Here is a 57,671-nt window from a genome sequence, read left to right on the forward strand (position 1 = left end):
TGAATCAGAAAAAAGAAGAAGAGAATTATTGCGTTCAGCCAGAGAAATGTATGGAGATTCCCATATGCCGCCTGCGGTACATCCGAGATTTCGAAATATATATGGGGATTTATATGAATCAGAGGAACAATCATCCGGATTGCAGACACGCCTTTTGATCGGATGTGTATTGTTCCTGGTATTTGTGCTGATGGATTATTTTCATTTAGAGATTGCTCAGGTAGACAGTGAAGAGGTTGTGCAGATGGTAGAACAGGATGCCAATGCGGTAGAAAGCTGGAGTGATCTGATTATTAAGTAAGAAAGAATAAGAGGGCAAACGAATGAAAAAGAGGAGAATGTTGTGTGCATTGTGCCTGCTGCTTGGCCTGATGATGTTATGTAGCGGTTGTGAAAAGAAAGAGTCGGCAGATGATTATCTTGGCCGTTTGATTACTCGTGCCAAGGAAAATGAGGGCGAACTGCAGAGTGTTTTAGAAACGGGAATTGCGGATGCCAAATCATCCAATGATTTTGTGATTGATTTTCCAGATGAATTAAAGGAATCCTATGAAGCATTTCTTAAGGAAGCACTGAATCAGGTACAGTTTGAACTTAACAAAGCAGACAAGGAGTCTAATGATACCTATATCATTCGTGTAACTTATGAACCGATTGATATTGCAGCTACGACCAAAGAAACGGATGCCGGATATGTAAAGAATATATCAGGCACAGATTTTACAACAGAGGTGAAAAATCTTCTGGAAGAAGATACGAAGCTTTTAAGTAATGCCACAAAACAGCAGAAAAAGAGCAGAACCATTACTGTAAAGAAGTCCGGAGACAGCTATAAAGTATCGAAAAAGGATATCACGGCATTGTTGCAGGATGCACTTCAGGGGTATATGGCTCCTTATGAGGCAGTCGGTACCGTGTTTGATTTCCGTGATTTTATGCAGGCATACCTGGATGCATATTTTAAGGGAGATACTGAACGCTACTGTATGCATACAGGTGAGAGTGCAGAAGAAGCTGCTGCCTGGTATGAGGAATCGTTTAACAGTTTTCGGCTGGATGATCTGACAGAAGATCAGAATACGAGGTTTATTAATGCTATAAAAGCAATATATAAGAATTGTCAGTACACATTAGGTGCGATGCGGCAGGTATCGCTTACAGAGTATCAATTTGATCTTACCGCGACACCGAACACAAGTATTGTAAATGCGGCAAGTGAATTGGATGCAGGTACTTATTACAGTACTGCCGAGGTGGCAGATGCATTTTTGAATATCTATGATAAATATGCAGCAGCACCGTCATATGGTACAGAGACAACAGTTACGATTAACTGGAACAGTCTGAATATGGCGTCCAGCAATGCATCAGCGGATGAGAATTTTAACCGTCTGGTGGAAACGATCATTCCGTCAGAATAAGAGAAGTTTGAATGTATTCATTTTGAACGCAGATAAGCATTCCCCCGCTTCAAGTGCGCGGAGCACTAAGCGGTGGGTGAGGGGGATGCTTATGTCAGTGGGAGTTGAAAGCTCTCACTGACAGATCGCGAAGCGACTGCGTTCATGAGCAAGTAGTGAAGCGGATTGCGAATGTCCGCTTTACTAATGCGATTAGAAAGAGCTTTGTACTTGTGTACGGAGCTCTTTTTTGTGAGAAAAGTCGTGCAATACTTTGTGAAAAATTAGAATAATAAGAAAATGATAGAAAAAACTCAGCTTATGTCCATGTTTGTTTGCTGAAATGTGATAAAATAACAAACAAATATTTCATAAAGACTGATTATATGGAAAGGAGCATGGGATTATGAGATTAGATGGAAAAGTAGCAATTGTAACTGCATCTACAAGAGGAATCGGACTTGCCTGCACACAGCGTCTTGCACGAGAAGGAGCAACTGTATATATGGCCGCCAGAAATATGGAGCGCGCAGAGAATCGTGCAAAAGAACTGAATGATGAAGGATGCAACGTAAAAACCGTATATAACGATGCAACTGAAAAGGAAACTTATACTTCTATGGTAGAAGAAGTATTCAAGAATGAAGGAAGAATTGATATTCTGGTAAATAATTTCGGAACATCTAATCCACAGAAAGATCTGGATATCAAAAATACAGAATATGACGAGTATATCCGTACTGTTGATATTAATCTTGCCAGTGTATTTATGACCAGCCAGGCTGCAATTCCACACATGGCAGCAAATGGCGGTGGAAGTATTATCAACATTTCTTCCATCGGAGGTCTGCGTCCGGATATTTCCCAGATTGCATACGGAACCAGTAAGGCAGCAATCAATTATCTGACCAAACTTATTGCAACGCAGTGCGCAAGAGATAACATCCGTTGTAACGCCGTATTACCGGGAATGACAGCAACAGAAGCTGTATCAAACAATCTGACACCGGAATTCCAGGAATTTTTCTTGAAACACATTCCGATCAAGAGAATGGCAACGCCTGAAGAAATTGCGGGAGCAGTTGCATATTTCGCAAGCGATGATGCGGCATATACGACAGGACAGATCATGGATGTATCCGGCGGATTCGGAATGCCGACACCAATCTTTGGTGATATGATCGCGATGAAGAGTAAGAGATAAATAGAATGACTTAGAGGAAGACAGTGATTATGCTGTCTTCTTTTTTTGTAACGAATTTTAATCTCAATGGTCTAATAGGTAAATAAACAATATCGGAAGGAGTGGGTATGAGATATGAGGAAGAAAATGTTGATTTTATTAGTTGTTGGAAGTATGAGCTGCGCTATGATAGGCTGTCAACCAAAACATAACGAAAATTATCAAAAGATGATAAATTCTCAAAATGATATATTACCTATCTATGACTATGATGATGTAGAAAATGAGATATCAGATCTCGATAATCTCCAGGAGATTATGTCAAATGCAGTGGTTGAAGAATGGAAGAATGATAATATAGTGAAACCTTGTGGAATTGTCTGTCTGGAAGATGGAATTGTAGTTACAGATAGTGAGACAAATTCTATTATTAAAATCGATTATTTCGGAAATGTATTAAAAACGATAGATCAATCTGGAGAAGAAAAGCTTATATCTCCTGGGGCAATTGCCGAATATGCTCAGAAATTATACGTAATAGATCAGGGGAATAATCGAGTTCAGGTATTCGACAGTGACTTGAATTATATAGAGAAGATAGATTTAAAAGAATCAAAGCTATTAGGTCCGGATTACCAGCCTCAAACCATTGCAGTAAATGAGACAGGTGTATATGTTACAGGAATGTCATTACATAATCCTGTGATTGATTGGTATCAGAAGGGAGAATTACAGGAAATCGGAACTAATTTTATCGGATCAATCCGAGAATATAATGGTCAGATATACGCGATTAATTCAATGGGAATATATTATGACGAAAAAGAGGACTGTTTCGGAGCGATTACAACGGTACCGGGAAAACTCATGACTATCAAAGGAAAAAAACTCAGGGAGGTATGTGAGTTGCCATGCGGATTTGGCATTAGAAATTTTCTCCTTGATGAAGATGGAATAATCTGTGTTTCAGGTTCGGGAGCATCTATATATCGGCTTGATATGGAGGGCAAATACATAGAAACCATTGCATCGCTTCAGGGACTGGAAAATGAAGAATATCCACAGATAGCAAAAAGTGATCAAAATGAGTATTTTCTCGTAATGCCAGTGGCAAAGAAGATCTATCATATTTTTGAATAAAGAGGAAAGAAATGTATGAATCGAAAAAAATATATTTTATATCAGATATGGTTGAAAATTCTGCATCAAAAGAAAAAGTATTTATTGTATGTACTTTCCTTTTATGTCGGGCTTCTGCTGCCTGCATTCTGCCTGGCTAATATCAGGTCGGTAGACAGAGTGTTTTATTTTACCACTTTTCATGGGATGAAGAACACCGTACAGATCGACTGGTTCGGTAAGAAATTTGAGGAGTTCTCCGATGAAAATATGAACTGTTTTATAAAGGCATATCAGGAAGAAGATTTTACAGAATGGAATCACAAATATGTCTCTGTAATAGGCATTGATGAAAATTATGCTTATCCGATCCCGGATCTGGATGGCAGAATGTTTCATGAACAGGAAATGAAAGATGGTGCAATGGTATGTTTGTTGGATATGCAATGTGCAAAAGAATACGGCTATCAACCAGGTGATTCGTTGATGATCCATGGAAAGCAATACAAGATTATAGGGATTATGGATAGCAGTATTTATTCTGGAATTGTGATACCTTACCGAACTATGAAAAAGCTATATCAAAATGATGGAAAAATACAGTTTACAGGAACATTTTTCATTAGGAACGGTCAAGCAGAAGATGTGAGTAATCATGTGATGAAATGGATTGCAGATCATGATCCGAACGCAGAACTCATATCGATGAGCTCAGGAGTAGAATTATACGATAACGCAGTCAGAACAAAAGATCAATGGCGGCTCCTTCGACTAATTATAGCTGGAATTGCATTGTTATTTTTCTTGTTAAATGAATCAATAGTAATTATTGAGAAAGTTGAAAATGAGCGGGGAATGTCAGGAGTAAATATGGCTGTCGGGGCATCCGGAGCAGAAATAAAAGTAGCAGCATTTGGGGAAAATGTAGTGATTTCATTGTGTGCAGCAGTACTTGTACTCTTGACTATGAATCCACTGGCAAAGATGTTTGCATTAGACAATGTGATTGTATTAGATAGAGTGGTTGTGATTGAAATGGCATTTACAGCGTTTATGCTCTGCGGAATTTTGACATGGTGTTCCATGAGAAGAATGAAACTATATCAAATATCTTATATGTTAAAGATAAAGGAGACAGAGTGAATTATATAATTAAAATGGCATGGCAGCATCTGAAATGGAATAAGTGGATTTCTATATTAATGATTATAGAAATTACATTGGGTATCGGCGTGTTGGTTTATTCATTGAATCTTTATTCGTCACTGCTAAATGAAGAAAAAGAGAGGAAGCAGCAGCGGTATGACTGGTGTCTGGAAATAACCAGTCCGGATGCTGTTGCATCCATTGGGAATCCGGCGTTGACATTTGAAGATTATGAAACGATACAGAAAATAACAAATAATAAGACATTCTGTTATATTGCTGTTCCCGAATTTTATACAGACAGCATTAATAACTATGAATTTACCATGATTCTGGCAGATTATGACAAAATAGGCTTAAAACGGGAAGATTCTTATTGGGGATCTTCCATAGAGAATATCAGAACACAGTTTGCAGTATCAGGATTAACTTCTAAGAAATTGCCAAAAGACATAAATAGTCAGTCATGGAAAACAGAAGTCGCAGATATAAAACTTAAAAATTGCGTGATTGTTCCGTTAGAATATATGCGGCAAATGGAACAGGAGATAGAAATGGCTTATATTCATATGGAATGGAATTCAAAAGAAGTAAGTGATACAACATTTGAAAAGATCGAGAACTATCTGACAGAAATCCATGGAAATACATATTCCTATCGTATTTATTCGCCGGAAATTGATTTGCAGAATAATGGGTATAAAGTAAAACAATCTATACAATTATTAATGCATCTGGGTGGTTTGTTTTTGCTGATATTTTTTGTGGGAATCTTATCGGTTTTCCGGTTATTGTTTGACCGGCGTGAGAAAACATATGGCATCAGCCTTTCGTGCGGTGTAGATTATAAAAAAATATTCTGTGAGATATTGCTGGAAATTGCATTGATGAATGGAATAGGGACTTTTCTTGGAGTGGTTATCGGGTATATAGCTACTTACTATATGGATATCGGACTCATGATAGGGTATATCAAAGTACAGGGAAGTCCAATGGTATTTGTTATAAGTCTATGCATCTGTTGCTTTATCACCATTGTCGTGTCCGGAATGAATTATAAAAGACTGAAACGTAAGAAAATCATAGAATTATTGAATGGGTATTAGGTGATAGAATGATTGAATTAATGAATATAAGAAAAACATATTACGGAAAAGATATAGAAACGAACGTATTAAAGGGTGTAAATCTGACAGTTGCTTCCGGTGAATTCGTATGTATCTATGGCAGTTCCGGAAGTGGGAAATCAACGCTTTTAAATATTATTGGTTTGATTGATCAAGCCTCGGAAGGCGAATATTTACTGGATGGAGTAGACATTAATCAATTAAAAGACAAACAAAAGGCTGCTATTAGAAATCAGAGAATTGGATTTGTGTTTCAGGCGTATCATCTGATACAAGAAATGAATGTTTTAGAAAATATCGTAGTTCCGCTCGGATATGCAGGAATATCTAAAAAAGAAAGAATAAAAAGAGCACAGGAATTACTGAACGAATTTCATATGGAACATTTGAAGAGTAAACACATTTCTCAGTTATCCGGAGGAGAACAGCAGAGAATATCAATTATGCGGGCGCTTTCCAATAAACCGGAGATTCTGTTAGCAGATGAACCGACCGGTAATCTGGACAGCGAAAATTCTAAAAAAGTTATGGAAATATTGAATCATTTGAATAAAAAGGGAATGACAATTATCATGGTGACGCATGATCTGTCATTGGCTGAGTATGGCTCAAGAATTATTCATATAGAAGACGGCAAAATAGTTGAAAGATAATTTGCCGAAGCTTTGGATTCATGCTACAATGAAACAATATGATTTAAAGTTTATCATTGTAATGTATAAATCAAGGAGTAATGAATGAGAAAGTTAGCTTTAAGTGACGAAATTTTGATGAAAATAGAGAAACCGGCGCGCTACATCGGTGGCGAGGTGAATGCAGTGACCAAAAAATTGGATGATATAGATGTCCGCTTTGCAATGTGCTTCCCGGATGTCTATGAAATTGGTATGTCCCATTTGGGAATTCAGATTTTGTATGATATGTTCAACCGCAGGGATGATGTGTGGTGTGAGCGCGTGTATTCTCCGTGGGTAGATCTGGATAAAGTGATGAGGGAAGAGAAGATTCCGCTGTTTGCACTGGAATCGCAGGATCCTGTGCGTGATTTTGATTTTCTTGGAATCACGATCCAGTATGAGATGTGTTATACCAATATTCTGCAGGTGTTAGACTTGGCCTGCATTCCGCTTCATGCGAAGGACCGGACCGAGAAAGATCCGATTGTGATCGGTGGTGGTCCATGTGCGTATAATCCGGAGCCGATTGCAGAATTTTTCGATATGTTTTATATCGGTGAGGGCGAGACGGTCTATGATGAACTGTTGGATACGTACAAAGAGAATAAGAAAAATGGCGGATCGCGTATGGACTTTCTGGCGAAAGCCTGTCAGATCGATGGCATCTATGTTCCGATGTTCTATGATGTGACTTATCACGAAGACGGAACGATCGATCAGTTTTTCCCGGTTAACAAGCATGCACCGTCCGTGATCCACAAGCAGGTAGTCATGGATGTGACGAACACGACCTATCCGCAGGCACCGATCGTTCCTTATATTAAAGTGACGCAGGATCGTGTGGTATTGGAAGTACAGCGCGGCTGTATTCGTGGCTGCAGATTCTGTCAGGCTGGTATGTTGTACCGCCCGACCAGAGAACGTGACGTCGAGACGCTGAAGCAGTATGCATATAATATGCTGAAGAATACAGGTCATGAGGAGATATCTCTTAGTTCCTTAAGTACCAGTGATTACAGTGAATTAAAGGAACTGGTGACATTCCTGATCGATAACTTTAAAAATAAAGGAATCAATATTTCGTTGCCATCTCTCCGGATTGATGCATTTTCGCTGGATGTAATGAGCCAGGTGCAGGATATCCGTAAGAGCAGTCTGACATTTGCACCGGAGGCTGGTTCCCAGCGGATGCGTAACGTCATTAATAAAGGTCTGACGGAAGAGGATATCATTTCCGGAGCCGGACAGGCATTTGAAGGTGGATGGAACAAAGTAAAGCTTTACTTCATGCTGGGACTTCCGACTGAGACGGAGGAAGATATGGAGGCAATCGCTGTTCTGGCAGATAAGGTTGCCAGAAGATATTATGAGATTCCAAAGGATCAGAGAAATGGCAAATGCCAGATTACAGCAAGCTCTTCGTTCTTTATACCGAAGCCATTTACACCGTTCCAGTGGGCACCGATGCTGAATCACGAAGACTATATTGAACGTGCAGCAATTGTAAAGCATGCATTTCTTAATCAGCTCAATAAAAAGAGTCTGCGTTACAATTGGCATGATGCTGAGGTAAGTGTGCTGGAGGGTGTATTTGCCAGAGGTGATCGCAAGATAGCGTCAGTCATCGAAGAAGCTTATCGCATGGGATGTATCTATGATTCCTGGAGTGAACAGTTTGATAATGATAAATGGATGCGGGCATTTGACAATACAGGTATTGAGATTGGATTTTATAATCTTAGGGAACGCGGGGAAGATGAAGTATTTCCATGGGATTTTATCGATATCGGCGTGACGAAGAAGTTCCTCAGAAGAGAATGGGATCGCGCCATGAAGGGCGAAGTGACACCGAACTGCCGTATGCAGTGTTCTGGATGCGGTGTGGCAAAATGGAAAGGAGGTGTCTGCATTGAAAGTAAGAATTAAGTTCCGCAAATACGGAATTCTGAAATACATTGGACATCTGGATGTGATGCGTTTCTTCCAGAAGGCAATGCGACGCGCAGATATCCCGATCGCATTTACCGGAGGATACAGTCCTCATATGATCATGTCTTTCGCACAGCCGCTCGGACTTGGCGTGACAAGCGAAGGGGAATATCTGGATATTGAGCTTGCGGGGGATATTACATCGGAGGATGCAGTCAGACAGTTGAATCAAACAATGGCAGACGGTATCGATGTCGTAAGTTTCAGACAGATCCAGGATGAGAAAAAATACAGCGGTATGACGCTGGTGGCTGCTGCGGATTATCTGATCGTGCCAAAAGATATGGAAGAGACAGCGTTAAGAGAACATAATAGTGAGACACCGGTGTTCCCTGATAACTGGAATGAAGCGCTCGCTGCATTTCTGGAGCAACCGGAGATTAAAGTTATGAAGAAGACGAAGCGCAGTGAAAAGGAAGTGGACATCCGTCCGATGATCTATGACATGCATATGGAGCCTTCGGGAATCTGTATGCAGCTTGCGGCGGGAAGTGAGAATAACCTGAAACCGGATCTTGTGATGGAGACATTTTTAAAATATGTCGGCGAAGAAGAGGTGAAGCTTCATTATCATAGAAGAGAAGTTTATGCGAAGAATCCTAAGTCCGAAAATCCAAGATTTGTATCATTAGAATCACTTGGCTGGGATATTTTATCTTGCTAAAGTGCCGTGGCAAGTGGTATAGTAATGAACTAGAAGCAGAATAGTGGCATATACAGCTTCAAAGCATACGATAACGAGGTAAGATAATGAGTAAAAAAGAGATTAAGACCAATGCCATGCGGATTCTTGACCGTATGAAGATCTCGTATACTTATGAGACCTATGAGTGTGATGAATTCACAGATGGTATCCAGGTGGCAGATAAATTAAATCTGGATCATAGGCAGGTATTTAAGACACTTGTGACGACAGGAAAGACAGGTAATCATTATGTATTTGTAATCCCAATTGAAGATGAAATTGATTTTAAGAAGGCAGCCAAGGCAGTTGGTGAGAAATCACTGGAGATGCTGCATCTGAAGGATCTGACCAAGGTGACAGGATATGTCCGTGGCGGATGTACTTCTATTGGAATGAAAAAGAGTTTTCCGACTGTTATTCAGGAAAGCGCAAGGGATTTTGATGAGATTTATGTGAGCGGCGGTAAGCTTGGCATGCAGATAAAGCTTGCTCCGGCAGACCTGAAGAAAGCTGCAAATGCAGAATTTGGTGATGTGATAAGAGGTTAGCCAACCGGTAACACAATTCGAGATTTATGGAGGTCTACAAAAGAATGAAAAAAGTAGTTAAATTCGGAGGAAGCTCGCTGGCAAGTGCAGAACAGTTTAAAAAGGTTGGAGCCATTATCCGTCAGGAAGAGTCCAGACGCTATGTGGTACCATCCGCACCGGGAAAACGTTTTTCCGGGGATACAAAGGTAACAGATATGTTGTACAGCTGCTATCATCTGGCAATCCAGGAAGAAGATTTTGATGAGCAGTTAGATGCGATCAAAGCCCGTTATCAGGAGATCATTGACGGACTTAAGCTGGATCTGAGCCTGGATCAGGAGTTTAAGGTGATCCGCGAGAATTTCAGCAAGAAGGTGGGACGCGATTATGCGGCGTCCAGAGGAGAGTATCTGAATGGTATGATCATGGCTGCTTATCTTGGCTATGAATTTATCGATGCAGCAGAAGTGATCTTCTTTAATGAAAAGGGTGGATTTGACGCAGATAAGACACAGAAGATCCTGTCGGAGCGTCTGGCACATACCGAAAAAGCAGTAATCCCAGGATTCTATGGAGCAGGATATGATGGAACGGTGAAAACATTTTCCAGAGGTGGTTCTGATGTAACGGGTTCCATTGTGGCAAAGGCAGTTCATGCAGACATGTATGAAAACTGGACAGATGTATCAGGATTTCTGATCGCTGATCCACGCGTGGTAAAGAACCCAAAAGCAATTGATGTGATTACATACCGTGAGCTTCGAGAGTTATCTTACATGGGAGCATCTGTACTTCATGAAGATGCAATTTTTCCGGTACGTAAAGAAGGTATTCCGATCAATATCCGTAATACGAACGTACCGGAAGATAAAGGTACACTGATCGTAGAGGCAACCTGCAGAAAGCCGCGTTTTGTCATTACAGGTATCGCAGGTAAGAAGGATTTTGCTTCTATTACTATTGAAAAAGCAATGATGAACTCAGAAGTAGGATTCTGTAAGCGTGTGCTGGAAGTATTTGATAATAATGGTATTTCTATTGAGCATATGCCGTCAGGTATTGATACCATGACAATTCTGGTACATCAGGATGAGTTTGAAGAAAAGGAACAGGAAGTTGTGGCAGGCATCCACCGCGCAGTAGAACCGGATTTTGTGGAAATGGAATCTGATCTTGCACTGATCGCTGTGGTAGGTCGCGGTATGAAGTCTACCCGTGGTACTTCCGGACGAATCTTTTCAGCACTGGCACATGCCAATGTGAACGTGCGCATGATCGATCAGGGATCCAGTGAGTTGAATATTATCATTGGCGTGCGGAACCATGACTTTGATAATGCAATCAAAGCAATTTATGACATTTTTGTAATGACACAGTTGTAATAATAAAGATTTAATATGCGAAAAGAGGAATATAAAAGTTATGATAGATTTTCATACACATATATTTCCGGAGAAGATTGTAAAGAAGACGCTTGCAATTCTGGAGGCGAATTGCGAGACGGTACCGTATACAGATGGTACTGCGGCAGGACTGCAGGCTTCGTCAGAAGAGGCAGGGATTGACTGTTCCGTGATTCTTCCTGTAGCTACGAAGCCGGAGCAGTTTGATTCGATTAACCGGTTTGCAATGCAGTTTCGTGGTCAGGACAGATTACTTTCGTTTGGAGGAATCCATCCGGATACGGAAAATGTCCGTGAGAAACTGATGTTTTTAAAAAATCAAGGATTTAAAGGCATTAAATTACATCCCGATTATCAGCAAACATTTATCGATGATATCCGATGTGAACGGATTATTGATGTGGCGAGTGAACTGGGATTAATTGTAAGTGTTCATTGTGGATTTGATCCGGGTTACAAAGAGCTGACACACTGCACACCCGATAGGATTGTAAAGATGATTGATGCAGTTCATCCGGAAAAGTTGGTACTTGCACATATGGGCAGTCTCATGATGTGGGACGATGTTGAAAAATATCTGGTCGGAGCGCCGGTGTGGTTTGATACCGGTGTTGTATTCGGACATATTGCTGAAGAACAATTCATACGTATCGTCCGTAAACAAGGCGCAGACCGTATTCTTTTTGCCAGTGATTCCCCATGGGGCGGACAGAAAGAATTTGTGCAGACATTGGAATCAACGAGTCTCACAGAAACAGAAAAACAGATGATATTCCACACAAACGCAGAAAAATTACTTGGTACGAAGATTCCGGACAGCCGGAAAATTAAGGAGGAATAAGAGAATGGCAGAGATAATTATGCCGGAGGGATATTTCTCTCCACTTACAATACGGGAAACGGAGGTAGCAATCAAAGAAATTAAGGATCATTTCCAGAGTTCACTTGCTAAGAACCTGCATCTTACCCGCGTGTCTGCACCGCTATTTGTAAAGCCGGAGAGCGGATTGAATGATAACCTGAACGGTGTGGAGCGCCCGGTTGCATTCGGTATTAAAGAACAGAATGATGACATGGCAGAGATTGTACATTCTCTGGCGAAATGGAAACGTTATGCGTTGAAAAAATACGGATTCCATTCAGGAGAAGGGCTTTACACAGATATGAGTGCGATCCGCAGAGATGAGGACACAGATAATATCCATTCTATCTACGTGGATCAGTGGGACTGGGAAAAGGTCATCTCCAAAGAAGAACGCAATACTGAAACATTAGAATATACCGTTAGGAAAGTATATGCTGCATTAAAAGATACAGAAGATTACATGGCACGCAGATACAACTATATAGAAGCAGTACTCCCTGATGAGATTACATTTGTTACATCGCAGGAACTGGAAGATATGTATCCGGATAAGACCTCTAAAGAAAGAGAATATGCTTATGCTAAATTAAAAGGTGCAATTTTTATTTCTCAGATTGGTAAAGTGCTGGCCTCTGGTGAGAAGCATGATGGAAGAGCACCTGACTATGATGACTGGGAGCTGAACGGAGATATTATCGTATATTATCCGGTTCTTGATATTGCACTGGAGCTTTCTTCCATGGGTATCCGAGTAGACGAAGATTCTCTGATGAAACAGTTAGAAATTGCCGGATGTGAAGAACGCAAGGAACTTGCATTCCAGAAGTCATTGCTGAACGGCGAACTGCCATATACAATTGGCGGAGGTATCGGACAGTCGCGTATCTGTATGTATTATCTGAGAAAGGCACATATCGGAGAAGTACAGTCTTCTCTGTGGCCGGATGAGATGATTGAAGAGACAGCAAAGCATGGAATTCATCTGCTTTAAAAAATAAAATATTTTTTAGTAATAAGCTTGCTTTTACAGCAAGCTTATGCTATTATAATCAAGTATGCCGCACAATGAGGTAATAAGTATTGCACATAGCGTGTGATCACCGTAGTTGGCGAGTAATGATAATAGGAGGTGCCATATGTACGCAATTATAGCAACAGGTGGTAAACAGTACAAAGTAGCCGAAGGCGATATCATTAAAGTAGAGAAGCTTGGTGTAGAGGCTGGCGAAACTTATACATTTGACCAGGTGCTTGCAGTAAGCGACGGAGAGCTTAAAGTAGGAGCTCCTACAGTAGCTGGTGCAACTGTTGAAGCATCCGTAGTTGAGAACGGAAAAGCCAGAAAAGTCATCGTTTACAAGTATAAGAGAAAATCTGGATACCATAAGAAAAATGGTCACAGACAGCAGTACACAGCTGTTAAGATTGAAAAGATCAACGCTTAATTCGGAGATTTTTCATGACTCATGTAACGATTTATCGTAACAAAGAAAATGAATGTATCGGTTTTACTGTAATCGGACATGCTGAGTATGCGGATGCCGGAGAAGATATTATCTGCGCCGGAATATCCATGCTGGTAATTAATACCTGTAATGCAATCGAAGCGTTGACTACAGCGAAGTTCTCACTGACGACCAATGAATCAGAAGGACTCATTGATCTGAGGCTGAAAGAAAAGCCGACGAAGGAAACCGAACTATTGTTGTCTGCGATGATTCTCGGATTCGAGAATATGGCAGACGATCAGGACTATAAAGAATATATTCACTTAACATTTGAGGAGGTGTAACGATAATGATGAAATTAAACCTTCAGTATTTCGCACACAAAAAGGGAGTAGGTTCTACAAAGAACGGACGTGACTCTGAGTCCAAGAGACTTGGTGCTAAGAGAGCCGACGGACAGTTTGTAAAAGCTGGCAACATTCTTTACAGACAGCGTGGAACAAAGATTCATCCGGGAGTTAATGTAGGTCGCGGTGGCGATGATACATTGTTCGCACTGGTTGACGGCGTTGTTCGTTTTGAGAGAAAAGGAAGAGATAAGAAACAGGTTTCTATCTACCCAGTTGCAGAGTAATTAGACATGAGACTTACGGAGGGTGCTGCGAAGTAACTGATTACAGTTATGGAACAGCACTTTCGTTATATTTCAGGAAAGGAAAACCGCAATGTTTGCAGACAGAGCAAAAATATTTATCAGATCCGGTAAAGGCGGGGACGGACATGTAAGTTTTCGTCGTGAATTATATGTGCCAAATGGCGGTCCCGATGGTGGAGACGGCGGACGTGGAGGCGATGTTATATTTGAAGTGGATGAAGGCTTAAATACACTTCAGGATTATCGTCACAGACGTAAATATGCCGCCAAAGACGGTGAGCAGGGTGGTAAGAGACGCTGCCACGGAAAAGACGCAGAAGATATTGTATTGAAAGTGCCAGAAGGAACCGTTGTCAAAGAAGCAGAATCCGGCAAAGTCATTGCAGATATGTCCGGCGACAACAGAAGACAGGTGATCTTGAAAGGTGGACGTGGAGGACTGGGTAATCAGCATTTTGCGACATCTACGATGCAGATTCCCAAGTATGCACAGCCTGGACAGCCATCCCAGGAGCTCTGGGTTAATCTTGAGCTTAAAGTCATTGCAGACGTGGGACTGGTTGGATTTCCAAATGTAGGAAAGTCTACATTTTTATCAAGAGTAACCAATGCACAGCCAAAGATCGCGAACTATCATTTTACCACTCTGAATCCGAATCTCGGTGTAGTAGATCTTCCGGACGGAAGAGGATTTGTAATCGCAGATATTCCGGGTCTGATTGAGGGTGCGTCAGAAGGTGTGGGTCTTGGACATGAATTCCTGCGTCATATTGAGCGTACCAAGCTGATGATCCATGTAGTAGATGCTGCAGGTACCGAAGGACGTGATCCGGTCGATGACATTTACAAGATCAATGCAGAATTAAAGGCGTATAACGCTGATATTGCGAATCGTCCACAGGTAATCGCAGCAAATAAGATCGATGCGATTTACAGTGATCCGGAGAACGATCCAATCAAGCGTCTGAAAGATGAATTCGAGCCACAGGGATACAAGGTGTTTCCGATTTCCGGTGTTACAGGAGAAGGTTTGAATGAACTTCTGTATTATGTGTCTGATCAGTTAAAGGATCTGGATGCAGCACCGATCGTATTTGAGCAGGAGTATTTCCCTGAGGATGAACTGATTTACGTGGATCTTCCGTATACTGTAGAAAAAGAAGATGGTATGTATGTCGTAGAAGGACCAAAGATCGAGAAAATGCTTGGTTATACCAATCTGGATTCAGAGAAGGGATTTGCATTCTTCCAGAAGTTCCTGAAGGATACTGGAATCCTGAAAGAACTGGAAGATGCTGGTATTGAAGAAGGCGATACCGTACGCATGTACGGTCTCCAGTTTGATTATTATAAATAAAGGAGAACAGGAATGACTACAAAACAGAGAGCATATTTGAAGAGTCTTGCCATGACCATGGATCCGGTATTTCAGATTGGAAAGAACTGTGTAACACCGGAAGTGACTGCGGCTGTATCAGAAGCGTTGGAAGCAAGAGAGCTGATCAAGCTCAGCGTATTACAGAACTGTGTCGATGATCCGAAAGAAATGGCAAAAGTTCTTGCAGAGCGTACACATTCACAGGTTGTACAGGTAATTGGTAAGAAAATCGTTCTGTATAAAGAAAGTAAAGACGACAAGAAAAAGATACAGTTACCATAAAATATTTATGTGTACTATCGAGGAGTAGACATGAAAATTGGAATAATGGGAGGCACATTTGATCCCATTCATAACGGACATCTGATGCTGGGAGAATATGCATATCGTGAATTTAAGCTGGATCAGGTCTGGTTTATGCCGAATGGGAATCCGCCTCATAAACAGGATAGTGTGTTCCAGACAACGAGAGAAGACCGCATGGAGATGGTAACTCGTTCAATTGAAAAGTATGATTACTTTCGTCTGGAAGATTATGAGATTAAACGGCAGGAAATCTCATATTCCTATCAGACAATGGAATATTTTAAAGAAAAATATCCGGAAAATCATTTTTATTTTATCATTGGCGCGGATTCACTGTTTATGTTTGAACAGTGGGTGCATCCGGAGCGAATCGCTGCGACCTGTACAATTTTGGCTGCATACAGAGATGATAAAAACAATCGTCAGGTAATGGAAGATAAGATTGCTGAGCTGAATCGCAAATACAATGCAGATTTCCGTCTTCTGGTTACGCCAGTGCTTCCGATGGCATCTCATGAGCTACGGAACCGACTGCAGCAAGGAGGTTCTGTGACAGGCGAAATTCCAATCGAAGCAGAAGAATATATCAGAGAACATCATTTGTATAAAGGAGTGTAATGACATTAATGAATCATGAGCTTACATTTATTCAGAATGAACTGAAAAAGGAACTGGATGAGCTTCGTTATCAGCACACATTGGGTGTCATGTATACAGCATCAGCTATGGCAATGTGTCATGGTGCAGATCTCACACAGGCACTGACAGCAGGACTTTTACATGACTGTGCCAAATGTATCCCTGCGGATGAGAAGATACGTATGTGTAAAGAACATGAGATTCCCGTTACAGATATAGAATATGCGAATCCAGGACTTCTGCATGCAAAGCTTGGTGCTTATCTGGCAGAAGAAAAATACGGAATCTTGGATCCGGTGATTCTGGATGCGATACGCTATCATACCACAGGGAGACCGGAGATGACTCTGATGGATAAGATTATATATATATCTGATTATATGGAACCGGGAAGGAAAGAACTTCCGAATATGAATGATGTGCGATATCTGGCATTTCATGATATTGATGCGTGTTTGTACCGGATATTGCATGATTCACTGGGATATCTGAACAGTACCGGGAAACCGCTAGATCCTATGACAGCAGAGACTTGTCAGTACTATGAAAACAAAAGGTAATTTTTAATCAGGAGGACTGTATATGAATCAGGCGAATACAATGGCTAAAGTTATATATGATGCACTGGATGAAAAGAAAGGTGCAGATATTAAGATTATTGATATTTCAACTGTTTCTACGATTGCAGATTATTTTGTGATCGCAACCGGAAACAGCAACAGTCAGGTTAGTGCACTGGTAGAGAATGTAGAAGAGCAGATGCATAAGAATGGATTTGCCATGAAGCAGCGAGAGGGTAATGGTAACAGCCCATGGATCCTGCTGGATTATGCAGATGTGATCGTGCATGTGTTTGATAAAGAGAACAGAAGTTTCTACAATCTGGAACACATCTGGCATGATGGAAAAGAAATTATGAGAGATGATTTGTAAAAGGAGTGGTAAAATCGTGGATAAATCACAGGTTTATTTTACAACATTTAAAGCAACACTGAATGAGAACCTGCTTCAGAAATTGCACAGACTCATGAAGACTGCCGGATTTGAAAATATTGATTTTTATGAAAAATATGCGGCTATTAAGATTCACTTCGGAGAATATGGTAATCTTGCATTCTTAAGACCGAATTACGCAAGGGTTGTGGCAGACTATGTAAAAGAACTTGGCGGTAAACCATTTCTTACAGATTGTAATACACTTTATGTCGGAAGCAGAAAGAATGCACTGGATCATCTGGAGACTGCATACATCAATGGGTTTTCGCCATATCAGACCGGTTGTCACGTTATCATCGGTGACGGTCTGAAGGGAACTGATGAAGAGATTGTTCCGATTAATGGCGAATATGTAAAAGAAGCAAAGATTGGTCAGGCAATCATGGATGCAGATGTTTTTATCTCACTGACACATTTCAAAGGACATGAGACAGCCGGATTTGGCGGTGCAATTAAAAATATCGGTATGGGATGTGGTTCAAGAGCCGGTAAAATGGAACAGCACTGCGACGGTAAACCAAGTGTGGATCAGGATAACTGTATAGGATGTGGTGCCTGTTCGAGAATCTGTGCACATGATGCACCGGTTATTACCGAAAGAAAAGCATTGATCGACCATGATAAATGTGTGGGCTGCGGAAGATGTCTGGCAGTCTGTCCAAAGGATGCGATTGCAGCAGATTTCAGCGATTCCGTTGCGATGCTGAATTATAAAATGGCTGAATACAGCTATGCGGTATGTAAGGACAGACCATGTTTCCATGTATCTCTGATATGTGACGTATCACCAAATTGTGACTGTCATGCAGAGAATGATATTCCGATCATTCCTAATGTTGGTATGCTTGCATCGTTTGATCCTGTGGCATTAGATCAGGCCTGCGCAGATCTGTGCAATCAGATGCCTGTTATCGATGGCAGTGAGCTTGATAAGAATATCAAAGAGATGGGACATAAACATCACGATCATTTCCATATGACACATCCGGATGCGGAGTGGGAGACCTGCCTGGCTCATGCAGAGAAGATTGGTCTTGGCACAAGAGCATATGAACTTCATACAATTTAGAACAAAAAGATAATCGGACAAAGTTTTTATTCTTTGCCCGATTATCTTTTTCGCATTATTTATTCGAAAAATCTAAATACACCGATTACTTTGCCAAGAATCGTAACATCTGGTACAATGATCGGATCCATATAGTCGTTCTCTGGCTGAAGTCTGATATAGCCATTTTCTTTGTAAAATGTCTTAACCGTAGCCCCATCTTCAATCAAGGCAACGACCATCTCTCCATTAGACGCATTATGCTGTTCCTTAACCAGTACCAGGTCCCCGTTAAGGATACCGGCATTTACCATACTTTCACCCTGTACTTTTAACAGGAATGTATTCGCATTCGGAAGCATCTCGACAGGAATAGGGAAGTAGTCTTCGATATTCTGTTCAGCAAGAAGCGGTTCCCCGGCAGCTACGTGACCGATAATAGGAACACTGGTCATCTCGCGGCGCATCATTGCAAAAGAGTCATCCAGAATCTCAATTGCTCTTGGCTTCGTAGGATCACGGCGAATATAACCGTTCTTTTCAAGTGTCTCAAGATGAGAGTGAACAGAAGAAGTAGACTTCAAATGTACAGCTTCACAGATGTCACGCACAGCAGGCGGAAATCCTCTCTCAAGAATCTGAGACTTAATATAGTCAAGAATCTCTTGTTGTTTTGATGAAATCTTACCCTGTGCCATTGAAACATACTCCTTTCGATTACTAAACGATTACTAAATATAAGTGGGGATATCCCCGATACTTTAATATAAGTCTACCATAGCAAAAGTGAAAAAGCAAACAAATGTTTAGAAAATATGTTCGATTATTTTAATCGAATCTATTGACAAACATGTGTTCTTTATATATAATTCAGATATAAACATGAACGAATGTTCGGAACGAGCGTTCGATATATTCACAGAGTGGGAGATTAAAGATTAAAGGGGGATTTTATTATGAGACGATCACACAGCACAGTTAAGAGAGTACGTACCGTATATGTAGAGAAGTTGATCTTTTTTGTAGCAGCTATGATTATTGCTTTAATTTTAAGTATTATTGCAGGAAGAAAACTTGTCAGTGCACATGACGACCGTAAGAATGAACCGGTTAATTTTACTTACTATAAGAGTATTGAGGTACAGGAAGGCGATACCTTATGGAATATTGCAAGTGCCTATGCAGACGAAGGCACATCTGTAAAAGCATATATTAAGGAATTAAAAGAGATCAATCATCTGGACAGTGATTCTATTCAGGAAGGTTCTTATCTGACAGTTGCTTATACAGATCAGGATTTCCGATAAAGCATTAACATTAAGATAAAGATTATAGATTGATTAGCACAGATATTTAGAATACTCGTTATTCTTAAATATAGTAACTATTCATACATTGAATGGTTACACCTCATTTATATTTATATACTTACCCCAGAGTCAGGACGGTCAGACATCAGATTATACTGGTAGATGATCGTTCTGTTCTTATATAGAGGAATAGGCACATCTATAGGTTATTAAGTATTGACTGAATGAATGCAAATAGGATATACTGTAAGTGAAACAGATCTATACGTAAAATACCGATTTTTCCAAAAGATTTATATAAAAATCTTTATAAATCAATGATCATCTTTATACAGACTATGTTTTTAGGAGGATTACTATGGCATCTAAGGAACGTACCTATCATGAACAGAGGAATATTGATTATACATTGCGTCTCAGAGAATTGTTAAAGACGTTGCCTCCATTCGCTAAGGATTACTTTCGTGCAATCGAATATACTTCATCTATTCGTACAAGGCTGAACTATGCGTATGACATTCGGGTATTTTACCATTATCTGATGGAATATAACCCTGTATATCGCAATTACAGTATTGAACAGTTTCAGCCGGCAGATCTGGAGAAGCTTTCAGCAGTTGACATTGAAGAATATATGGATTACCTTAAGGTATATAAAAGTGATGATGACGCACTCCGAACGAATGGTGAAAAGGGTCTTGCACGCAAGATGTCGGCACTTCGGAGCTTTTATGGATATTATTACAAGCATCAGGTTATCACACAGAATCCTACATTGCTCGTAGACATGCCTAAACAGCACGAAAAAGCGATTATACGACTGGACGCGGATGAAGTTGCATTGCTCTTGGATTACGTCGAATCTGCTGGTTCTACGCTGTCTGGACAGGCTCTTAAGTACTATGAAAAGACCCGGGACCGGGATCTGGCAATTCTCACTTTACTTCTTGGAACCGGTATTCGTGTATCGGAATGTGTTGGTCTGGATCTTACCGATGTAGATTTCAAAAATAATGGAATTACAGTTACCAGGAAAGGTGGTAATCAGATGGTTGTCTATTTTGGCAATGAGGTTGCAGAGGCATTAAAGCAGTATATGCAAGGTGATCGTAAGGTTCTCTCTCCTCTTCCCGGGCATGAGAATGCATTGTTCTTATCTACTCAGAGACGTCGTATGGGTGTACAGGCTGTTGAGAATATGGTGAAGAAGTATTCCCGTCAGGTTACACCGAATAAAAAAATCACACCTCATAAGCTTCGGAGTACCTATGGCACATCACTGTACCGGGAAACCGGTGATATTTATCTCGTGGCGGACGTTCTTGGACATAAGGATGTGAATACTACGAAAAAGCATTATGCAGCAATTGACGAGAACCGGCGTAGACAGGCCGCTTCTGCCGTAAAATTACGTGAAGATTAAAGCGATTTCAAAACTGTCTGTGAAGCAGTCTTTGGAAAGATCGTTATCTACAAATAAGATGATTTAGGAAAGGATCAGAGAATATCATATGAAATTACAACAGTTACTAAGCCACACAAGAAAGGCTGTAGATGAATACAAGATGATTCAGGAAGGGGATCATATAGCAGTGGGAATATCCGGAGGAAAAGACAGTCTCACATTGCTCTACGCTCTGCATGGACTGAAACGCTTTTATCCGAATCACTTCGAACTCAGTGCGATCACTGTTGATCTCGGCTATGAACAGTGTGATTTCACTCCAATCAAGGAATTATGCCGGGAAATGGAGATTCCATATCATATTGTAAAGACAGACATTGCACAGATTCTTTTTGAGGAACGCAAGGAAAAGAATCCATGCTCTCTCTGTGCCAAGATGCGGAAAGGTGCATTGAACCAGGCAGTAAAGGAAATTGGCTGTAATAAGATTGCGTATGCCCATCATAAGGACGATATTATTGAGACGATGATTCTCTCGCTTTTCTTTGAGGGAAGATTTTATTCATTTTCACCGAAGACATATCTGGACCGTATGGATCTTACAGTAATTCGCCCGATTATGTTTGTGGACGAAGCAGATGTGATCGGATTTAAGAACAAGTATAATCTTCCGGTAGTAAAAAGTGCCTGTCCGGTCGATGGATATACAAAAAGACAATATGCAAAGGATCTGTTAGCCGATTTGAACCGTCAGTATCCAGGTATCAAACAGAGAATGTTTACTGCGATTCTGAATGGTAATATTCCGGGATGGCCGGAACGTATACCTTATATCAGAAAGTAATGGGGATTAGCTGCTTTTTAACTATACGAGAAAAGGGTGAATCCAGATAAATGGACTCACCCTTTTCTACATTAATTATAATTATTCATCATATTGCCAGATATTACGCTTGATGCCCTTTTCTTTTACTTCTATGAGTTTGATGATTGCTTCAGCTGTACCCTCCAGACCAAGTACGGAACTGTCCAGGCAAACATCATAACTATCGGCATCACCCCATCGTTTATCGGTATAGTAATTATAGTAGCTTGCACGCTTCTTATTCGTCTTGATGATCAGATCTTTTGCTTTTGCATCCGTCAGATCATATTTTTTTGCGATACGTTTGATTCTGGCATCTAGATCAGCATGAATAAATACACTTAACAGATTCGGATAACCTTCCAATGCATAATCTGCACAACGTCCGACAAGAATACATGGTCCTTCATTAGCTATTTTTTTAATTGCATCAAACTGTGCCAGAAAGATCTTGTGATTAATTGGCATATCATTATAAGTGCTTCCGGAATATCCCATGGAATATGTATCCATTACCAGGGAATAAAGAAAACTGTTACTCGGTTTTTCATCATGAGATTCAAACAATTCTTCGCAGATACCGCTGTCCTGCGCTGCTCTCTGAAGCATCTCTTTGTCATATAACTTGATACCCAGCTTGTCGGCAACCATATATCCGATCTCTCTTCCGCCGCTTCCAAACTGTCGTCCGATTGTAATAATTGTATTTGTCTTTGCCATAGGATCACGCTCCTTTTTAATCTTTCTATACTATGATTATAACTCATTCAGAAGAAAATGTATAGTTAATTTGAACTATTAATAATTATTTTTAAGTATTTGCAATAAATTATTAAAATAGTCAGGCAACGGAGCGTCAAATTCCATATACTCTCCTGTCCTTGGGTGAATGATGCCAAGTATCTTTGCGTGAAGTGTCTGACCCTGAAGATTTTTAAATGGACATTTCGCCGGACTGTATACGTCATCACCTAATAACGGATGTCCAATACTTGCCATATGGACACGGATCTGATGTGTTCTTCCTGTTTCAAGCTCACATTGAATAAAGGTATAATCTCCGAATCTTTCGATTACAGTATAGTGTGTAACTGCGTGTTTCCCCTGCTTACATTTCGTGCTCATCTTTTTACGGTCAATAGGGTGACGACCGATCGCAGCGTTTACAGTTCCGTGGTCTTCTTTAATATTGCCGTGTACAATTGCATAGTACACTCGTTTGATGGAATGTTCCTTCAGCTGCTCGGCAATACACTGATGAGCCATATCATTTTTACATATGATTAAGGAGCCGGTGGTATCCATATCAATTCGGTGAACGATACCCGGGCGCATAACTCCGTTAATTCCCGATAATTCATTTCCGCAATGATACATTAATGCATTGACAAGAGTGCCGGAATAATGTCCCGGTGCCGGATGGACCACCATGCCTTTTGGTTTGTTGATTACAATTATATCCTGATCCTCATACAGAATATCTAATGGAATGTCCTCAGCTTCGATTTCAGGCTCTTTAAGCTCCGGTATGGTAACTTTTATGCTTTCATACAAAGAAAGCCTGTAATTGGCTTTTACAGGCTTCTCAGAAACAGTCACAAGACCATCCTTTATTATCTTTTGTATATAGGATCTGGACATATCTGGCATTTGTTCTGCCAGATAACGGTCAATTCTTTTGCCCTCTTCATTTTCTACGATGAAACAGTTCTTCAAATTCGTCCTCCTGATAATAGAATAAGATCAAAATTACTAATACGATCGTTGATACCGTAACATAGATATCCGCCACATTGAAAATCGGAAAATCAATCAGATTGAAGTAGAAAAAATCTACCACATATCCCAGATATATCCGGTCAATCATATTACCAATTGCACCTGCACAGATACCGATGATACAGATACGAAGCGGCAGATACCGTTGTGCATTAGGTAATTTACCATAAATCCATATAGCAAAGATCAATATGACCAGAGCACAGATCAGAAAGAAAATACGCTGATTCTGTAACAGTCCAAATGCTGCACCACGATTTTCAAGATAGCAGAGCTGAAATACTTTGTTGATCAGAATGAAAGGTGTTTTTCCCTGAAGCTTTGTTACAGCCAGGTGCTTCGTCCACTGATCCAGAATGATAGCAAAGATAGTAAGCAGACATGCCGGTACGTAATTAATTTTTGGTTGATTATTATTCTGAGTCATGATACGCTCCTGATATTTATGTATTTGTGGAATTCTAATACTTATACAGACGGATAAAATACCGCCCTTTTTTTGTTTCACTGATGACGCTGTCATACTGAATTCTTCCCATACCACGTACAGAAATGATATCGTTTTCTTTCAGACGGTAGCCATTGCTGGTAATCATTTTTCCGTTTACGAATACTTTTCCACCTTCGATATAACCGACCAGTTTACTTCTGGACATCGGAAATGCAGATGAAAGTACGCTGTCCAGACGAATTGAAGATACATTTCCTTTTATCTCCGTACGTTCTGGCATATAATGAAATTCGCTGAGCTGCATTTTTTCTACTGAAATCAATGTATGACGAACTCGTGTAAACTCTTTATATATAAAATCACTCATATCCGCATGGCAGAATATCAGACAGGAATCATCCGTCACCGCCAAATCACCAATCTTAGATCGTTCAATACCAAGATTGAGAAGTGCACCGAGATAATCCCTGTGTGTAAGTGATTCGGCATATTTCCTGTGAACTGCCGATACACGCAGTACATCGATTGGATATTCATATTCATAACAAAGAGCATCAGGTAGAAATGCAACCATCTGACGCTCCGCATATTCATATCCACCAAAGAGCTCATATCTGGTTGAAAGCTCATTCTTTGGTATAGACTGTAAAATATGAAGTTCATTTAAATTAAGAAAATCTGAAAATGTTACAATATCACGCTGGTATGCAATAGATGACAATTCCAACAGGCGTTTCTGCAACATCTGTTCTTCCTTGTTCATTAAAATCTTGAACCCATTGATGATGAATCAAAAGATGTTCCCAAAAGATCCTGAAGATCACCGGAAATATCTACATTGGTAGGTGTTACAAGGAATATGTAATTCGAAATCTTCTGCAGATTACCGCTAATAGCAAATGCAGATCCTGAAATAAAGTCTATGATACGCTGTGCAATCTCAAGATCCAGTCCCTCCAGATTCAGAATTACAGTTCTTCCGCTAAGCAGTGTCTCACAGATCTCACGAGAATCATCTACAGATGCCGGTTTGATCACACAGACTTCCATGCTTACATTGTTAGCTCTTCTGTTAGAAGGACGCATCGGTGTCACTTTATTACTTACCGCGGTAGAGTTCGAACGCTTAGAGGATGAACGTTCTTCAATATAATCGTCATCGTCATAATCATCGTCGTCATCGCTCTTCATTAAACGGCTGAAGATACCTTTCTTCGGTTTCTCGTCTTCGTAGTCATCGTCATAATCATCATCGAAGAAATCATCATCTTCGTAATCATCGTCATCACTCAGTTTCATAATATCAAGGAACTTATCTAATACTCCCATTTTATATGTTCTCCTATCCTGTGTTTTTAGACCTGGTTGTAATTGCGCGCACCAAAGAGTCCGGTACCAACCCGAACCATAGTTGAGCCCTCTTCAATCGCAACCTCATAGTCATTTGTCATACCCATAGAAAGTATACTCATGATTACATTATCCGATTTTTTACGCTCGATGTCAACAGCAATGTTACGTAAACGGTTAAAATAAATACGATTTTCTTCAGGATTTTCCACAAATGGAGCAATTGTCATTAATCCGCAGATTCTTATGTGAGGTAATTGCGAAACCTGTGATACCAGTTCTTCTACTTTTTCCGGCATAACACCGAATTTAGATTCTTCTTTTGCAACATTCACTTCGATCAGAATCTTTATAATAAGATCTTTTTTTGCTGCTTCTTTTTCAATTGTTTCAGCAAGACGCAGAGAATCTACCGAGTGGATCATGTCTACTTTATCGATAATATATTTTACTTTATTTCTCTGTAAATGACCGATCATATGCCAGGAAATGTCCTTTGGAAGTGCTTCGTATTTATCTACAATCTCCTGAACTTTATTCTCGCCAAAAACGCGTACACCAAAATCATAAGCTTCCTGAAGCATTTGAATTGGTTTCGTCTTACTGACTGCAATCAGCGTGACATCCTCTCTGTTGCGACCGGCCCTGTCACAGGCTGCCTGAATATTTGCATTTACTTTGTCAAAATTATCTTTCAGCATCTTAATCTCTCCTTAAAATACAATATCATTTTCATGTACATTCTTACTGTCTAAAGCAATGTGGTCGAAATTCGACAGTCCATAGTCATTGCCGTCTTCTATGATATAGTATTCTTCACCTTCACATAGAATGTTGATCTGGCGGAATACTGCATAGCCTTTGTTGATGTTATATACACCTGAAAGCTTAGCTGTTTTAGACAGGGTATATGCATCACCGGAATCCGTTTTTTGTAATACAGTACCTTCTTTAAAACTATCCATATCAAGATAAGCCATATCTGTCTCTATATCACGATAATATACAGTAGCTTCCTGAAATTCAACGGAATTCTTTTTGCCCTGTACCAGTACTCCGGTATTATTGCTGCCCCCTCCGCTGGTAATATAATCCTGCGGAACAATATAAAACTCTTTTTCAGTAACGGCAGTCTTTGGGATTTTAAGACCTGATTCATCCTCCAGAATGAGTTCTATGTCCAGATAACGTTCCGTAGCATAACGGATCATAGAATGGTCAAAAGTCAGATAGGCAAGGTTAGAATCCTTGGTATTGTAAATCTGAAGTGCGGCCCAGGTAGTCTCATTATCCTTGGAGAATTTAACCTTTACACTGGACTGTTCAGCAAGCTGCTGAGCCATAGTATCACTGAGTTCAATCACTACGGTCCAGTCGTCACTCATGATAAGCTTATACACCGGATCACCGGAATTTACCAGGGTATCATTCGAAAGAGTTGTACTCTCATAATTCTTTTTTTCAAGGATATCTGTTGTGACGTCGTCTTTGGTCAGTGATTCATAACCGTCAATAGTATAAACCACTACTCCATCGCTGTCAGCTGTGTGCACGGTAAGTCCTGAAGTTCCTGCATCAACGAGTGCCTGTAATCTGGCCTGTCTGCTCTGTGCTGTATTCGTTTGCACGACGTCAGTGATTGTATTCTTAAAATTGTAGACATCATTATATTGCTGGGAACGAAAGCTTTCTGTAAAAGAATGTGCTTTTTGTATGATGGATGCCTGCTCTTCTGCTGTAAGATCCGACGACGCAGAATCATCTTCTGCACTGGTTGATGCATCCTGGTCATCCAGTCCCAGCTTGTTCTGAGAAATACTGTATACATTAGTTTTGCTGCCGACCTTGCTTCCTTCTGTTACAAAATAATTCACATATCCATCAGAATCTGCCTTGACAATCTGTTCGTCTCTGAGAACAAGACCCGTGTAGGCATTATCTTTTAAAATTGAACCTTCTCTTACTTCATAAACGGACACCTTTTTATTGGTAACGTATGCGAGAATTGTTATTACAAGATATATAAAAATGATTCCGAAAAGAATCACGCCGATATTATATTTAGTCTTCTTCTGATAGATCTGTATATTCGTCAGATTTTTATCTGCCAAAATATTCGCCTCCCCATTATATCCCCTTTTTTAAACAAAGCTATTGTACCATCTTTAATCTGACGGTACAATATCAGGATTTAAAAATTAAATACGTCTTATATTAAAATTAGTGTATGAAGATTTGCATTCAGGTGCATACTACCATTATCCGGTTAGGTATGTAATCTGCTTACTGCTTAACCTCACCATAAAGGAGGTCATTACATGAAATGGTTTGATAATACCGCATTAACAATTGTTATCATTGGAGCAGTCAACTGGCTTCTGGTAGGAATATTCCGATTTGACCTTGTAGCATTTCTGTTTGGAAATCTCACCTGGTTATCAAGAATCATCTATGCGTTAGTCGGTTTGTGCGGATTGTACCTGATCAGCATGTATGGACGAATTCAGTCCATGGAATCATAAAGAAATGCTTATGTCATACAATAAGAAGGAGGGGTATCAATGTGATAATCCCCTCTTTGCTTTATGCTTTCATTCATTTTTATCCTTTATAAATGCTATTTATGAAAGATTCGGTATCTGATTGATAATTGCTGTCATGTCCTCATATAAAAGAGGTTTGCTGTCTGCACCCATTACGATAGAAATATAATGTTTACCACTTTCATCCTGATCAAGAAGGATGAGACAGTTTCCGGCTTCTCCGGTATATCCAGTCTTACCGCCGATTACTTCTGCTCCATCCGGAAGTGCAGCTTCTCCTTTGGCATAATAGCTTGTTGGATACCAGGTTACCTGTCTGACAGTTCCATCTGTACCAGTAATATCAGCTGTATAGGAATCAGAACTTATAATATCCATAAATTCCTGATGCTTGATGCATTCATTAAAAATCAGATACATATCATACGCCGTTGTGTAGTGATTCTCGTCATGAAGACCGTTTGGGGTGACAAAATGCGTATTCGTTGCCCCAAGTTCTTCTGCTTTCTTATTCATGAGATTTACAAAATCTTCCACACTGCCATCACCTGCATATTCTGCAATTGCTACTGCATTGTCATTGCCTGAATGAAGCAGTAAGCCGTTAAGAAGAGCTTCCATAGATATCTGATCACCTTCCTGAAGTCCGCATACCTGCGCTTCTATGTCAAAGCTTGATGCAGCGGCATCCTGACTTACTGTAACAGTCTCGTCCATATCACAAAGTTCCATAGCGGTTAAAGCAGTCAGAATCTTTGTCGTGCTGGCAGGATATATTTTCTCATGAATATTATATGCATAATCAACAGTTTTATCATCGATATTAAAAAGTCCTGCTGCATGCAGAGATGAATCCCCGGTGAAGTCTTCTATCTCTACATCGTCTTTGCTGACACATAGGTCTTCTGCATATAAATGCCCTTCATAAAGATTATTATTATAATTTTCAGCTTCATATTTGGCAACTGTATTCTCAGACTGGCAGCCGGTCAAAAGTGCACAGCTGAATACCAGAACGGAAAATACGGAGATGCCTTTACCTGTACATTTCACGCCAGTCTAAATCTCCTCTATCTAATGCTAATACAATCAACTCTGCCGTAGCAAGGTTGGTGGCCATCGGAATATTATGCATATCACAAAGCCTGATAACGTCATTTACATCCGGTTCATGAGGCTTAGCATTTGTAGGATCTCTCAAAAAGATCAGCGCATCAATATCATTCTGAGCAATCTGTGCGCCAAGCTGCTGCTTTCCCCCTAATGGACCAGCAAGATACTTATGAACAGACAGGTTGGTTACCTCTTCGATCAGACGCCCTGTCGTCCCTGTTGCATATAAATTGTGTTTACTTAAAATACCGCGGTATGCGATACAAAAATTCTGCATCAGAGTTTTTTTCGAATCATGCGCAATTAAACCTATGTTCATTACATTCTACCTCTCTATTTGTATTTTTTAGGCTGCAAACCAATATTGAGTACCAGACCAATACCAAGATACAGACTTACCAGTGATGTCAGACCATAACTGACAAACGGAAGCGGAATACCTGTGTTTGGAAATATCTGAGTGGCTACTGCAACATTAATGAAGGTCTGAATCCCTATAAGCGAACCTACACCGCAACATATGACCTTACCTGCGGTATCCTGTGCATGTGTTCCAATCAGAATGCAGTCTATTACTATTAATAATAACAGAGCAATTATCAGACAGCAACCCACAAATCCTAATTCTTCGCCAACAATTGCAAAAATAAAGTCTGTTTGGGGTTCCAGAATAAAATTTCCGTTCTTTACAGATGTTGTTGTGTTATTATTAAGGCCCTTTCCGGTAAGCTGTCCGGAACCAATCGCCATAACGGAATTGTTTTGCTGATAAGCTTCGTCACTTGCGTATTTTTCCGGTTCCAACCAAGCAAGAATACGCTTCTGCTGATAATTATCCAGTAATTTCTGATTTGGCTGTACAACAATGCTTAAGAAAATGACAGCTACAGGTATAGTGATCAGAAGCACCGTTCCAATAAACCGATAACTTAATCCTCCTACATACATCAGAAAACAGAAAAGTGTTGCTGTACAGATTGTTGTAGAAAGATTAGGCTCTTTAAAGATTAATGCAAGCGGGATTGCAATTAAAATCACAGCTTTCAGTATCGTCTGTTTTTCACTCAGATCCTCTTCGTGTTTCATAATAAATTTAGCAAAAAATATGATCAGAAGGATCTTAGCAAGCTCTGATGGCTGAAAATTAGTAAAACCAAGATTGATCCATCTTCTTGCTCCGTTTACATAGACTCCGATTCCCGGAATCAGTACAATTGCAAGCATAAATACTGACATTCCATACAAGATCCAGTAGAAGTTCGTAATCCATACATAGTCTATCAAAGATACGATTGCCATAACAACCAGGCCGATCACTACACCAAATATCTGTTTATTCTGATATGATTCATTAGCACTTCCTACAACCAGTATGCCGATAATCGAAAGTACCAGAACCAATGCGACCAGTCCGAAACGATAATTCTTTAATTTGTATGGTTTCCTAAATTTAATTCGTCTCAATGTTGTTCTCCCATTAATTGAATGTGTATTTCTGAACGGGTTATATTTATCCGCATTTCATCTTCCGCAACAGCCATATATTTTGAAAGAGTTTTGTAGAGTTCTTTGCAGATCATCTCATACTCTTCTGGCTTACATTGAATCCGGTCTGAGACGACCAGTGCCTCCAGACGTTCTTTCGCAATTGGTACGGAAGTCTTTTTCATTATCAGGAACCTCCTAATTCTTACGGAACCTGTTGGCGAGTCTGCTCAGGAAATTCTGGGCATGGTTCAAATCCAGAAATTCTACTTCTTCCCCCAGTATCCTGCGGCAAATATTGCTGTAAGCAGTTCCAGCGGTCGAATGTATACTGATCACAGGGGTTCCTTGATTGGTTCCGATTACAACCTGCTCATCATCCGGAATTATCCCAAGAAGTGGAATGGATAAGATTTCGGTCACATCATCAACTGACATCATATCACCTCGTTTTACCATATCAATCCGGATACGATTAATGATCAATTCATTCTTGCGAATACCATTCTTTTCCAGAAGTCCGATTATGCGATCCGCATCTCGGATAGCAGAGACTTCCGGTGTAGTCACTATGAAAGCTCGTTCTGCCCCTGCGATCGCATTCTGAAATCCCTGTTCGATACCAGCCGGGCAGTCTACTAAAATATAATCAAATTCTTCTTTTAACTCATCTGTAAGCTTACGGATCTGCCCCGGTGACACTGCACTTTTATCTTTAGTCTGGGCAGAAGGAAGCAGATAAAGATTCTCATAACGTCTGTCACGGATTAATGCCTGCTTCATTCGACATTTGCCCTCTATTACATCTACAAGATTATATACGATCAGATTCTCAAGCCCCATAACCACATCCAGATTACGAAGCCCCAGATCTGTATCGATAATAACCACTTTTTTATCTAACCTAGATAGTCCGGCACCGATATTTGCCGTGGTAGTAGTCTTGCCTACGCCGCCTTTTCCTGATGTAACAACAATTACTTCACCCATAATAATCCTCCTGCTTTCTGTTAGCGAATCTGATTAATCACTGTGTGATGACACAGTTACTTCATTTGCAGTTCCGGTAATCAATTCATCCGGATCTGTAATTCCATAATAGTATTCCATAACACCATCGCCGACTTCAGCTGCAAAGGTCGAACTGTATCCGTTTGCAATACGGATTGCTAATGCCACAGGCGTTTTATCGCCAGTATTGCCGGATGTAAATCCCACAAATAATCCATGGTCCGGATGTGTGGTACTCTGCTGTGCAGTACCGGTTTTACCGGAAAGAGTAATATCACTGGATATGATCTTACCGAAAACGCCAGGATTGTTTGTGACAACCCCCTGCATTCCGGCATGTACCAGATCCCATGTATTCTTGGAGATTCCTTCAACAGTATTTTTTATCTTTGGTTCATTCTGCAGAATCACATCGCCGTCAATATCTTCTACCCGGTCAATGAGACTCAGATCGTATACCGTTCCTTCGTTGGCAACTGCCGTGATATAACGGGCAAGCTGGCTGGTTGTATAGTTATTTGTACCCTGTCCCATTGCAGAACGTACAGAGTCTTCATCTGAAATCTGTGGATCAGTCTCTGGAATCTCCAGACCTGATGTGCTGTCCAGACCAAACATAGTTGCATATTTCTTCAGTTTTTCTAATCCCTGCTCACTGGAATAGGTCTGTTTGATCACTTTGCCATCCTCATCATACTGCGGTTCAGCATTTGGATTGGCTAATCCCAGATTATAACCCAGATTACAGAAGAATACGTTACATGAATTAGTAAGTGCACCAACTACATCCAGCGTTCCATGTGCATTTGGATATACCCAGCATTTAACGTTAGGTTCTACATTATCATAGATACCATCACATGTCACATAGGTGTCGGCAGAAATAGCCCCCTCTGTGAGCCCTGTAATAGCTGCAAGCGGTTTGTAGGTGGAACCTGGTGCGGTCTTCTCCTGTGTAGCATTATTATAAAATGGACGTGACGAATCATTAATCAACTGGTTATAGTATTCGCTGTCCATAGAATTGGCCAGTCTGTTATTATCATATCCCGGATAAGATACACAGGCCAGTACCTTACCGTTATCCGGGTCGGTTACAACCATAGATCCGGTACATGGTTCCAGACCGAGTTGCCCGGGAGTAATATCCAGAGTCTGAAGCTTGCCACGGATAAAATCATAAGCACTTACAGAACCTGATGCCAGTGCTTCATACTGACTGCTGTCATATTCCAGTACACCCTGTTCATACAGGATCATGGCAATTTCCTGACCGGAAACAGTTCCGGCTTTGATCATGTAGCGATAAATAAGCTTATCAAAAGTCTTATCACTGGCAAGCCTGTCCTGAACATAATTAATGATTGCCTTGTAGATTTCTGATGCATCCGAATAAGCAGCAGCATTATCTACATACTTCTGTAATCCGGAAGTATCGATCCAATTCTGGGAAATTGCATAGTTCAGATACGTATAGACATTGATCTGCTCATCTTCTTTCCAGTTCTTATAAGTAGCATCACTTGTATCGATTGCATTCTGATCCAGTACACCATTCTGAGTAAGAATGTCATTGACAATATAAGACAGATAAGCCTGCTGTTCTCGTGGAAGATCTGTATAGAAAGCTGCATTAGCATCTTCCATAGTACTTTTAAGCTGATCTAATACCTGCTGCTTATAATCACTAAATGCTGATGCCACGCTTTGTTCTGCTTTTCCGGCATTTTTATCTGTGAAATGATCCATATCAATAATATCGTTAGCAATAAATTGATAATATATGTCACCACTGGCAACAATTACATCTGCAGCATCGGTACACTGGGAACGGTCATAATCCAGAACATCCGACATTTTGGCAAGCAGGATACCGGCAAGCTCCTGCTCCAGCATATCGTAAGCCGCTTTCTGCAAATCCGCATCAATGGTAAGATACAGGTCATTTCCTGCACTGGATTCCTTTACAGAGGTTGACTCGATCACCTTACCAACACTGTTAACGTATAGTTTCTTTTCTCCTTTTTCACCCTGCAGATACTGATCCATGATCTGTTCCAGGCCAGCTTTACCTACAGTATCCGTTAGAGAATATTTCTTCTGCTCCTTCTCACTGAGAGCGTCATATTCCTCCTGAGAAATCTGTCCGGTATAACCGATGATATTAGCAAAATATTTGCTGTCAGTATATCGTCTTAAAGAATCTTCTGCAATATCAACACCCGGAAGATCATCAATCGACTCCATGATAGCTGCAACTGTCTCGTCACTGACATCCTCTGCTACAGTAACAGGGATATATTTCTGGTAGCGGTTCAATCCGATCGCATAACGGATCGTTACCAATTTTAATACCTGTTCTTTATCCAGTTTTTTCTGGTTGATTCCGTATCCATAGGTCTTGTCTGTACAGAGATAATCAATAATATCTGCTGCTGATTGATTACGCTGTTCATCCGATAACTTATCAATCGTATCAAGTCCATAGACATCAGCAATAAAACGAAGCTTCAGCGTCTCATTATCCATGGTAAATGCATACTCATCATTATCGAGCATGATACTGAAGTCGTGAATTACCGAGTCACCGTTACTTTCTACGATTTTGATGATCTTCGTGATTTCTTTATTAAGTTCTTTGTTCTTGTCTGTGCTGTCACTGTAATTATCTTCAATGGTTACAGAATAAGCAAGTTCATTATAAGCAAGAAGCTTGCCATTCTTATCGTAGATATTACCGCGTGTTCCCTGCGTTACTCTCGTTTTTTGTATCTGCAGTTTATAATCATCCAGATATTGCTGCCCATTAACAATCTGCAGATTAAACAAACGCCCCACAAGAATTGACGACATGATACAGAATACAATGATAAGCACAAATACACGTGTTCTTAAAATTTCTTCTATGCCGGCTTTCAGCCGTTCCCAAATACTATACAAATCTGCTTGCACTCCTTTGTTCTTCCTTTTCGAGCTTGCGATTAATGTGAAGAATAATCTGATACAGTACGAGTGTTACCAGAATTGTGTATACAAGCTCAGGAAGCATGACATGTTCGAGAAACCAAATGAATTCAAATTCTCCCTTCAGCATGAACAGACATACATATACGACCATGGAATAAATCAGGTCACTGATGCCGATCATGGCAAGCGGAAGTTTGATGTCATCCTCATAAAACATTCTCTGAAAAGAACCATTCATATATCCGATCACGGTGTAGATCAGTGCATAAAAACCTATCAGACCTCCCCAGAAAATGTCTACCAGCAACCCACAGATGAATCCTACGCCCATTCCTTCTTTACGTCCCCGCATAAATCCTATAGATGCCGTAATAGCAATCAACAGGTTCGGGCGTATTCCAGAAAAGGTAAGCCTGCCAAAAATTGTAGACTGCAGAAGGAAAGCTGCTATTATGAAAATACATGTAATGATCTTTCTCTTCATAGTATTATTCCCCTTTGGAATCAGATGAGTTCTGTGTCAGATCCTCTTTTGTAGAAGTGATAACCAGAACTTCCTGAATATTAGAAAAATCCACTGCAGGAGTAATATATCCGGATCTGGTCAGGTTATTGGAATCCACCTCAATCTCACTGATATATCCTATAAAAAGTCCCTGCAGGTACTTGGAACTTATATGTGAAGTAACTACCTGTTCGCCCACTTCTATCTTATGATCGTTGTTTGGCAGCTTTTCAAATCGGATGCGACCATCACTCATAAGCTTCAGATCACCGCGTACCATACACAGATCCGAGGTAGAAAGTGTCATACCGCTGACATTACTTTCATCATCGATGATGGAACGAACCTGCGCATAGTCAGGTCCAACTTCTGTAACGATACCGGCAAGACCACTTCCGGCAAGTACATTCATATCAACTTTGATACCATCATTACTTCCTTTATCAATGGTAAATGTACTAAACCAGTTGGAACCGCTGCTTGCAATCACATGAGCACCTACTTTTTTGTAATCCGCATAATTCTGATCCAGTTTATACAGTTCCTGCAGACGTTCCAGCTCGTACTGTTCCTGACGAAGTCTGGTATTGTCAATGGTCATATCATCAAGCTTGGACTGAAGTTCTTCATTCTCCTTTTTCAGATCATCAAGAGTTTTAAAGTTATCTTTCATGTCGCCTGTCCAGCGTCCGATATATCCGATTCCTTTCTGCATAGGAATGATGGTATAATTGGCCACAAAACTAAGAGGACCTTTACCACCTGTGAGCTGCTCTGCACCCATCAATATCCCACAGACTACGATCAGAATCAGCAGTATATATTTACTTGGAATCCTGTTTTGATTCTTAATCTTCATATTATCTCATCCACCTATAATTATCTTCGATCATTGAATAAGCAAGTTTTTTCAGATCCTTTGAACCTATGATATTCTTAAGTCCTGTCACAGCACAGATATCAGGATCGATTGCTGTATGTGTTCGTATACCGGTCATTTCCTCCAGATATAATTCTAATCCCGGCAAATTAGCAACGCCGCCTGTCAGAAATATACCATTTCTGCGAATAGATTTACGAATCTCCGGAGGAGTACGGTCCATCAAAGCCATGATTGCCTGTACACACTGTTCCAAAGGTTCTTTTACTGCTGCGCGCACCAGATTAATAGAAATCTCACGTCGCTGCGGAATACCTGTGATCAGATCTCTTCCAGCAGCAGTCATAACTGCATTATCATCATCGCTGAATACACCAAAATTTCGGCGAAGCGTTTCCGCTGTCTGATGACCGATCAGAAAATCGTGGTTATATCGCACTAGCTGTGCAACAGCCTGATCCAGATCACTGCCGCCTACCTTGAGCAGCTGATTCAGCACGAGACCTCCACCTGCTATAATAGAAAGTTCTGTTGTAGCACCACCAAAATTCACAATAAAAAGACCTTTTGTATTCTCTACATCAAGATTCAGTCCGATTGCATCCGCAATACCTCTTTCTACTATATTAACTTCTCTTGCCCGGGCTGTCGAATGAACCACAAGATCAAAGAATGCTTTTTTTTCTACTTCTGTTACATCCGTTGGAACCGCAATAACATATGCAGAACCTCTGGCAAAATGCCGTTCTTTTTTCAAAAGATTCTGAAGAAGATACTGCATATCGTTGAATCTGGATATAACGCCATTCTCCATTGGAAACTGTACCTGAATATCCGGCGGTGTTTTTTCATACATCTCGTATGCCTGATCACCGACAGCAAATATCTCTCGATCCTCTTTGATGGCAATTACATTCTTCTCTTTCCAGATCGTATCTGATTTTTTATCATAAACTTTGATCTCATAAGACCCGAGATCAAGACCGTAAACATTTTTAGCCATTGTCACTGTCCTTTCACACGAAGCAGTTCCTGCTCTGAAAAACTGATATAACAGTTATCTCCCATAACAATGTGATCCAGTAATTCTATACCGATCAGTTCACCTGCCTGACGGATTCGCTCAGTCAGCAGCATATCTTCTCTGCTAGGTGTCGGATCACCACTGGGATGATTATGCAGTAATATAATGGAAACTGCATTCTTTTGTAAAGCTTCTATAAATAACTCTCTCGGCGTGATCAGTGCAGCGTTCACTGTACCTTTGGAAATATCTGTCTCGCCGATTAGTCGGGATTTCGAATTTAACATCAGGAGTTTCATAATCTCCTGCTTTTCATGTCTCATATCCTCCATATAATATCTGGCAATGGAAGATGGACACGTAAACTGCAGCATCTCACATGCCTCTGCCTTAGCAAGGCGTTTGGCAAGTTCTGAGATACAAAGAATCTGTATGGACTTGACTCTGCCGATTCCACGGATCTTTTTCAGACGTTCTTTGCTGAACCGGTGAATGCCAAGCAAACCATCCTCTCCGGCATAATACAGAATCCGCCTGGACAGATCCAGTGCATTTTCACCGTGACTGCCGGTACGCAGAAGCACAGCTAAAAGCTCTGTGTCAGTCAGATGCGATGCTCCAAACTGTTCACATTTCTCGTAGGGACGTTCAGATTCTGATAGTGATTTCATGGTATTTGTAAGACTCATTTCTTTTGTAGATCTCTAATGACTCTCCCCGGAAGACATCCCCCTTTACATGAAACGGTAAATGATGATTGCAAGAACAATACCGATAATGCTCGAAATCGTAATCTTTATCGTAAGACCAAAGGTGATTATCAGAATACCCAGATCAAGTATGATCGGCTTTTCAACTCCAAAGGTCTGTCCATAGGCAAGCCAGCCAACAGCTGATGAGCCTTCTGCCAGCATACCAATAAAGCCGCCAAGCACAAGTCCCGCCAGAATAAGCAAAAACAAAGCCCAGGAATTCTTACTTCCTGCTCCTCTCATATATACTCCTCCTCGTATCGTTTTCCTAAAAAACTCAATATATTTTAACACATTTCAAAAATAGTGTATAGACTAATCCATCTAAAAATTTTCTTAATCATGTTGCTGTCTGTCGAATGGCTGATATTTTTGAACGATCTTTTCAGCAACTTTAATGCCATCCATTGCAGCTGAAGTAATGCCTCCTGCATAGCCTGCACCCTCCCCGCAAGGATAAAGTCCGCGGATCTCGCTTTGCAGAGACTGGTCTCTCAATATACGTACCGGTGATGAAGTACGACTCTCTACACCCGATACAATGGCATCCTTTCTCGCATATCCCGGAATCTTACGATCAAACTTGTGAATAGTCTCTTCCAGATCATGACTGATAAATTCAGGGAAAATATTTCGTACATTTGCAAGTTCATACAGCCCACGCATCTGCGGTTTCACTTCACCAAAGGCAGTCGATGTTTCATTCTTACAGAAATCTGTAAACTGCTGTACCGGAATCTTTCCGCCAGCTGCTTCGTAGGCGCGGTGTTCCAGGTTTCTCTGAAATTCCACACCGGCAAGCACGTCTTCTCCCGGAAAATCTTCCGGACGCACTGTGATGATTACAGCACTGTTGGCATTTTCACCTGAACGGTCATGATAACTCATGCCATTGACTGCGAGCATCTCTTTTTCTGAAGATGCATTCACTACGTAACCACCTGGACACATGCAGAAAGTATAACCACTTCTTCCCGATTCTAACTGTGCGGTAAGTTTGTAATCAGCTGCCGGCAGATGATTTCCCCTTTTCTGACCGTACTGCGCCAGGTCGATCATTTCCTGCGGATGTTCCATACGAATGCCGACTGCAAAGGCCTTGGCTTCCATAGGAACCTGTTTGTCATTCAGTACCTGAAAAGTATCTCTGGCGCTGTGACCAATTGCGAGTACAATAGTTTCTGCATCCAGTCTGTATTCTTTTCTGTCACGGGTATCGGTTACCGTCAGTCCGGTAATTTTTCCGTTTTCAAATGTAAAATCGGTTACCTGACTGTAAAAATGTACGTTGCCTCCATTTGCCAGAATCTTTTTACGCATGTTTTTTACCACTTTCGCAAGTACATCGGTACCGATATGTGGTTTGTTCCTATACAAGATTTCTTTCGATGCACCATTTGCCACAAAGATTTCCAGTACTTTGTGGTTGCGTCCCATCGGATCTTTGACCAGCGTATTTAATTTTCCATCCGAAAATGTACCTGCACCGCCTTCTCCAAACTGTACGTTGGATCTGGTATCCAGTTCACCTGTTTCCCAGAAGTGTTCAACATCCTGACACCTGGTATCTACATCAGCACCTCGCTCCAGAAGTATCGGCCGGTAACCTAGTTCTGCAAGCATATATGTACAAAACATGCCCGCAGGACCACACCCGATCACGACCGGACGATGGATCAGTGGTTCTGTACCTTCCTGCGGATAGCTGTATTCTTTCCATTCAGCCTTGCAAATATCTTTATTCTTGTTTTTTTGAAGGATGGAAGCCTCTCCGGAGACTTCAACATCTACCGTATAAGTATAGAAGAGATCTGGTTTTTTCCTGGCATCCAGTGATTGTTTGCGGATAATATAGGAAACACACTGCCCGGGTTTCAGGTGCAGTGTGTGCTGAATTTTCTTCTTCAGATCTTCTTCTGTATGGTCAATCTTCAATTTTAATTGTCTGATTCGAATCATAATTACTCCTCTTCTGCTGCAGAGGTTCCTGCAAGCGTACCGGTGGCCCATGCAAAATGCAGATTATAACCACCACAGATTCCATCAATATCTAATAATTCACCTGTCAGATAAAGACCTTTTACAAGTTTCGATTCCATAGTGTGCGAATCAACTTCTGTAGTCCTTACCCCACCGGCACAGATCTGCGCCTTTTCAAATCCGTTTGTTTCCGTTACATTTACACGGAATCCTTTGCAAATTTTAATCATCTGATTCCATTTATCTTCTGGAACCTTTACCGCCCATAGCTTTTTATCAATGCCACAGAGATTAAGCAAAACAGGAATCAGTTTCGCCGGTAATATGGAATTAAAGCATTCTTCAGCCGTACGGTAGGCGTAATGTTCTTTCCGTCTGGTCATTTCTGCCGCAAAATCGTCATTACTCATAGAAGGCACCAGATCCAACAGAACTGCGACTTTCTTTTTTTGTAACAATGCTTTGGATGCATAACGACTGACCTGAAATACCGGAATGCCTGAAATGCCATAGTCTGTAAATTGTAATTCACCTGTATCCTGATCAATTAACCTTCCATCAATATATAATTGCACGGTGGCTCCAGTTCGGATTCCGGCCAGTTTCTTAAAATATTTTTCATCGGAACGAAGCGCCATGAGTGCGGGTACCACTGAAGAAATATTGTGTCCCAACATTTTTGCAAGTGTATATCCACTTCCGTCGCTTCCGGATATCTGAGACGCTTTGCTGCCGCAGGCAAGGATTACACGATCCGCAGTATATATTTTTTTATTTTCTTTGCAGTGTATCTGAAAATGCTGCTTTTTCTTTATCTGATCTACTGACACGCTATTAATTATTTTTACGCCTGCCTGTTTCGCTTCCAGTTCCAGTGCGTCCCGTACGGCAGATGCCTGATCATTAAGTGGATACACATAGTCACCGCGGCATTTTGTAATTATTCCAAGACTTTTAAACAAGGCGAGTGCATCGTCGATCTGAAACCTGGACAGTACAGGTCTGATAAAAGTCTGATCATCCCCTCGGTAACATTTTTCTGTAATTTGAAGATTAGTCAGATTGCATCTTCCGTTTCCGGTAGACAGTATTTTTTTGCCGGGACGGTCATTCTGTTCTAATACAGTAACTTCAGCCCCATTTCTCGCAGCAGTGATCGCGGCAGTCATACCCGATGCACCACCGCCGATTACAATAATTCTCTGCATAGAACCGTTCCTCCCTTTGCAGTACCAATATTACAAAGATACAATGCCATCTCTTACCAGATATTCCAGCGACATGAGGATACCAAGCTTAGCGTGTGGCCAGGTAAGTCCTCCCTGAAAATATACGGCATATGGCGGTTTGATCGGACCATCTGCTGAGAGTTCAATGGATGATCCCTGTACAAATGCGCCTGCCGCCATAATTACATCACTGTCATATCCGGGCATCGCCCAAGGTTCCGGTGTTACATGTGAATCAACCGGTGCAGCTGCCTGAATACCTTTGCAAAATGCAACGACACCTTCCGGTTTGCCAAATTCTACTGCCTGAATAATATCATGTCTGCTCTCAGAACCGTTCGGAATTACATGGTATCCAAGCTTCTCGTAAATATTGGCAGCGAAAATGGCTCCTTTTAATGCACTTGCAGTGACGGTCGGTGCCAGGAAGAAGCCCTGATAAAAGTCTTTCATGACGCCAAGAGAGGCACCAACTTCACGTCCGAGTCCCGGAGAAGTCAGGCGATAACCGCAGTTCTCGATCAGATCTTCACGACCGGCAATATATCCGCCGATCGGAGCCAGACCGCCTCCCGGATTCTTGATCAGAGAGCCAACTACCATATCTGCTCCTACATCACTTGGTTCAATCGTTTCTACGAACTCTCCATAACAGTTATCTACCATACAGATCACATCCGGTTTAATCTTTTTCACAAATGCGATCACTTCACCAATCTGTTCAACTGAAAAACTTGGTCTGGTCTGATAACCTTTTGAACGCTGAATGGTAACAATCTTTGTATTATCATGGATTGCTTTTGGGATATTTTCAAAATCAAAACTTCCGTCTTCCAAAAGATCAACCTGAGAATAGCTGACACCGTACTCTGCAAGAGAACCTTTTGATGGTCGGATACCGATTACTTCTTCCAGTGTATCGTATGGCTTGCCGGCCACGGATACCAATTCATCCCCCGGACGGAGATTGGCTGACAGAGCCAACGCCAGTGCATGCGTTCCGCAGGTGATCTGTGGACGAACCAGCGCACTTTCCGTATGGAAAACATCGGCATAAACTTTTTCCAGTTTATCACGTCCCAGATCATCATATCCATAACCGCTTGCATATTCAAAGCAGGCTGCGCTGACATGATTTTTCTGCATAGCGTGAACGACTTTTAACTGGTTGTATTCTGCAATCTCATCAATTGTATCAAATCTTTCTTTTAATGTTGCTTCTATTTCTTTACCGAGATTGACAACAGAGTTTCGAATTCCCATTTCCCGGTACATTTCCGTAATAACTGACATATATATCTTCTCCTTCGTTATATCTTCTATAATTTATGATGCCAGGGTCAAAAGGTCTAAATCCACATGAGCTCGCTCATAAGTGGATGAAAGACCTTGGGACCCGCCCCAATATGAGCCTAAAAGTGGGATGTTAATCCCACGATATGCGAATAATTGGGAGGATTGTGGGAGTGCATAGCACGGAACAATCCGCAGGCATCATAGTTGGGGGCTTTTGACCCCAACATCATAATTTATCCGCGTATTTTTCCAAATGCCGGATCATCAGCCAATTCTGCCATCATAGAATTCAGAATCTTTTTTTCATCATAACCATATTCATCCTTATTTACCCAGATCACATTCCGCTCTCGTTTGAACCATGTGATCTGTCTTTTGGCAAAATGTCTGGTGTCACGTTTGATCTCATAAACTGCTTCATCCAATGATATTTCACCATCCAGATAACTCAGGATTTCTTTATATCCCAATCCCTGCATAGACACCATTCCCCGATGATATCCCATTTCTTTTAAACGCTTAACCTCCTGAAGCAGCCCTTCTTCCATCATCTGGTCTACGCGCAGATCTATTCTCCGGTACAGATGATCCCGTTTGTCATTCAAAACGAAATATCGATAATCATATGGGGATTCTTTTTCCCGTTCTCTGGCATTGTGTACGGATATCTTTTCACCTGTCAAATGGTAATATTCCAGTGCGCGAATCACTCTCTTAACATTATTCGCATGAATACTGTCCGCAGATTCCGGATCAATGGCACGCAGTTTTTCGTGCAATGCGTTGACACCGTGTTCGTTAGCATAGCATTCCAATTCGCTGCGATAGGAAGCATCGCTGTCGCTTTCCGTAAAATCAATATCATACAAAAGTGCCTGAATGTAGAATCCGGTGCCGCCTACGACGATTGGAATATGATTGTTTGCATAGATCTTTTCCATGGCTTCTTTTGCCATTTCCTGAAACCGGACAACATGAAATTCTTCTTCGGGCATCAATACATCTACCAGATAATGAGGCACGCCATCCATTTCGTCTCTCCGGATCTTGGCAGATCCGATGTCCATATATTGATATACCTGCATTGAGTCGGCAGAAATGATCTCTCCGCCAATTGCTTTCGCAAGCTGGATAGACAAAGCCGTTTTCCCTACGGCCGTAGGTCCGGTCAATATAATAAGTGGTCTTTTCATAGGAATGCTCCTTTATTGTTATACAATACGCTTAAATTTCTTTTCAATCTCCCGCTTTGACATGGAGATAATGGTCGGGCGCCCATGAGGACAATGATACGGATTATCTAATGCAAGCAACTCGCCGATCAATGCGTCAGCTTCTGCGTAAGAAAGCTTCATATTCCCTTTAACGGCAGCCTTACATGACATGGATGCTATCTTTTCATCTATAACATCCGGCGTCAGACCAGTATAAATCTCATCTGACAGACTGTCAATCATTTCCATCAGAAGATCCTTCTTAGCTATGCTGAAAAGATTGTCCGGCACTGCGCACACTGCATAGGAATCCGGACCAAAGTTTTCAAATTCAAACCCAATTCGAGTGAACTGGTCCATATATTTTTCCAAAAGCTGTGCTTCACTCATAGACAGATTTAACACAATTGGCGGACTGATATTCTGGGAAGTATAATCACGGCTTTTCATTCCTTGAAGTGTCTTTTCATATAATACACGCTCATGCGCTGCATGTTGATCAATGATATACAGACTGTTTTGGAATTCAATCAGCCAGTATGTTTCAAAAAGCTGACCTATAATCCGATGTTCTTTTACAGATTGCTTATCCAAAAGTTTCTCTTCAAACAGGTTTAACTGTTTTGGCTTTTCAGGCACGGTATCCTGCGCTGGCGTACTGCGATAAGGCACAGTTTCTTCTTTTATAACATTCGACTTTGTGATTTCATGTACAGGAACAATTTTTTTAGCTTCTTCCTCCTGATGGCGGGACATTACCCGTTCGCGCATCTGTTTCATGAAATAATCCAAGTCTCTTTTACCTGTTTTGTCTGTATCATTACAGAGTGCACTCTGTTTTGTTTGACTTTTATTTTCAAAAATACCGACCGCGCTCTGTTTTTCTTGGAGTGTGCTCTGTTTTTTTGTTTTTACGTTATCAATATTACAGAGTGGACTCTGTTTTTCTTCTGTTTTTTTATTCTTTTCCTTTGATGCTGTGCTTGAGAAGCTGATCTCTGCCGATTGTGGCGGTTCAGGCACTTCCACATGAGGTATCAACTCTTCGTGGTGCAGACTTCTGCCGATTGCTTCACAGAGAAAATTATAAACTTCCTGCTGATTGCCAAAGCGTACTTCCATTTTAGTTGGATGTACATTCACATCCAACAGATCTCCTTTGACTTCTAGATGCAGAACAGTAAATGGATACTTATGCTGCATCGTAAAATCCTTATAGGCATCTTCGATTGCTTTTGAGATCATCTGGCTTTTTACATACCTGCCATTAATATAATAATTTTCAAAGTTACGATTACCTCTGGATACAATTGGCTCTCCGATATAGCCGGTCAGTTTCAGATGTTCATTTTCAGCTTTCACTTCCAGAAGATGAGATGCAATATCTCTTCCATAGATATGGTAGATTACATCTTTAAGATTACCATTTCCGGAAGTATGAATCTTTGACTGTCCGTTATTAATAAACTGAAAAGATATCTCTGGATGCGAAAGGGCAAGTCTGGTTACCAGATCAGCAACATGACTTGCTTCTGTCATCGGCGTTTTTAAGAATTTACGTCGTGCCGGAGTATTATAAAAGAGTTGGCGGACTAGAAATGTAGTGCCATCAGGTGCACCCGTTTCTTCTATAGATATTTCTTTTCCACCCTCAATTCGGTAAGTAATTCCAAAGTCATTCTCTCTGGTTTTGGTGATCAGTTCTACTCTGGACACAGCAGCGATACTTGACAGTGCTTCGCCACGGAATCCTAATGTGTGAATATCCATCAGATCGTCTACGGAACGGATTTTGCTGGTAGAATGACGCAAGAATGCATTCGATACATCTTCTTTTGCAATACCACATCCATTATCTGTAATGCGTATAAATGAGATTCCACCCTCTTTTATTTCTATTACGATTGCACCGGCACCGGCATCGATAGCATTTTCTGCCAGCTCTTTTACAATAGAGGCTGGTCGTTCAATGACTTCGCCGGCCGCGATCTTATCAATTGTAATCTGGTCTAATACCTGTATTTTACTCATGCTTTACCACCTGTTTTTGAGTTTGTTCTGTAACTGATAAAGTGTATTCATAGCATCAATCGGTGTCAGATTGCTGATATCCAGTTCCTTCAGCTCTTTCAGCACATCATCATCTTTTACAGTGTCAAATAATGACATCTGCGCCAGATCCACTTCATCCAGACGCTTTGTCTTCTGTTTCGTCTCCTGACCAGCCACTGCAATATCTTTGATTCTGGAAGTAATATCTGCGTGGGACAACTCTTCTACAATCTCCTTTGCCCGGTTTGTTACGGATTCCGGCACTCCTGCAAGCTTGGCCACCTGAATACCATAACTCTTATCTGCACCACCTTTTACGATTTTGCGAAGGAATACGATATCGTCTCCTTTCTCTTTTACGGCAATGCAGTAATTATTTACATTATCAATCTTGCCTTCCAGCTCAGTCAGTTCATGGTAATGGGTTGCAAACAGCGTCTTTGCGCCAAGTAATTTGGTGTTGCTTACATGTTCTACCACAGCCCATGCAATAGATAGTCCGTCAAATGTACTGGTACCGCGGCCAATCTCGTCCAGGATCAGCAGACTCTTGCGTGTTGCATTTCTTAGAATATTGGCAACTTCTGTCATTTCCACCATGAAGGTGCTCTGACCGCTCGCCAGGTCATCGGACGCTCCGACTCTGGTAAAGATACGGTCTACAATAGAAATATTCGCACTGGAAGCCGGTACAAATGAACCGATCTGCGCCATCAACACAATTAGCGCTGTCTGCCGCATATAGGTCGATTTACCTGCCATATTCGGACCCGTGATGATCGATACACGATTCTTTCGGTCATCCAGACACGTATCATTGCATATGAACATGTCATTCGGAATCATTTTCTCCACTACAGGATGTCTGCCGTCCTTAATATCAATCGTACCACGTTCATTGATCTTCGGACACACATAGTTATTACGCTCTGCCACAAGAGCCAGAGATGTGAGAACATCAATCTGTGCAACGACAGCAGCCGTCTTCTGGATCCTTACAATCTCTTTTGCAATGCTGTCACGTACCTGACAATATAATTCATATTCAAGCGCATAGAGTTTGTCTTCCGCTCCCAGGATCGTGTCTTCCAGTTCTTTTAATTCCGGTGTAATATAACGTTCTGCATTGGCAAGTGTCTGTTTACGTGTATAGTAATCCGGTACCAGCTCCTTGTAGGAATTAGTCACTTCCAGATAGTATCCAAATACTTTGTTGTATCGAACACGGAGATTCTTAATTCCTGTCTTTTCACGTTCATCTGCCTCAAGCTGTGCCAGCCAGTCCTTACCTTCTGTTTTGGCATTGCGCAGAGTATCAACGTCCGAATTAAATCCTTCTCGGATAATGCCTCCTTCTTTCATAGCGAGAGGCGGTTCATCACAGATTGCATCTCCAACCAGTTTACAGAGTTCTTCCAGTGTATCCAGTTCTTCACAGAGTCTGGCAAGCAGCGGACTCTTCATATCTTCTAACAGATATTTGATCGGTGGAAGCATATCCATGGAATTCTTCAATGCCGTCAGATCTCTTGGATTGGCCGACTGATACGAGATTCGTCCGACCAGACGCTCCAGGTCATAGATTGGAGAAAGGTATTCCCGCAATTCCTCTCTGGATATTGCATTATTCTTCAGTTCTTTCACTGCTTCTAACCGCTCCTCGATCATGGTACGGTCGATTAACGGCTGTTCGATATATTTGCGCAGAAGTCTGGCACCCATAGCCGTCTTGGTCTTATCCAACACCCACAGCAATGAACCGCGCTTCTGTTTTTCGCGCAATGTTTCACAGAGTTCCAGATTTCTTCTGGTCGAATTATCCAGGATCATATATTTGCCTACGGCGTAGCGTGTCAGTCTGCTGATATGGTTCAGGGATGTCTTCTGCGTCTCATAAAGATATTCCAGAAGTGCACCTGCGCCGATCATTCCGCAATTATAATCGTCCAGACCAATCGCTTCCAGAGAGCTTACGTGAAAATGTTCCTTCAACGTGCGTGCACACAGTGCATCGTCAAAATATGCTGCATCCAATGCTGAAATAGCAATTCCAAGACGATCTTTCAGATCATTCAGGCTTGCACCGCTCATATAGAATGCTTCATTACAGATGATCTCTGCCGGAGAGAACTTGTAGATCTCATCAAAAAGCTTTTCACTGTTCTCCACTTCCGATACCAGATATTCTCCGGTTGTCACATCTGCTACAGAAAGCCCATATCGATCCTCGATATATACGATGCACATGATATAATTATTCTTACTCTCATCCAGATTCTGGGTGCTCAAAATAGTTCCCGGTGTCACCACCCGGACAACCTCTCGCTTTACCAGTCCCTTGGCTGTGGCAGGATCTTCTACCTGCTCACAGATTGCCACTTTATGGCCTCTGGAAACCAGCCGGTTCAGATATCCATCTACTGCATGGTATGGGACACCGCACATCGGTGCACGTTCTTCCAGACCACAGCTTTTACCGGTTAATGTGATCTCCAGTTCCTTTGATGCGGTAATCGCATCATCAAAAAACATCTCATAGAAATCACCCAGACGGTAAAACAAAATACAATCCGGATACTCCTTTTTGGTCTCCATATATTTCTGCATCATTGGTGTTAATTGTGCCACATCTATTCTCCTCTTTCACTTATCTTTTGACATACATAGTCTAGTATAGCATCTTTTGTAGATTCATAAAAGAAAAAAGAGACTATTTTTCAATAGCCTCTTTCGCGATAATTCTCACTATTAATCTGTCAGATCTTCTGTAATAGACTTCAGATTCAAGAAGTTTGTAAGGTAATCACTTGTTCCTGTCTTGGCATCTGTACCGGACATATTGAATCCGCCAAATGGATGCTGAAGTACAACTGCTGCAGTAGATTTACGGTTAAAGTACAGATTACCAACGTTAAACTGAACTTTAGCTTTCATGATATTCTCTCTTGTCTCACTGTATACAGAACCTGTCAGACCATATTCTGTCTGATTAGCAATATCAAGTGCCTCATCAAAAGAATCTACTTTGATCACTGCAAGTACAGGTCCAAAGATTTCTTCATTTGCAATTCTTGCATCTCTCTTGATATCTCGGATGACTGTCGGATCCACAAAGTAACCCTTCTCATCACTGTATGTACCACCATATACGATAGTTCCTTCTTTACGTCCCACTTCGATGTAAGAAGTAATGTTGTTGTATGCATTCTGGTTGATAACCGGTCCGATGGCTGCATTATCACGTCCTGCACCCTGATCAGCTTTTAACTTCTTAGCTTCTTCTACAACTGCGTCTACCAGTTCATCATATACGTCGCTCATAACGATAGCTCTTGAGCATGCAGAGCATTTCTGTCCCTGGAATGTAAATGCAGAACTTGCAATTCCCTGAGCTGCTTTCTTAATGTTAGCACTGGAATCTACGATAATTGCATTCTTTCCACCCATCTCTGCAACGACACGTTTGATCCATTTCTGACCCTTAGAAATCTTAGCGGCATGCTCATTAATACGGCATCCGATCTCTTTAGATCCTGTGAAGTTAATGAATCTTGTAAGTGGATGCTCCACAATGAAATCTCCGATATCTGATCCTGATCCTGGAATATAGTTTACAACACCTGCCGGGATTCCTGCTTTCTCGCACAGCTCCACGAATTTGTAGGCAACGATCGGTGAATCTGATGATGGCTTACATACAATGCTGTTACCCGTTACGACTGCCGCTGCAACCATACCACCGATCAGTGATAACGGGAAGTTCCACGGTGGAACAGCCACGCCTACACCGATTGGAATATAGATACATTTGGTATATTCATCTGTAGGCACAAGCTCCAGTCCTTTTTCCAGATTGTTCATATGCATCACGTATGAATTGATGAAATCCAGAAGCTCACACAGCTCTCCATCTGCTTCGCCCCAGTTCTTTCCACTTTCTTCTACATTCCATGCATCGATATAATAACGATTCTCTTCTACTAATCTGGCAAGCTTTCTAAGTGCACGTGCACGCTCTTCTAACGGAGTAACACTCCATTTCTTAAATGCTTCATTCGCTCCCTGAATAGCCTTTTCAGCAAGCTCCTGGCTGCAAGAACATGCATATCCGAGCACTTCCTTTGTAGCAGGTGAAAGAGAGGTAATCTTTTTCTCTGTCTCGATTCTCTCTCCGTTAATAATCAGTGGAAATACAGATCCTTTTTCCTTTTCAACAAGCTGAAAAGCTTCTTCCATTTTTACTTTGTTCTCATCAATAGTAAAATCAAGCTCTGCAGCATTCTTAAATCCTTTTAACATTTTGTATACCTCCAGCTATCGTTCGTTTTCTATATATTAGCAGTTGGATTTTTGCAAGTCAATACATTTTTGTATAATTGTATACAAAAATTCAATTTGTGTTCATTAAATTATAGAATATGATACGACGGTTTAACTTCTTTGTAAAGATAAAATGCAAGATAGCCACTGAGAAAAATTCCAAGTACACTTAGGCCTGAAAAAATAATCATAAAAGGTACACAGATCTGTCCAAATACCTGTAACGGCATCTGGCTGTAATCCCAGACACTGTAATGCAGCCACTTATTTACGATGATTCCTGTAATGAATTCCCCTGCCGTTACAAATACGGTACAGCGAAGCGTCTGTTTCCAGACAGGTTCCTGCCATCCCATGCTCTCTCCCTGAATATAAAAAAACACAAAACAGATACCACCAAGCACATACATAGACCAGTGGGAGAATCCACGGAACAGTATTTCAAATGTATAATACAGAGCACCGCCAAGTGCCCAGAAAAATAAATATTTACTGATTTTCCGCATCATAAAAACGCCCTCACTATGTTTCTTACCACATAGTGTGAGCGTTTTAAGTTCAAAATATTTATAATTACAGGTGGCAGATTCCACCATTTGCAGCATCTACAAGCTGCTTTAAATAGTATAAATTTAATTTAAGCTTGTGTACCAAGGTAATAGAATCCCTTACATTCATCCAGATGCACTTCTACAATCTTACCGATCAAATCAGCTTCTCCTGGGAAATGAACCAGCAGATTATTACTCATTCTTCCGGTAACCAGTGTGTCGTCGTGATCATTCACAGATTCTACCAGAACAGATACCGTCTTACCTTCGTGTACGGAGCATACTTCTGCTGAGATCTTCTGTACTTCCGCAAGGAGTCGATCAAAACGTTCGTGAACCACATCATCCGGAACCTGATTCTCCATAACAGCAGCCGGTGTTCCGGTACGTTTGGAATAAATGAACGTAAATGCACTGTCGTATCGTACCTTTTTCACAATATCCATGGTATCCTCAAAATCTTCTTCTGTCTCTCCCGGGAATCCTACAATAATGTCCGTAGTAAGGGAGATATCCGGAATCGCAGTTTTAATCCGTTCTACCAGGTCAAGATACTGCTCCTTTGTATAACGACGGTTCATTTTCTTCAGAATCTCTGTGCTTCCGGACTGCACCGGTAAATGAAGATGCTTACAGATCTTCTTGGAATTCTTCATAACTTCGATCAGTTCATCAGATAGATCCTTAGGATGAGAAGTCATGAAACGAATGCGCTCCAGTCCTTCAATTTTTTCAATTTCCTGCAGAAGTTCGGCAAATGACATTGGCTCGTCCAGATTCTTGCCATAGGAATTGACATTCTGACCAAGCAGCATGATTTCCACTACACCATCTGCCACAAGACGTTCGATCTCACGCACAATTGCTTTCGGATCACGGCTCCGCTCTCGCCCTCTTACGTACGGCACAATACAGTAGCTACAGAAATTATTGCAGCCAAACATAATATTAACACCGGATTTGAAATGGAACTTTCGTTCACTTGGCAGATCTTCTACAATCTTATCGGTATCTTTCCAGATATCAATGACCATACGGTCTGACTCGAAACGAGTGGTAATTAACTCTGCAAATTTATAGATATTATGAGTTCCAAAAATCAGATCCACAAACCGATAACTCTTTTTTAACTTCTCTACAACTTCCGGTTCCTGCATCATACAGCCGCAGAGACCGATCATCATATGTGGACGTTTTTTCTTGACACGGTTTAACTGTCCCAGACGCCCATAGACTCTCATATTTGCATTTTCGCGGACAGTACAGGTATTGTAGATTACAAAATCCGCATTCTCTTCTTTTTCCTCTTCCGCATATCCGATCTTACGAAGGATACCTACCAGTTTTTCTGAATCTCTGGCATTCATCTGACACCCAAAGGTTACCACACAGAACGTCGGCTGATGACCGATCTGTGCTTCCAGGTTCTTTACGTATTTTTTCGCTTTTTCTATGTAATAGTACTGACGCTCCGGTTCTGTTACCGGAATCTGCTCAGACAAACTGATGTCTGGTTTCATCGTATTCATAATCTATTCCTTTCAGTGTTTCGATTAATTCTTCCTTATTGACTCCAAGATCCTCACAGAAAGCATCCAGTGAGTCGTAAAAATCCCGAAGCTTAGTGTTTACAACACTTAACAGCAGCATCGGATCTTTGGGCAGATTGTTCATCCTTAATTTCCTTTCTTATGTCCGTGTTTTTTACCAAGATCGGTAATACTTCCATCCTTTTCCTGGATCGAAATATTATCCAACTGCGAGCTAAGGTTGCGTTTTATCGCATCGATATATTCTTTTCGAAGAATCTGCTGTTCCATCTTCTCAACTTCTGACAGACCTTCTGCTTTTGACTTACGGTATAACTCATTGATTCGATCAATTCTAGATTTATCCATTGTAACAATCCTTTCCAGATTAACTGTTTTAAGTTATCTTATTTTATCTAACTACTGTAATTTTCCAGAAAGCCATATAATTCCTGCAGACTTTCCACGTATTTACCATTCTTAATTTCATTTTGAAGTGTAACCGGAAGTTCAGTCACTTCAATACTTGTATATTCATATACTGTTTTTTTATCCTGCAGACAGACAATCACAAACCCTTCCCTCTGCATTAAGTAATAGCCAGCATTTTTCTCAGCGCTGCCCTCCGTCGTCTGAACAGGATTCTGCTTCAGCTCAGATTCTATCTCCTCTTTTTGACGGTCTACCGCAGCATAATAACTTAACTGATATGCTCCGGCAAGCAGAACAATGATGACCAGTGATACAGTCAGAAACCAGATACTATACTTTTTACTATTCATAGGAAATCTCCTTTTTTAGTATAGTATCGGTTATCCACTCTGTATTTATACAATCACCTTTCGATTATCTGATGCAATATCCTATCGAAGCAAATGAAGCTTTTTGAAAAGACCAACAATCTTTGTACCCATCGGTAATGTCTTAATTTCCGCTTCTGTAACACCCTTCAATAAAATCAATGCCACAAAGTATACCGCAATTGCCACAAGTACCGCAATCACAGTCGCAATATGAGGTCCTGCAAATAACTCAAACACCAGATGAACACCAAGTGCCACAATACTCATAATAATTGCCGATATACCAGGGATAATAAATGTCTTACGGTATTCCTGTACATAGCCGCTGCATTTCCTGAGATCTCTGTCATTCAAAACACAGATCGCAGCTGCAAAAATAATCTTACTTGCGACAATAGAATAAATATTCCAATGAAATGCTACCAGCATAATGTACAGTGCAACCAGATGGATTACCAGCGAAATTGCTGCATTCTTAACAGGCTGTGACATATGATCCATACCCTGAAGTGCTGCATTGGTCACAGTAGACAGGCAGAAAAATACAACCGAAATTCCACCAATCTTAAGCAGCATTGCCGGAATTGTATTATCCTGCGTAAAATACAACAGATCCAGGATCGGTTTGCCAAGTGTAATAAATGCTGCTGCGCATGGAATCGCAATGATCATATTAAATCGGCTGACCAGATCAATCTTATTATGTATTTCTTTACGGCTTCCTGTCTGAATCGTAGCCACAAGACTTGGCATAAAGGATGCCGCCAATGCACTTGCAACACTCAGCGGAATATTGGTGATCGTATCATACTGTCCGCTGAACATACCAAGAAGTTCAGTGTATTCTTTTTTCGGCATTCCCTGCGCTGCCATAGCATTTGTAAATACCGCCTGATCTAACAGGTTACTGATATTGTATACGGTAGCGCTTAAAATAACCGGTGCAATCGTAAAAAGCAGTACTTTCGCAATATGTTTACCACTCTCGGTACGATGTTCTGTATCATGTTTCATTTGCTTTTTGAAGCCTTTTCTAAAGACACAGAATAAAAGAATCAAAAATACCAGGGCAGCCAGTGCACCGGCAACCGTTCCCAATGTTGCACCTGCTGCTGCGTAAGCTGCTCCATAAGATTTCTTGTCTGCTCCTGATACGGAATTCTGTCCAACCTTTAATAACATGTATGCGCCAACAATACTTACGATCGCATTGATGATCTGCTCTACAGTCTGTGATACCGCCGTAGGGATCATGGTTCCGAAGCCCTGGAAGAACCCACGAAATACACCAAGAAATGCAACAACCAGAATACATGGTGCCAGTACACGGAGTGCATAGACGGACAGATCCATCTTCATAATATCTGTCGCAATGAATCCTGCTCCAAAGAATACGATTGCAGTAACAATACCACCGGCTATGATCGCAAATGTCATTGCCCCATGGAAAACGCGGTATGCATTGCGGTACTGTCCGGTAGCCACTCTTGCAGATACCAATTTGGATACGGCAGTCGGCAGACTGTAAGAAGTTAACATCAGTGCCAGATTGTATACTTGAAATACCATTCCGTAGTATCCATTTCCTTCGGCTCCCATAATATTAGTCACCGGAATACGATAAGCAAGTCCGATAATTTTTGTAATTAATGCAGTGGCAGCGAGGATAGCGCCCTGCATCAGAAAGCTGTTTTCTTTTTTCTTTGACATAATCTTTTCCTCTAACGAACGATATTCAGTGCATTTAGAATCTCATTCTGCATACGTTCCATCGTCTTACGTTCTTCCTCTTCCATATGGTCATAACCGAATAAGTGTAACATAGAATGAGCAATTAGGAAAGCATATTCTCGTTTTATTTCATGTCCGTACTCTTCTGCCTGAGCGATTACTCTGTCTTTAGAGATCACAATATCCCCAAGCAGCAGTTCTCCGGTCTCCGGATGGAAACAGTCATACTGATCTTCCAGAAAATCAAATTGTCCTGCTTCTTCGTATTCAACCATCGGAAAAGAAAGTACATCTGTCGGACGATCAATACCTCTGTGTTCTTTGTTCATCTGATGAATCTCTTCATCCGTAGTCAACAACAGATTCACCTCTGCCTCATAAGGACATTCCGCATAATCAAGTGCTGCTTCAATCACTTCTTTTGCAAGGCCCTCACAGTCGACCGGAAGCTTTACCTCGCCTTCTTCTTCATAATTTAATGTCATATTATTTTCTCCTCTTACCGTGTTCTCTGCCACGCGACTTCTTTGACTCATAATCTTCGTATGCCTTTACAATCTGCTGTACCAGTGGATGTCTAACTACATCCTTGCTGGTAAGCTTGCATACCGAGATCTCTTCAATCTTTTTGACAACATTAATGGCCACATCTAATCCGGAAGTCTGACCTGCCGGAAGATCCTTCTGCGTCGAATCTCCGGTAATAACTACCTTAGAGCCAAATCCAATACGCGTCAGAAACATCTTCATCTGCGCAGGTGTAGTATTCTGTGCTTCATCCAGGATAATAAAGGCATTGTCAAGTGTACGGCCTCGCATGTATGCAAGAGGCGCCACCTCGATCAGACCTTTTTCTGAATTCTTAAGAAAACTTTCCGCTCCCATGATCTGATACAGTGCATCATACAATGGGCGCAGATACGGATCAATCTTACTCTGCAGATCACCCGGCAGGAAACCAAGCTTCTCTCCCGCTTCAATCGCTGGTCTTGTCAGAATGATCCTCCCTACTTCGTTATTCTTAAATGCAGTAATGGCCATCGCCATTGCAAGATATGTTTTACCTGTTCCGGCAGGTCCAAGCCCAAATACGATCATCTGTTTCCGAATCGCATCTACATATTTCTTCTGTCCCAATGTCTTAGGCTTGATAGGTTTCCCCTGCAATGTATGACAGATAATGTCATCATCAATCTCGAGTACTTTACCTTCGCTCTGTTCCATAGAAAGCGCCAGTGTGTAATTCACGTTCTGTTCCTGAATCTGATTGCCACGTCTTGCAAGCGCCGTAAGCTGTTCCAGTACACTTTTCGCCTGCAGCGCCACAGTCTCTTCACCCAAAATCTTCACAGTGTCATCTCTGGCAATCAGAGTCACGTGCAATGTTCGTTCTATTTTCTTTGCAAATGCATCAAATTGTCCGAATACATTTGCCTGATGCTCAGCAGGAATATCTACTGTTGTTTCAATCATCCCCATCTGTGTTATCCTCCATAATACTGATCGGCTGAGGAACTGCTATATCAGTAATAACTGTAAGCTGTCCGAAAGCCTTGGCGCAAATGCGCCCTGTGTATATTTTAACATCATTCGAGATAATTTCTACCCCTTTTTTCCCCAGAGTCTCTGTAAAATGCTGATAGTTCATGCTAAGTATCTTTTGTAGTCCTTTCCCGGTATGTTTTTTTTGCTCTATATAGTAATACCGGCCAATACGACTCCCAATCCGTACAGGAATCGAAAAATGTTCTCCAAAAGAAAAGTTCTTTTCCAGGGTGTAGATTTCCGCCTGATCTGATATTTTATCCGATTTTCCGCTGCTAAGATACAGATTTCCAATCTGAAGATATGGTTCTGCTTGCTGAAAATCATAATATACCTTTTCTGGATACTGAACGTTTTCCGTGTCTTCGTATTCCAGAATTGTCCGTGCTCTGATATCCGCATCTGCCTTTTGATACTGATAGCCTGTCGTCTCTCCGTCGTCACCAACCACAGGTACTGCGCCACTTACAAGGATCTGTCCCTTTTCAACGGTATCCCCTTTTTTTACCAGCGGAATACCTTTTCGTACAATCATACTTTCTATAATACCACTTCGTCCTGCAACCAGATCATTGCCATCCTGCTGCATAACTGCATAATCAGTGCCTTCATCTCCGAAATCTTCATTTTCTCTTACCCGCACATTTAATGTGCTGCCGTCTACCGAGACCGATACCCAGATGATTCTGTCATGGGACTTTCTCAGTAATGTGGCAATATCAGTGCAATCTACACTGGATATCAGAATACCTGGTCGTATCTTGTAATCTGCGAGGAATTCTTCCAGGGCTTCATCCGTATATCTTCGATTACCGGTAATATCAATCTCCCAGATAAAAAGGGACATAAGATAAATAAATCCTGCCGCGCATACCGCTCCAACAAAGAGCACTTTTCTTTTCCTGTGCTGAAACAGAAAAAAAGGGAATCCATACCGTTTTATAATCACAGCACGAACTCCTGTCTTTTTTAAAATCGGTTTTAACATGCGAAAATCCGAGATACTGATATTCATTTCGTAGAAGTCCTGAACCGGCTGAATATTCCAGATATAGATGTTCCGGTGCATACAGGCATTCAAAAACCTCTCAGGTGAAAAGCCGGAGATGCGGATGCGCAGGCTTCCCCTGAAATAACCTATAACCTTTTCAATCACGTATACCCACTCCTCAGTTTTTAAATTCAACCGCAATAATTCGTCCACGTATAAGCATTTCCAGATTTGTATAGTATTCAATCCACAGATTTTTACCCTTTATGCGTACTTCACCACTCCCAGTCTGTACACGGATCAGTAATTCCGAATACTCCTGAATCCCCCTGTAATTTTCTATCGTAAGTTCCGTCCGCCCGGTCAGCGTCAAAATAGGAGCTTTTAACGCTACAT

At 41.1% G+C, this 57,671-nt stretch carries 62 protein-coding genes (2 of these 62 cut by a window edge); 26 read left to right on the forward strand and 36 right to left on the reverse strand.

Annotated features, from left to right (window positions below; all coding sequences use genetic code 11):
* The 22 genes from DWZ93_RS02965 to DWZ93_RS03070 form a co-directional block, all read left to right on the forward strand.
* On the forward strand, positions 1-301 hold the 3' portion of the coding sequence (locus tag DWZ93_RS02965) for a hypothetical protein (RefSeq protein ID WP_118383675.1). It extends 5 nt beyond the left edge of the window; 301 of the gene's 306 nt are visible here — the last part of the coding sequence; its start codon lies beyond the left edge, outside the window; it ends in the stop codon at positions 299-301.
* A 22-nt stretch (positions 302-323) separates the two neighbouring features.
* A complete protein-coding gene (locus DWZ93_RS02970; RefSeq protein WP_118451909.1) occupies positions 324-1,421 on the forward strand; it encodes a hypothetical protein in 1,098 nt (365 codons plus the stop codon).
* A gap of 385 nt (positions 1,422-1,806) precedes the next feature.
* The gene (gene hdhA / locus DWZ93_RS02975; RefSeq protein WP_118451910.1) at positions 1,807-2,604 is read left to right on the forward strand and encodes a 7alpha-hydroxysteroid dehydrogenase; all 798 of its coding nucleotides are present in this window, start codon (positions 1,807-1,809) and stop codon (positions 2,602-2,604) included.
* Between the two features lie 114 nt (positions 2,605-2,718).
* Positions 2,719-3,723, forward strand: coding sequence for a hypothetical protein (locus tag DWZ93_RS02980; protein WP_147364652.1), 1,005 nt, complete (start codon positions 2,719-2,721; stop codon positions 3,721-3,723).
* 15 nt (positions 3,724-3,738) lie between these two features.
* Positions 3,739-4,845 carry an ABC transporter permease gene (locus DWZ93_RS02985; RefSeq protein WP_118451912.1) on the forward strand — a complete coding sequence of 369 codons (1,107 nt, stop codon included), beginning with the start codon at positions 3,739-3,741 and terminating at the stop codon, positions 4,843-4,845.
* Positions 4,842-5,954, forward strand: coding sequence for an FtsX-like permease family protein (locus DWZ93_RS02990; RefSeq protein WP_158574273.1), 1,113 nt, complete (start codon positions 4,842-4,844; stop codon positions 5,952-5,954). The genes DWZ93_RS02985 and DWZ93_RS02990 overlap by 4 nt, the downstream gene beginning before the upstream one ends.
* A gap of 8 nt (positions 5,955-5,962) precedes the next feature.
* Positions 5,963-6,628: an ABC transporter ATP-binding protein gene (locus tag DWZ93_RS02995; protein ID WP_118451914.1), complete on the forward strand. Its 666-nt coding sequence runs from the start codon at positions 5,963-5,965 to the stop codon at positions 6,626-6,628.
* Positions 6,629-6,712: 84 nt separating this feature from the next.
* On the forward strand, positions 6,713-8,578 hold the full coding sequence (locus DWZ93_RS03000) for a TIGR03960 family B12-binding radical SAM protein (protein ID WP_118451915.1): 1,866 nt from the start codon (positions 6,713-6,715) through the stop codon (positions 8,576-8,578).
* Positions 8,562-9,305: a TIGR03936 family radical SAM-associated protein gene (locus DWZ93_RS03005; RefSeq protein ID WP_118383854.1), complete on the forward strand. Its 744-nt coding sequence runs from the start codon at positions 8,562-8,564 to the stop codon at positions 9,303-9,305. Before DWZ93_RS03000 ends, DWZ93_RS03005 begins: the two co-directional genes overlap by 17 nt.
* Positions 9,306-9,391: 86 nt before the next feature.
* Entirely contained in the window at positions 9,392-9,874 is a 483-nt protein-coding gene (ybaK, locus tag DWZ93_RS03010; RefSeq protein WP_118451916.1) for a Cys-tRNA(Pro) deacylase, read from the forward strand.
* 44 nt (positions 9,875-9,918) lie between these two features.
* The gene (locus tag DWZ93_RS03015) at positions 9,919-11,238 is read left to right on the forward strand and encodes an aspartate kinase (RefSeq protein WP_118383856.1); all 1,320 of its coding nucleotides are present in this window, start codon (positions 9,919-9,921) and stop codon (positions 11,236-11,238) included.
* Positions 11,239-11,278: 40 nt separating this feature from the next.
* Complete coding sequence (locus DWZ93_RS03020; RefSeq protein WP_118383857.1) at positions 11,279-12,100, forward strand: amidohydrolase family protein; 822 nt, start codon at positions 11,279-11,281, stop codon at positions 12,098-12,100.
* A 4-nt stretch (positions 12,101-12,104) separates the two neighbouring features.
* Positions 12,105-13,115, forward strand: a complete 1,011-nt coding sequence (asnA, locus tag DWZ93_RS03025) for an aspartate--ammonia ligase (protein WP_118383858.1) — start codon at positions 12,105-12,107, stop codon at positions 13,113-13,115.
* A 145-nt stretch (positions 13,116-13,260) separates the two neighbouring features.
* Complete coding sequence (rplU, locus tag DWZ93_RS03030) at positions 13,261-13,569, forward strand: 50S ribosomal protein L21 (RefSeq protein ID WP_118383859.1); 309 nt, start codon at positions 13,261-13,263, stop codon at positions 13,567-13,569.
* A 14-nt stretch (positions 13,570-13,583) separates the two neighbouring features.
* A complete protein-coding gene (locus DWZ93_RS03035) occupies positions 13,584-13,916 on the forward strand; it encodes a ribosomal-processing cysteine protease Prp (protein ID WP_118451917.1) in 333 nt (110 codons plus the stop codon).
* 5 nt (positions 13,917-13,921) lie between these two features.
* On the forward strand, positions 13,922-14,206 hold the full coding sequence (rpmA, locus tag DWZ93_RS03040; protein ID WP_118383861.1) for a 50S ribosomal protein L27: 285 nt from the start codon (positions 13,922-13,924) through the stop codon (positions 14,204-14,206).
* 91 nt (positions 14,207-14,297) lie between these two features.
* Positions 14,298-15,584 carry a GTPase ObgE gene (gene obgE, locus DWZ93_RS03045; RefSeq protein WP_118451918.1) on the forward strand — a complete coding sequence of 429 codons (1,287 nt, stop codon included), beginning with the start codon at positions 14,298-14,300 and terminating at the stop codon, positions 15,582-15,584.
* 12 nt (positions 15,585-15,596) lie between these two features.
* Positions 15,597-15,887 carry a ribosome assembly RNA-binding protein YhbY gene (yhbY, locus tag DWZ93_RS03050; protein ID WP_118451919.1) on the forward strand — a complete coding sequence of 97 codons (291 nt, stop codon included), beginning with the start codon at positions 15,597-15,599 and terminating at the stop codon, positions 15,885-15,887.
* A gap of 30 nt (positions 15,888-15,917) precedes the next feature.
* Positions 15,918-16,529 (forward strand): nicotinate-nucleotide adenylyltransferase, encoded by a 612-nt coding sequence (nadD, locus tag DWZ93_RS03055; protein ID WP_118451920.1) that lies wholly within the window; start codon positions 15,918-15,920, stop codon positions 16,527-16,529.
* Positions 16,530-16,537: 8 nt separating this feature from the next.
* On the forward strand, positions 16,538-17,110 hold the full coding sequence (gene yqeK / locus DWZ93_RS03060; protein ID WP_118452071.1) for a bis(5'-nucleosyl)-tetraphosphatase (symmetrical) YqeK: 573 nt from the start codon (positions 16,538-16,540) through the stop codon (positions 17,108-17,110).
* A gap of 22 nt (positions 17,111-17,132) precedes the next feature.
* A complete protein-coding gene (gene rsfS / locus DWZ93_RS03065; RefSeq protein WP_118383865.1) occupies positions 17,133-17,483 on the forward strand; it encodes a ribosome silencing factor in 351 nt (116 codons plus the stop codon).
* Positions 17,484-17,499: 16 nt separating this feature from the next.
* On the forward strand, positions 17,500-18,615 hold the full coding sequence (locus DWZ93_RS03070; protein ID WP_118451921.1) for a DUF362 domain-containing protein: 1,116 nt from the start codon (positions 17,500-17,502) through the stop codon (positions 18,613-18,615).
* 59 nt (positions 18,616-18,674) lie between these two features.
* Here the strand turns inward: DWZ93_RS03070 and lexA are convergent, their stop codons facing one another.
* The gene (lexA, locus tag DWZ93_RS03075) at positions 18,675-19,292 is read right to left on the reverse strand and encodes a transcriptional repressor LexA (RefSeq protein ID WP_118383867.1); all 618 of its coding nucleotides are present in this window, start codon (positions 19,290-19,292) and stop codon (positions 18,675-18,677) included.
* A gap of 258 nt (positions 19,293-19,550) precedes the next feature.
* On the opposite strand from lexA, the gene DWZ93_RS03080 reads away from it, so the two are divergent.
* The 3 genes from DWZ93_RS03080 to DWZ93_RS03090 all read left to right on the forward strand — a co-directional run bounded on the left by DWZ93_RS03080 (position 19,551) and on the right by DWZ93_RS03090 (position 22,153).
* Entirely contained in the window at positions 19,551-19,901 is a 351-nt protein-coding gene (locus DWZ93_RS03080) for a LysM peptidoglycan-binding domain-containing protein (RefSeq protein ID WP_118451922.1), read from the forward strand.
* 361 nt (positions 19,902-20,262) lie between these two features.
* Complete coding sequence (locus tag DWZ93_RS03085; RefSeq protein ID WP_118451923.1) at positions 20,263-21,327, forward strand: tyrosine-type recombinase/integrase; 1,065 nt, start codon at positions 20,263-20,265, stop codon at positions 21,325-21,327.
* A gap of 88 nt (positions 21,328-21,415) precedes the next feature.
* Positions 21,416-22,153 carry a tRNA lysidine(34) synthetase gene (locus tag DWZ93_RS03090; RefSeq protein ID WP_118451924.1) on the forward strand — a complete coding sequence of 246 codons (738 nt, stop codon included), beginning with the start codon at positions 21,416-21,418 and terminating at the stop codon, positions 22,151-22,153.
* Between the two features lie 81 nt (positions 22,154-22,234).
* On the opposite strand, the gene DWZ93_RS03095 is transcribed toward DWZ93_RS03090, so the two are convergent.
* From DWZ93_RS03095 to DWZ93_RS03125, 7 genes are all read right to left on the reverse strand, one after another.
* A complete protein-coding gene (locus DWZ93_RS03095) occupies positions 22,235-22,894 on the reverse strand; it encodes a cytidylate kinase-like family protein (RefSeq protein WP_118383871.1) in 660 nt (219 codons plus the stop codon).
* Between the two features lie 78 nt (positions 22,895-22,972).
* Positions 22,973-23,890 carry an RluA family pseudouridine synthase gene (locus DWZ93_RS03100; protein WP_118451925.1) on the reverse strand — a complete coding sequence of 306 codons (918 nt, stop codon included), beginning with the start codon at positions 23,888-23,890 and terminating at the stop codon, positions 22,973-22,975.
* On the reverse strand, positions 23,862-24,380 hold the full coding sequence (gene lspA / locus DWZ93_RS03105) for a signal peptidase II (protein ID WP_118383872.1): 519 nt from the start codon (positions 24,378-24,380) through the stop codon (positions 23,862-23,864). Before lspA ends, DWZ93_RS03100 begins: the two co-directional genes overlap by 29 nt.
* Before the next feature lie 34 nt (positions 24,381-24,414).
* Positions 24,415-25,167, reverse strand: coding sequence for a YlmH family RNA-binding protein (locus DWZ93_RS03110; RefSeq protein ID WP_118383873.1), 753 nt, complete (start codon positions 25,165-25,167; stop codon positions 24,415-24,417).
* Positions 25,167-25,733, reverse strand: a complete 567-nt coding sequence (locus DWZ93_RS03115; protein WP_118383874.1) for a cell division protein SepF — start codon at positions 25,731-25,733, stop codon at positions 25,167-25,169. Before DWZ93_RS03115 ends, DWZ93_RS03110 begins: the two co-directional genes overlap by 1 nt.
* Before the next feature lie 26 nt (positions 25,734-25,759).
* A complete protein-coding gene (locus DWZ93_RS03120) occupies positions 25,760-26,455 on the reverse strand; it encodes a YggS family pyridoxal phosphate-dependent enzyme (protein ID WP_118383875.1) in 696 nt (231 codons plus the stop codon).
* A gap of 12 nt (positions 26,456-26,467) precedes the next feature.
* Positions 26,468-27,865, reverse strand: coding sequence for an HlyD family efflux transporter periplasmic adaptor subunit (locus DWZ93_RS03125; RefSeq protein ID WP_118451926.1), 1,398 nt, complete (start codon positions 27,863-27,865; stop codon positions 26,468-26,470).
* Between the two features lie 207 nt (positions 27,866-28,072).
* Between DWZ93_RS03125 and DWZ93_RS03130 the strand changes: the two genes are divergently transcribed.
* Positions 28,073-28,276: a DUF378 domain-containing protein gene (locus tag DWZ93_RS03130; RefSeq protein WP_118383877.1), complete on the forward strand. Its 204-nt coding sequence runs from the start codon at positions 28,073-28,075 to the stop codon at positions 28,274-28,276.
* 99 nt (positions 28,277-28,375) lie between these two features.
* Here DWZ93_RS03130 and DWZ93_RS03135 read toward each other — a convergent pair whose 3' ends face one another.
* From DWZ93_RS03135 to DWZ93_RS03270, 28 genes are all read right to left on the reverse strand, one after another.
* Positions 28,376-29,350, reverse strand: coding sequence for a D-alanyl-D-alanine carboxypeptidase family protein (locus tag DWZ93_RS03135; RefSeq protein ID WP_243061076.1), 975 nt, complete (start codon positions 29,348-29,350; stop codon positions 28,376-28,378).
* The gene (gene mgsA, locus DWZ93_RS03140) at positions 29,334-29,729 is read right to left on the reverse strand and encodes a methylglyoxal synthase (protein WP_118383878.1); all 396 of its coding nucleotides are present in this window, start codon (positions 29,727-29,729) and stop codon (positions 29,334-29,336) included. Before mgsA ends, DWZ93_RS03135 begins: the two co-directional genes overlap by 17 nt.
* 14 nt (positions 29,730-29,743) lie before the next feature.
* A complete protein-coding gene (locus DWZ93_RS03145) occupies positions 29,744-30,874 on the reverse strand; it encodes an FtsW/RodA/SpoVE family cell cycle protein (protein ID WP_118451927.1) in 1,131 nt (376 codons plus the stop codon).
* Complete coding sequence (locus tag DWZ93_RS03150; RefSeq protein WP_243061078.1) at positions 30,871-31,080, reverse strand: cell division topological specificity factor MinE; 210 nt, start codon at positions 31,078-31,080, stop codon at positions 30,871-30,873. The genes DWZ93_RS03145 and DWZ93_RS03150 overlap by 4 nt, the downstream gene beginning before the upstream one ends.
* Positions 31,081-31,093: 13 nt before the next feature.
* Positions 31,094-31,885, reverse strand: a complete 792-nt coding sequence (gene minD / locus DWZ93_RS03155) for a septum site-determining protein MinD (RefSeq protein WP_118451929.1) — start codon at positions 31,883-31,885, stop codon at positions 31,094-31,096.
* A gap of 33 nt (positions 31,886-31,918) precedes the next feature.
* On the reverse strand, positions 31,919-34,858 hold the full coding sequence (locus DWZ93_RS03160) for a penicillin-binding transpeptidase domain-containing protein (RefSeq protein WP_243061079.1): 2,940 nt from the start codon (positions 34,856-34,858) through the stop codon (positions 31,919-31,921).
* Complete coding sequence (gene mreD / locus DWZ93_RS03165) at positions 34,839-35,357, reverse strand: rod shape-determining protein MreD (protein WP_118383881.1); 519 nt, start codon at positions 35,355-35,357, stop codon at positions 34,839-34,841. Before mreD ends, DWZ93_RS03160 begins: the two co-directional genes overlap by 20 nt.
* Positions 35,358-35,361: 4 nt before the next feature.
* Positions 35,362-36,237 carry a rod shape-determining protein MreC gene (gene mreC / locus DWZ93_RS03170; protein WP_118383882.1) on the reverse strand — a complete coding sequence of 292 codons (876 nt, stop codon included), beginning with the start codon at positions 36,235-36,237 and terminating at the stop codon, positions 35,362-35,364.
* 1 nt (position 36,238) lies between these two features.
* The gene (locus DWZ93_RS03175) at positions 36,239-37,261 is read right to left on the reverse strand and encodes a rod shape-determining protein (RefSeq protein ID WP_118451930.1); all 1,023 of its coding nucleotides are present in this window, start codon (positions 37,259-37,261) and stop codon (positions 36,239-36,241) included.
* A 2-nt stretch (positions 37,262-37,263) separates the two neighbouring features.
* Positions 37,264-37,971: a RadC family protein gene (gene radC / locus DWZ93_RS03180; protein ID WP_118383884.1), complete on the reverse strand. Its 708-nt coding sequence runs from the start codon at positions 37,969-37,971 to the stop codon at positions 37,264-37,266.
* 45 nt (positions 37,972-38,016) lie between these two features.
* On the reverse strand, positions 38,017-38,277 hold the full coding sequence (locus DWZ93_RS03185; protein ID WP_118383885.1) for a DUF4321 domain-containing protein: 261 nt from the start codon (positions 38,275-38,277) through the stop codon (positions 38,017-38,019).
* Between the two features lie 93 nt (positions 38,278-38,370).
* Positions 38,371-39,993 (reverse strand): NAD(P)/FAD-dependent oxidoreductase, encoded by a 1,623-nt coding sequence (locus DWZ93_RS03190; RefSeq protein WP_118451931.1) that lies wholly within the window; start codon positions 39,991-39,993, stop codon positions 38,371-38,373.
* A 2-nt stretch (positions 39,994-39,995) separates the two neighbouring features.
* On the reverse strand, positions 39,996-41,222 hold the full coding sequence (locus DWZ93_RS03195) for an NAD(P)/FAD-dependent oxidoreductase (protein WP_118451932.1): 1,227 nt from the start codon (positions 41,220-41,222) through the stop codon (positions 39,996-39,998).
* A 30-nt stretch (positions 41,223-41,252) separates the two neighbouring features.
* Positions 41,253-42,536: a methionine gamma-lyase family protein gene (locus DWZ93_RS03200; RefSeq protein ID WP_118451933.1), complete on the reverse strand. Its 1,284-nt coding sequence runs from the start codon at positions 42,534-42,536 to the stop codon at positions 41,253-41,255.
* 236 nt (positions 42,537-42,772) lie between these two features.
* Positions 42,773-43,732: a tRNA (adenosine(37)-N6)-dimethylallyltransferase MiaA gene (gene miaA, locus DWZ93_RS03205; RefSeq protein WP_118451934.1), complete on the reverse strand. Its 960-nt coding sequence runs from the start codon at positions 43,730-43,732 to the stop codon at positions 42,773-42,775.
* 18 nt (positions 43,733-43,750) lie between these two features.
* The gene (mutL, locus tag DWZ93_RS03210; protein WP_118451935.1) at positions 43,751-45,784 is read right to left on the reverse strand and encodes a DNA mismatch repair endonuclease MutL; all 2,034 of its coding nucleotides are present in this window, start codon (positions 45,782-45,784) and stop codon (positions 43,751-43,753) included.
* 3 nt (positions 45,785-45,787) lie between these two features.
* The gene (mutS, locus tag DWZ93_RS03215) at positions 45,788-48,415 is read right to left on the reverse strand and encodes a DNA mismatch repair protein MutS (RefSeq protein ID WP_118383890.1); all 2,628 of its coding nucleotides are present in this window, start codon (positions 48,413-48,415) and stop codon (positions 45,788-45,790) included.
* Between the two features lie 138 nt (positions 48,416-48,553).
* On the reverse strand, positions 48,554-50,104 hold the full coding sequence (locus tag DWZ93_RS03220; RefSeq protein ID WP_118451936.1) for an L-glutamate gamma-semialdehyde dehydrogenase: 1,551 nt from the start codon (positions 50,102-50,104) through the stop codon (positions 48,554-48,556).
* A 110-nt stretch (positions 50,105-50,214) separates the two neighbouring features.
* The gene (locus tag DWZ93_RS03225; protein WP_118452073.1) at positions 50,215-50,631 is read right to left on the reverse strand and encodes a putative ABC transporter permease; all 417 of its coding nucleotides are present in this window, start codon (positions 50,629-50,631) and stop codon (positions 50,215-50,217) included.
* Between the two features lie 131 nt (positions 50,632-50,762).
* A complete protein-coding gene (gene miaB / locus DWZ93_RS03230) occupies positions 50,763-52,205 on the reverse strand; it encodes a tRNA (N6-isopentenyl adenosine(37)-C2)-methylthiotransferase MiaB (RefSeq protein ID WP_118451937.1) in 1,443 nt (480 codons plus the stop codon).
* Positions 52,171-52,350 (reverse strand): DUF4250 domain-containing protein, encoded by a 180-nt coding sequence (locus DWZ93_RS03235; RefSeq protein WP_118383894.1) that lies wholly within the window; start codon positions 52,348-52,350, stop codon positions 52,171-52,173. Before DWZ93_RS03235 ends, miaB begins: the two co-directional genes overlap by 35 nt.
* Before the next feature lie 2 nt (positions 52,351-52,352).
* Positions 52,353-52,574, reverse strand: coding sequence for a DUF896 domain-containing protein (locus tag DWZ93_RS03240; RefSeq protein WP_118383895.1), 222 nt, complete (start codon positions 52,572-52,574; stop codon positions 52,353-52,355).
* Between the two features lie 47 nt (positions 52,575-52,621).
* Positions 52,622-52,987, reverse strand: a complete 366-nt coding sequence (locus tag DWZ93_RS03245; protein WP_118383896.1) for a hypothetical protein — start codon at positions 52,985-52,987, stop codon at positions 52,622-52,624.
* 81 nt (positions 52,988-53,068) lie between these two features.
* The gene (locus tag DWZ93_RS03250; protein WP_118451938.1) at positions 53,069-54,718 is read right to left on the reverse strand and encodes a putative polysaccharide biosynthesis protein; all 1,650 of its coding nucleotides are present in this window, start codon (positions 54,716-54,718) and stop codon (positions 53,069-53,071) included.
* Positions 54,719-54,729: 11 nt separating this feature from the next.
* Positions 54,730-55,224, reverse strand: coding sequence for an rRNA maturation RNase YbeY (gene ybeY, locus DWZ93_RS03255; RefSeq protein WP_118383897.1), 495 nt, complete (start codon positions 55,222-55,224; stop codon positions 54,730-54,732).
* A 1-nt stretch (position 55,225) separates the two neighbouring features.
* Positions 55,226-56,218 carry a PhoH family protein gene (locus tag DWZ93_RS03260; RefSeq protein ID WP_118451939.1) on the reverse strand — a complete coding sequence of 331 codons (993 nt, stop codon included), beginning with the start codon at positions 56,216-56,218 and terminating at the stop codon, positions 55,226-55,228.
* A complete protein-coding gene (locus tag DWZ93_RS03265; RefSeq protein WP_158574274.1) occupies positions 56,205-57,440 on the reverse strand; it encodes a sporulation protein YqfD in 1,236 nt (411 codons plus the stop codon). Before DWZ93_RS03265 ends, DWZ93_RS03260 begins: the two co-directional genes overlap by 14 nt.
* Positions 57,441-57,453: 13 nt before the next feature.
* Positions 57,454-57,671, reverse strand: the 3' portion of a protein-coding gene (locus DWZ93_RS03270) for a YabP/YqfC family sporulation protein (protein ID WP_243061081.1). The gene runs 91 nt beyond the window's last position; 218 of the gene's 309 nt are visible here — the last part of the coding sequence; the start codon falls outside the window, past its right edge; the stop codon is at positions 57,454-57,456.

Origin of the sequence: Dorea sp. AF36-15AT (assembly GCF_003477705.1) — a bacterium.
GTDB lineage: Bacteria > Bacillota > Clostridia > Lachnospirales > Lachnospiraceae > Claveliimonas > Claveliimonas ammoniilytica.

Coding starts and splice junctions, on each gene's coding strand:
- DWZ93_RS02970 (WP_118451909.1), top strand. CDS start 324: ATGAAAAAGAGGAGAATGTTGTGTGCATTGTGCCTGCTGCTTGGCCTG.
- hdhA (WP_118451910.1), top strand. CDS start 1,807: ATGAGATTAGATGGAAAAGTAGCAATTGTAACTGCATCTACAAGAGGA.
- DWZ93_RS02980 (WP_147364652.1), top strand. CDS start 2,719: ATGAGGAAGAAAATGTTGATTTTATTAGTTGTTGGAAGTATGAGCTGC.
- DWZ93_RS02985 (WP_118451912.1), top strand. CDS start 3,739: ATGAATCGAAAAAAATATATTTTATATCAGATATGGTTGAAAATTCTG.
- DWZ93_RS02995 (WP_118451914.1), top strand. CDS start 5,963: ATGATTGAATTAATGAATATAAGAAAAACATATTACGGAAAAGATATA.
- DWZ93_RS03000 (WP_118451915.1), top strand. CDS start 6,713: ATGAGAAAGTTAGCTTTAAGTGACGAAATTTTGATGAAAATAGAGAAA.
- ybaK (WP_118451916.1), top strand. CDS start 9,392: ATGAGTAAAAAAGAGATTAAGACCAATGCCATGCGGATTCTTGACCGT.
- DWZ93_RS03015 (WP_118383856.1), top strand. CDS start 9,919: ATGAAAAAAGTAGTTAAATTCGGAGGAAGCTCGCTGGCAAGTGCAGAA.
- DWZ93_RS03020 (WP_118383857.1), top strand. CDS start 11,279: ATGATAGATTTTCATACACATATATTTCCGGAGAAGATTGTAAAGAAG.
- asnA (WP_118383858.1), top strand. CDS start 12,105: ATGGCAGAGATAATTATGCCGGAGGGATATTTCTCTCCACTTACAATA.
- rplU (WP_118383859.1), top strand. CDS start 13,261: ATGTACGCAATTATAGCAACAGGTGGTAAACAGTACAAAGTAGCCGAA.
- DWZ93_RS03035 (WP_118451917.1), top strand. CDS start 13,584: ATGACTCATGTAACGATTTATCGTAACAAAGAAAATGAATGTATCGGT.
- rpmA (WP_118383861.1), top strand. CDS start 13,922: ATGATGAAATTAAACCTTCAGTATTTCGCACACAAAAAGGGAGTAGGT.
- obgE (WP_118451918.1), top strand. CDS start 14,298: ATGTTTGCAGACAGAGCAAAAATATTTATCAGATCCGGTAAAGGCGGG.
- yhbY (WP_118451919.1), top strand. CDS start 15,597: ATGACTACAAAACAGAGAGCATATTTGAAGAGTCTTGCCATGACCATG.
- nadD (WP_118451920.1), top strand. CDS start 15,918: ATGAAAATTGGAATAATGGGAGGCACATTTGATCCCATTCATAACGGA.
- yqeK (WP_118452071.1), top strand. CDS start 16,538: ATGAATCATGAGCTTACATTTATTCAGAATGAACTGAAAAAGGAACTG.
- rsfS (WP_118383865.1), top strand. CDS start 17,133: ATGAATCAGGCGAATACAATGGCTAAAGTTATATATGATGCACTGGAT.
- lexA (WP_118383867.1), bottom strand. CDS start 19,292: ATGGCACAGGGTAAGATTTCATCAAAACAACAAGAGATTCTTGACTAT.
- DWZ93_RS03080 (WP_118451922.1), top strand. CDS start 19,551: ATGAGACGATCACACAGCACAGTTAAGAGAGTACGTACCGTATATGTA.
- DWZ93_RS03085 (WP_118451923.1), top strand. CDS start 20,263: ATGGCATCTAAGGAACGTACCTATCATGAACAGAGGAATATTGATTAT.
- DWZ93_RS03090 (WP_118451924.1), top strand. CDS start 21,416: ATGAAATTACAACAGTTACTAAGCCACACAAGAAAGGCTGTAGATGAA.
- DWZ93_RS03095 (WP_118383871.1), bottom strand. CDS start 22,894: ATGGCAAAGACAAATACAATTATTACAATCGGACGACAGTTTGGAAGC.
- lspA (WP_118383872.1), bottom strand. CDS start 24,380: ATGACTCAGAATAATAATCAACCAAAAATTAATTACGTACCGGCATGT.
- DWZ93_RS03110 (WP_118383873.1), bottom strand. CDS start 25,167: ATGAACAAGGAAGAACAGATGTTGCAGAAACGCCTGTTGGAATTGTCA.
- DWZ93_RS03115 (WP_118383874.1), bottom strand. CDS start 25,733: ATGGGAGTATTAGATAAGTTCCTTGATATTATGAAACTGAGTGATGAC.
- DWZ93_RS03120 (WP_118383875.1), bottom strand. CDS start 26,455: ATGCTGAAAGATAATTTTGACAAAGTAAATGCAAATATTCAGGCAGCC.
- DWZ93_RS03130 (WP_118383877.1), top strand. CDS start 28,073: ATGAAATGGTTTGATAATACCGCATTAACAATTGTTATCATTGGAGCA.
- mgsA (WP_118383878.1), bottom strand. CDS start 29,729: ATGAACATAGGTTTAATTGCGCATGATTCGAAAAAAACTCTGATGCAG.
- DWZ93_RS03150 (WP_243061078.1), bottom strand. CDS start 31,080: ATGAAAAAGACTTCCGTACCAATTGCGAAAGAACGTCTGGAGGCACTG.
- minD (WP_118451929.1), bottom strand. CDS start 31,885: ATGGGTGAAGTAATTGTTGTTACATCAGGAAAAGGCGGCGTAGGCAAG.
- mreD (WP_118383881.1), bottom strand. CDS start 35,357: ATGAAGAGAAAGATCATTACATGTATTTTCATAATAGCAGCTTTCCTT.
- mreC (WP_118383882.1), bottom strand. CDS start 36,237: ATGAAGATTAAGAATCAAAACAGGATTCCAAGTAAATATATACTGCTG.
- DWZ93_RS03175 (WP_118451930.1), bottom strand. CDS start 37,261: ATGGCTAAAAATGTTTACGGTCTTGATCTCGGGTCTTATGAGATCAAA.
- radC (WP_118383884.1), bottom strand. CDS start 37,971: ATGAGTCTTACAAATACCATGAAATCACTATCAGAATCTGAACGTCCC.
- DWZ93_RS03185 (WP_118383885.1), bottom strand. CDS start 38,277: ATGAGAGGAGCAGGAAGTAAGAATTCCTGGGCTTTGTTTTTGCTTATT.
- DWZ93_RS03190 (WP_118451931.1), bottom strand. CDS start 39,993: ATGATTCGAATCAGACAATTAAAATTGAAGATTGACCATACAGAAGAA.
- DWZ93_RS03195 (WP_118451932.1), bottom strand. CDS start 41,222: ATGCAGAGAATTATTGTAATCGGCGGTGGTGCATCGGGTATGACTGCC.
- DWZ93_RS03200 (WP_118451933.1), bottom strand. CDS start 42,536: ATGTCAGTTATTACGGAAATGTACCGGGAAATGGGAATTCGAAACTCT.
- miaA (WP_118451934.1), bottom strand. CDS start 43,732: ATGAAAAGACCACTTATTATATTGACCGGACCTACGGCCGTAGGGAAA.
- mutL (WP_118451935.1), bottom strand. CDS start 45,784: ATGAGTAAAATACAGGTATTAGACCAGATTACAATTGATAAGATCGCG.
- mutS (WP_118383890.1), bottom strand. CDS start 48,415: ATGATGCAGAAATATATGGAGACCAAAAAGGAGTATCCGGATTGTATT.
- DWZ93_RS03220 (WP_118451936.1), bottom strand. CDS start 50,104: ATGTTAAAAGGATTTAAGAATGCTGCAGAGCTTGATTTTACTATTGAT.
- DWZ93_RS03225 (WP_118452073.1), bottom strand. CDS start 50,631: ATGCGGAAAATCAGTAAATATTTATTTTTCTGGGCACTTGGCGGTGCT.
- miaB (WP_118451937.1), bottom strand. CDS start 52,205: ATGAATACGATGAAACCAGACATCAGTTTGTCTGAGCAGATTCCGGTA.
- DWZ93_RS03235 (WP_118383894.1), bottom strand. CDS start 52,350: ATGAACAATCTGCCCAAAGATCCGATGCTGCTGTTAAGTGTTGTAAAC.
- DWZ93_RS03240 (WP_118383895.1), bottom strand. CDS start 52,574: ATGGATAAATCTAGAATTGATCGAATCAATGAGTTATACCGTAAGTCA.
- DWZ93_RS03245 (WP_118383896.1), bottom strand. CDS start 52,987: ATGAATAGTAAAAAGTATAGTATCTGGTTTCTGACTGTATCACTGGTC.
- DWZ93_RS03250 (WP_118451938.1), bottom strand. CDS start 54,718: ATGTCAAAGAAAAAAGAAAACAGCTTTCTGATGCAGGGCGCTATCCTC.
- ybeY (WP_118383897.1), bottom strand. CDS start 55,224: ATGACATTAAATTATGAAGAAGAAGGCGAGGTAAAGCTTCCGGTCGAC.
- DWZ93_RS03260 (WP_118451939.1), bottom strand. CDS start 56,218: ATGGGGATGATTGAAACAACAGTAGATATTCCTGCTGAGCATCAGGCA.